The sequence below is a fragment of the Sphingobacterium sp. BIGb0116 genome (assembly GCF_024808035.1).
Taxonomy (GTDB): Bacteria; Bacteroidota; Bacteroidia; order Sphingobacteriales; family Sphingobacteriaceae; genus Sphingobacterium; species Sphingobacterium paramultivorum.
On record NZ_JANUDT010000014.1, the window covers coordinates 115,344 to 169,048 of the forward strand.

General features: G+C 38.6%; 47 protein-coding genes (1 of these 47 only partly in view). 21 read left to right on the top strand and 26 right to left on the bottom strand.

Annotated elements, in window-relative coordinates:
- The 7 genes from M2419_RS26680 to M2419_RS26710 all read right to left on the bottom strand — a co-directional run.
- Positions 1 to 14 carry the start of a PstS family phosphate ABC transporter substrate-binding protein gene (locus M2419_RS26680; protein WP_227550073.1) on the bottom strand. It extends 913 nt beyond the left edge of the window, so the window shows 14 of its 927 coding nt (coding positions 1-14); the start codon lies at positions 12 to 14; its stop codon lies beyond the left edge, outside the window.
- 330 nt (positions 15 to 344) lie between these two features.
- Positions 345 to 1,229, bottom strand: coding sequence for an energy transducer TonB (locus tag M2419_RS26685; protein WP_153844505.1), 885 nt, complete (start codon positions 1,227 to 1,229; stop codon positions 345 to 347).
- Between the two features lie 31 nt (positions 1,230 to 1,260).
- Entirely contained in the window at positions 1,261 to 1,818 is a 558-nt protein-coding gene (locus M2419_RS26690) for a biopolymer transporter ExbD (RefSeq protein WP_153844506.1), read from the bottom strand.
- 24 nt (positions 1,819 to 1,842) lie between these two features.
- Positions 1,843 to 2,505: a biopolymer transporter ExbD gene (locus M2419_RS26695; RefSeq protein ID WP_075990315.1), complete on the bottom strand. Its 663-nt coding sequence runs from the start codon at positions 2,503 to 2,505 to the stop codon at positions 1,843 to 1,845.
- A 101-nt stretch (positions 2,506 to 2,606) separates the two neighbouring features.
- Positions 2,607 to 3,431 (bottom strand): MotA/TolQ/ExbB proton channel family protein, encoded by an 825-nt coding sequence (locus M2419_RS26700; protein ID WP_120335215.1) that lies wholly within the window; start codon positions 3,429 to 3,431, stop codon positions 2,607 to 2,609.
- Between the two features lie 432 nt (positions 3,432 to 3,863).
- Positions 3,864 to 4,214, bottom strand: coding sequence for a translation initiation factor (locus M2419_RS26705; protein ID WP_153844507.1), 351 nt, complete (start codon positions 4,212 to 4,214; stop codon positions 3,864 to 3,866).
- Between the two features lie 4 nt (positions 4,215 to 4,218).
- Positions 4,219 to 5,097 carry a diacylglycerol kinase family protein gene (locus tag M2419_RS26710; RefSeq protein ID WP_153844508.1) on the bottom strand — a complete coding sequence of 293 codons (879 nt, stop codon included), beginning with the start codon at positions 5,095 to 5,097 and terminating at the stop codon, positions 4,219 to 4,221.
- A gap of 304 nt (positions 5,098 to 5,401) precedes the next feature.
- On the opposite strand from M2419_RS26710, the gene metK reads away from it, so the two are divergent.
- Positions 5,402 to 6,655: a methionine adenosyltransferase gene (metK, locus tag M2419_RS26715; RefSeq protein WP_120335217.1), complete on the top strand. Its 1,254-nt coding sequence runs from the start codon at positions 5,402 to 5,404 to the stop codon at positions 6,653 to 6,655.
- A gap of 170 nt (positions 6,656 to 6,825) precedes the next feature.
- A complete protein-coding gene (locus M2419_RS26720) occupies positions 6,826 to 7,230 on the top strand; it encodes a Dabb family protein (protein WP_200845542.1) in 405 nt (134 codons plus the stop codon).
- Here the strand turns inward: M2419_RS26720 and M2419_RS26725 are convergent.
- The 6 genes from M2419_RS26725 to M2419_RS26750 are packed head-to-tail and all read right to left on the bottom strand — an operon-like array spanning position 7,223 to position 13,462.
- Positions 7,223 to 8,551, bottom strand: coding sequence for a DUF58 domain-containing protein (locus M2419_RS26725; protein ID WP_259256266.1), 1,329 nt, complete (start codon positions 8,549 to 8,551; stop codon positions 7,223 to 7,225). The genes M2419_RS26720 and M2419_RS26725 overlap by 8 nt on opposite strands.
- Positions 8,551 to 9,540, bottom strand: coding sequence for a MoxR family ATPase (locus M2419_RS26730; protein ID WP_153844510.1), 990 nt, complete (start codon positions 9,538 to 9,540; stop codon positions 8,551 to 8,553). Before M2419_RS26730 ends, M2419_RS26725 begins: the two co-directional genes overlap by 1 nt.
- Entirely contained in the window at positions 9,537 to 10,730 is a 1,194-nt protein-coding gene (locus tag M2419_RS26735; RefSeq protein ID WP_153844511.1) for a DUF4350 domain-containing protein, read from the bottom strand. Before M2419_RS26735 ends, M2419_RS26730 begins: the two co-directional genes overlap by 4 nt.
- Positions 10,727 to 11,605, bottom strand: a complete 879-nt coding sequence (locus tag M2419_RS26740; protein ID WP_259256267.1) for a DUF4129 domain-containing protein — start codon at positions 11,603 to 11,605, stop codon at positions 10,727 to 10,729. The genes M2419_RS26735 and M2419_RS26740 overlap by 4 nt, the downstream gene beginning before the upstream one ends.
- Complete coding sequence (locus M2419_RS26745; protein WP_153844513.1) at positions 11,598 to 12,509, bottom strand: ABC transporter permease; 912 nt, start codon at positions 12,507 to 12,509, stop codon at positions 11,598 to 11,600. Before M2419_RS26745 ends, M2419_RS26740 begins: the two co-directional genes overlap by 8 nt.
- Entirely contained in the window at positions 12,500 to 13,462 is a 963-nt protein-coding gene (locus M2419_RS26750; RefSeq protein ID WP_153844514.1) for a stage II sporulation protein M, read from the bottom strand. The genes M2419_RS26745 and M2419_RS26750 overlap by 10 nt, the downstream gene beginning before the upstream one ends.
- A 114-nt stretch (positions 13,463 to 13,576) precedes the next feature.
- Here M2419_RS26750 and M2419_RS26755 point away from each other — a divergent pair, with 114 nt between their 5' ends.
- Positions 13,577 to 14,308: an RDD family protein gene (locus M2419_RS26755; RefSeq protein ID WP_259256268.1), complete on the top strand. Its 732-nt coding sequence runs from the start codon at positions 13,577 to 13,579 to the stop codon at positions 14,306 to 14,308.
- Positions 14,309 to 14,560: 252 nt separating this feature from the next.
- On the opposite strand, the gene fabD is transcribed toward M2419_RS26755, so the two are convergent.
- The 3 genes from fabD to M2419_RS26770 form a co-directional block, all read right to left on the bottom strand.
- Positions 14,561 to 15,451 (bottom strand): ACP S-malonyltransferase, encoded by an 891-nt coding sequence (fabD, locus tag M2419_RS26760; RefSeq protein ID WP_153844516.1) that lies wholly within the window; start codon positions 15,449 to 15,451, stop codon positions 14,561 to 14,563.
- Positions 15,452 to 15,671: 220 nt separating this feature from the next.
- Positions 15,672 to 16,901: a pitrilysin family protein gene (locus M2419_RS26765; RefSeq protein ID WP_182330598.1), complete on the bottom strand. Its 1,230-nt coding sequence runs from the start codon at positions 16,899 to 16,901 to the stop codon at positions 15,672 to 15,674.
- Positions 16,902 to 17,128: 227 nt separating this feature from the next.
- On the bottom strand, positions 17,129 to 19,966 hold the full coding sequence (locus M2419_RS26770; protein ID WP_153844518.1) for an outer membrane beta-barrel protein: 2,838 nt from the start codon (positions 19,964 to 19,966) through the stop codon (positions 17,129 to 17,131).
- Positions 19,967 to 20,235: 269 nt separating this feature from the next.
- Between M2419_RS26770 and M2419_RS26775 the strand changes: the two genes are divergently transcribed.
- Positions 20,236 to 20,832 carry a ribonuclease HII gene (locus tag M2419_RS26775; protein ID WP_153844519.1) on the top strand — a complete coding sequence of 199 codons (597 nt, stop codon included), beginning with the start codon at positions 20,236 to 20,238 and terminating at the stop codon, positions 20,830 to 20,832.
- 30 nt (positions 20,833 to 20,862) lie between these two features.
- On the opposite strand, the gene M2419_RS26780 is transcribed toward M2419_RS26775, so the two are convergent.
- The 5 genes from M2419_RS26780 to M2419_RS26800 form a co-directional block, all read right to left on the bottom strand.
- Positions 20,863 to 23,343, bottom strand: coding sequence for a YfhO family protein (locus tag M2419_RS26780; RefSeq protein ID WP_153844520.1), 2,481 nt, complete (start codon positions 23,341 to 23,343; stop codon positions 20,863 to 20,865).
- A gap of 323 nt (positions 23,344 to 23,666) precedes the next feature.
- The gene (locus M2419_RS26785) at positions 23,667 to 23,987 is read right to left on the bottom strand and encodes a YbjQ family protein (protein WP_046673052.1); all 321 of its coding nucleotides are present in this window, start codon (positions 23,985 to 23,987) and stop codon (positions 23,667 to 23,669) included.
- Between the two features lie 3 nt (positions 23,988 to 23,990).
- Positions 23,991 to 24,677 carry a TrkA family potassium uptake protein gene (locus M2419_RS26790; protein ID WP_153844521.1) on the bottom strand — a complete coding sequence of 229 codons (687 nt, stop codon included), beginning with the start codon at positions 24,675 to 24,677 and terminating at the stop codon, positions 23,991 to 23,993.
- Positions 24,678 to 24,787: 110 nt separating this feature from the next.
- Positions 24,788 to 26,578 (bottom strand): TrkH family potassium uptake protein, encoded by a 1,791-nt coding sequence (locus tag M2419_RS26795; protein ID WP_227550074.1) that lies wholly within the window; start codon positions 26,576 to 26,578, stop codon positions 24,788 to 24,790.
- A 146-nt stretch (positions 26,579 to 26,724) separates the two neighbouring features.
- Positions 26,725 to 28,620 carry a hypothetical protein gene (locus tag M2419_RS26800; protein WP_182330597.1) on the bottom strand — a complete coding sequence of 632 codons (1,896 nt, stop codon included), beginning with the start codon at positions 28,618 to 28,620 and terminating at the stop codon, positions 26,725 to 26,727.
- Positions 28,621 to 28,715: 95 nt separating this feature from the next.
- Here M2419_RS26800 and M2419_RS26805 point away from each other — a divergent pair, with 95 nt between their 5' ends.
- Together M2419_RS26805 and M2419_RS26810 are read left to right on the top strand one after the other, a co-directional pair.
- Positions 28,716 to 29,753, top strand: a complete 1,038-nt coding sequence (locus M2419_RS26805; RefSeq protein ID WP_153844522.1) for a hypothetical protein — start codon at positions 28,716 to 28,718, stop codon at positions 29,751 to 29,753.
- Entirely contained in the window at positions 29,713 to 32,166 is a 2,454-nt protein-coding gene (locus M2419_RS26810) for a hypothetical protein (RefSeq protein ID WP_182330595.1), read from the top strand. The genes M2419_RS26805 and M2419_RS26810 overlap by 41 nt, the downstream gene beginning before the upstream one ends.
- Positions 32,167 to 32,256: 90 nt before the next feature.
- On the opposite strand, the gene rsgA is transcribed toward M2419_RS26810, so the two are convergent.
- The gene (gene rsgA, locus M2419_RS26815) at positions 32,257 to 33,177 is read right to left on the bottom strand and encodes a ribosome small subunit-dependent GTPase A (RefSeq protein WP_153844524.1); all 921 of its coding nucleotides are present in this window, start codon (positions 33,175 to 33,177) and stop codon (positions 32,257 to 32,259) included.
- 106 nt (positions 33,178 to 33,283) lie between these two features.
- Here rsgA and polA point away from each other — a divergent pair, with 106 nt between their 5' ends.
- The 11 genes from polA to M2419_RS26870 all read left to right on the top strand — a co-directional run bounded on the left by polA (position 33,284) and on the right by M2419_RS26870 (position 46,764).
- Complete coding sequence (polA, locus tag M2419_RS26820; protein WP_259256285.1) at positions 33,284 to 36,085, top strand: DNA polymerase I; 2,802 nt, start codon at positions 33,284 to 33,286, stop codon at positions 36,083 to 36,085.
- Positions 36,086 to 36,089: 4 nt separating this feature from the next.
- On the top strand, positions 36,090 to 37,220 hold the full coding sequence (locus M2419_RS26825) for a toxin-antitoxin system YwqK family antitoxin (protein ID WP_159727580.1): 1,131 nt from the start codon (positions 36,090 to 36,092) through the stop codon (positions 37,218 to 37,220).
- Between the two features lie 24 nt (positions 37,221 to 37,244).
- On the top strand, positions 37,245 to 37,898 hold the full coding sequence (locus M2419_RS26830) for a phosphatidylserine decarboxylase family protein (protein WP_159727582.1): 654 nt from the start codon (positions 37,245 to 37,247) through the stop codon (positions 37,896 to 37,898).
- A gap of 63 nt (positions 37,899 to 37,961) precedes the next feature.
- Positions 37,962 to 38,999 (top strand): cell wall metabolism sensor histidine kinase WalK, encoded by a 1,038-nt coding sequence (locus M2419_RS26835; RefSeq protein WP_153844528.1) that lies wholly within the window; start codon positions 37,962 to 37,964, stop codon positions 38,997 to 38,999.
- 90 nt (positions 39,000 to 39,089) lie between these two features.
- A complete protein-coding gene (locus M2419_RS26840) occupies positions 39,090 to 39,737 on the top strand; it encodes a DUF47 domain-containing protein (protein WP_046671637.1) in 648 nt (215 codons plus the stop codon).
- Between the two features lie 36 nt (positions 39,738 to 39,773).
- Complete coding sequence (locus tag M2419_RS26845; RefSeq protein ID WP_046671636.1) at positions 39,774 to 40,784, top strand: inorganic phosphate transporter; 1,011 nt, start codon at positions 39,774 to 39,776, stop codon at positions 40,782 to 40,784.
- Positions 40,785 to 41,024: 240 nt separating this feature from the next.
- Positions 41,025 to 42,404 carry an OmpA family protein gene (locus M2419_RS26850; protein WP_153844529.1) on the top strand — a complete coding sequence of 460 codons (1,380 nt, stop codon included), beginning with the start codon at positions 41,025 to 41,027 and terminating at the stop codon, positions 42,402 to 42,404.
- Positions 42,405 to 42,585: 181 nt separating this feature from the next.
- On the top strand, positions 42,586 to 43,998 hold the full coding sequence (locus M2419_RS26855; RefSeq protein ID WP_153844530.1) for a tetratricopeptide repeat protein: 1,413 nt from the start codon (positions 42,586 to 42,588) through the stop codon (positions 43,996 to 43,998).
- 98 nt (positions 43,999 to 44,096) lie between these two features.
- The gene (locus tag M2419_RS26860) at positions 44,097 to 44,843 is read left to right on the top strand and encodes a shikimate dehydrogenase (RefSeq protein ID WP_153844565.1); all 747 of its coding nucleotides are present in this window, start codon (positions 44,097 to 44,099) and stop codon (positions 44,841 to 44,843) included.
- 44 nt (positions 44,844 to 44,887) lie between these two features.
- Complete coding sequence (locus tag M2419_RS26865; protein WP_153844531.1) at positions 44,888 to 45,529, top strand: MBL fold metallo-hydrolase; 642 nt, start codon at positions 44,888 to 44,890, stop codon at positions 45,527 to 45,529.
- Between the two features lie 5 nt (positions 45,530 to 45,534).
- Positions 45,535 to 46,764: an FtsX-like permease family protein gene (locus tag M2419_RS26870; protein ID WP_153844532.1), complete on the top strand. Its 1,230-nt coding sequence runs from the start codon at positions 45,535 to 45,537 to the stop codon at positions 46,762 to 46,764.
- Here the strand turns inward: M2419_RS26870 and M2419_RS26875 are convergent.
- Together M2419_RS26875 and M2419_RS26880 are read right to left on the bottom strand one after the other, a co-directional pair.
- Positions 46,761 to 47,408, bottom strand: coding sequence for a carboxypeptidase regulatory-like domain-containing protein (locus M2419_RS26875; RefSeq protein ID WP_153844533.1), 648 nt, complete (start codon positions 47,406 to 47,408; stop codon positions 46,761 to 46,763). The two genes, M2419_RS26870 and M2419_RS26875, sit on opposite strands and share 4 nt — an antisense overlap.
- Before the next feature lie 57 nt (positions 47,409 to 47,465).
- The gene (locus M2419_RS26880; protein WP_153844534.1) at positions 47,466 to 47,741 is read right to left on the bottom strand and encodes a NifU family protein; all 276 of its coding nucleotides are present in this window, start codon (positions 47,739 to 47,741) and stop codon (positions 47,466 to 47,468) included.
- A gap of 242 nt (positions 47,742 to 47,983) precedes the next feature.
- On the opposite strand from M2419_RS26880, the gene M2419_RS26885 reads away from it, so the two are divergent.
- The 3 genes from M2419_RS26885 to coaBC are packed head-to-tail and all read left to right on the top strand — an operon-like array spanning position 47,984 to position 50,433.
- On the top strand, positions 47,984 to 48,913 hold the full coding sequence (locus M2419_RS26885) for an outer membrane protein assembly factor BamD (protein ID WP_153844535.1): 930 nt from the start codon (positions 47,984 to 47,986) through the stop codon (positions 48,911 to 48,913).
- On the top strand, positions 48,897 to 49,226 hold the full coding sequence (locus tag M2419_RS26890; protein WP_075990346.1) for a DNA-directed RNA polymerase subunit omega: 330 nt from the start codon (positions 48,897 to 48,899) through the stop codon (positions 49,224 to 49,226). The genes M2419_RS26885 and M2419_RS26890 overlap by 17 nt, the downstream gene beginning before the upstream one ends.
- 10 nt (positions 49,227 to 49,236) lie before the next feature.
- Positions 49,237 to 50,433: a bifunctional phosphopantothenoylcysteine decarboxylase/phosphopantothenate--cysteine ligase CoaBC gene (gene coaBC, locus M2419_RS26895; protein ID WP_153844536.1), complete on the top strand. Its 1,197-nt coding sequence runs from the start codon at positions 49,237 to 49,239 to the stop codon at positions 50,431 to 50,433.
- Between the two features lie 46 nt (positions 50,434 to 50,479).
- Here the strand turns inward: coaBC and M2419_RS26900 are convergent, their stop codons facing one another.
- Positions 50,480 to 51,847, bottom strand: a complete 1,368-nt coding sequence (locus M2419_RS26900; protein ID WP_159727584.1) for a methyltransferase RsmF C-terminal domain-like protein — start codon at positions 51,845 to 51,847, stop codon at positions 50,480 to 50,482.
- An 88-nt stretch (positions 51,848 to 51,935) separates the two neighbouring features.
- Between M2419_RS26900 and M2419_RS26905 the strand changes: the two genes are divergently transcribed.
- Positions 51,936 to 52,322: an SRPBCC family protein gene (locus M2419_RS26905; RefSeq protein ID WP_088163349.1), complete on the top strand. Its 387-nt coding sequence runs from the start codon at positions 51,936 to 51,938 to the stop codon at positions 52,320 to 52,322.
- Positions 52,323 to 52,391: 69 nt separating this feature from the next.
- Here the strand turns inward: M2419_RS26905 and M2419_RS26910 are convergent, their stop codons facing one another.
- Positions 52,392 to 53,111, bottom strand: coding sequence for a hypothetical protein (locus M2419_RS26910; RefSeq protein ID WP_182330592.1), 720 nt, complete (start codon positions 53,109 to 53,111; stop codon positions 52,392 to 52,394).
- Positions 53,112 to 53,705: the final 594 nt, after the last annotated feature.

The following is a 53,705-nucleotide window of genomic DNA, read 5'->3' on the forward strand; positions in this document are numbered from 1 at the left end:
TTATATTTTCTCATATGATACATCATAAAATAAGACAGTTTAATTAAAAAATAGTTTAATTTTTGAAGAGAGAATTGGTTGTAGCCAAAAAGAAGAGGGCAGTTAATTAAAAATTATTTTGCCAAAGCCGTACAAACCGCATAAAAGAATACAGGATCAATACGACACCAAAGATTGTTTTGTAAGTTGGATTAATTTCAATGGGAAAATTATCCCAGAATATAATCAAAAGGCCCAAAACAAAATAAAAGCCAAACATAAATAGTCCCAAAATAGACAGAAACCGCTTCAGAGGCGATTTCTGTCTATAATTTGAACTATTATTCGAATTAAAATTTGTCATTCTAATTTTGAAGGTTCAATCGAATTGGTAAAGTGTACGCTACACGAACTGGACGGCCATTTTGAATACCAGGCTTCCATTTCTTCGCTTTCTTAAGCAACCTTACGGCTGCATCACCAGTACCATATTTCAAATCGCGTTTGATATTGATGTCTGTCAAGCTACCATCTTTTTCTACAACGAAGGATACCTCAACGACACCATTTACACCATTTTCAGTTGCAGCAGCTGGATATTCGTAGTTTGAACCAACCCAAGACATAAATGCAGCCATACCACCGATAGGCATTGGTTGAACCTCAATGGCATTAAATGGAAGAATTTCATCTCCATTACCATTTGGATCGCCTTTTGCAGCGCCAGTGATTGCACCATCTTGTTTCTTCGAACCAAATTCACCACGTGCAACAGAAGTACCAGTCGGGCTACCTTTCAAGGTAATACGTGCTGGCGTTTTATTTGGATCTTTCAACTCTTCCTGAGAAGCAACTTCTTCCACAACTTTGTTTGCAGGAGCTACTTTAGGTTCAGGGAAACGAACCAAATCTTCTTTCGGTACATCCATAGCCACTTGTTGAGGTTTTTCTTCCGGTTCTTGTGGAAGCGGCTCCTCTTCAGGCTCTGGTGGTTTGATTTCTTCAAGGTCTTCCAAAGTAACTTCAGTTACTGCTGGAGGTGCCTCAACGGCTTTCTTCGGGAACAGCTTACTTCCATAAACACTAAGGAAACTGGCTATGACTACAATGCCGATAACGACAAGAAGTCCCCTGTTAGTCGCTTTAGGCGCTAGCTTACGAAGCTCATAAGCTCCGTACTCCTTATTGCGGCCTTGAAAAACGACGTCAAGCCATTCTTTCTTAAAAATATCTAATTTTGACCCTATCATCTTATTTTAGTTTTTTGTGTCAATCTAATAACTAATCATTATAGATATTGTCACGTTTTAACACTTCCACTTCCTCTGGAGTAATCTTTCCGATCATATAGCGTTTTACGTCTACAATTTTCATCTCGTCAAGAATGTCAACAAGATTACGTTGTGTACATTTATCACTAGGTCTTATGATTACGATCATGTCTTTACCGCCTGAAACGCGAGGTATATATGCCTTTTTCTCCATTAAGACCTTACGAATCCCATCCGCACCATAACCGGCAACAGTAGGACCTTCGATCGGACGAGCAACTTGACCATACACCCAAGAGACTTTATTGTCAGAACCCAATAAAATTGTAAGTGAACGATTATCTGCTGTAAGCAATTCATCGCTTTGTTGCTCCTTAATTTTATTTTTGTCTGGCATAGCCACATCCATCGCTTGCGGTTTATTTAAGGACGTAGTCAACATGAAGAAGGTAATCAACAAGAATGCCAAATCCACCATCGCCGTAAGGTCGACCTTACCGCCATTCTTCTTGGATCTTACTTTCCCGCCTTTGCCTTTTTTACCACTATCCTGATTTAATTCTGCCATTGTTTGTTCTTATTAAATCGTCAATTATTTCTCCTCAGCACGCATGCCTGTTATGAAACTAAATTTGTTTTGCTTTTGATTGCGCAACGTTTCAATAACTAAATTAACCGAAGGATATTTTTCATTCGCATCTGCTTTGATAGCCATCTTTAAAGGTCCTGGATGCACGAAGTTTTTATCAGATGCCTCCTTTTCTTTATTTACTTCCTCAGCTGCAAGACGGGCATTTTGAACCCAGTAATACAACTCATTTGAAGTATTCTCTGTACTATCAACCGGGATACCAGTTTGCAGACCTTTTTCTGTACGCTTACTTCCATCCAAGGCCAATAATCCTTTCAATTTAGACATTGGTACACCAAAGTTTTCCATCAATTTGAAACGATCGTAATCTTCTTGTGAAAAGCCAACGCCATATTTTGCTGACATTCTTTCTAGTGCTTTTACGCGAACTTGTTGATCAGTCGTACCGAAGAAAACTTTACCTTGATCGCCTATTGTGATCATACCCACATTTGAATCAGGTAACTTATCTTTCGTAGTCGATGCTGGGGTATCCACCGTCAATGCTTCCGGTTGGCGCGCAGTCGCCGTTAAGACGAAGAACGTAAGCAGTAAGAACGATACGTCACACATCGCTGTCATGTCGATCGACGTACTGGCTCTTTTTACTTTTGCTTTACCCATTTTAAATTCTTCTTTTTAAATTAAAAACTCAATCTTCTATCCTATGATGCTTTTAATTTTTGATTTCCATAAAATAAAATCAAAAACTTTCATCATAGTTCTTATTTGTGGTTTGCAGCGTATGTTTGTACGATTGAGAAACCAGCTTCGTCGATAGAGTAAGTTAATTTATCGATTTTTGCAGTAAAGATGTTATACAATACGATAGCGAATGTTGAAGTCGCGATACCAGTTGCTGTATTGATCAAGGCCTCAGAGATACCGTTTGCCAATTTAGCTGAATCTGGAGCACCACCTGTTGCCAATGCCGAGAAGGCTTTGATCATACCTGTTACCGTACCCAATAGACCACATAATGTACCGATAGAAACTAATGTAGCGATAACGTTTAAGTTTTTCTCTAACATTGGCATTTCTAATGCTGTAGTTTCTTCGATTTCTTTTTGAATTGCAATAGCAGCTTTTTCAGTGTTTACTTCAGGATCTGCAGATACTGATTTGTATTTCAATAAACCAGCTTTTACAACATTTGCTACTGAACCTTTTTGTTTGTCACACTCAGCGATAGCTGAATCGATGTTTCCGCCATTGATTAACGTTTGGATCTTTCTAACGAAGTTCCCTACGTTACCTGTACCAGATGCTTTGTTGATAACGATAAAACGTTCTACGGAGAAAACCCATACCATTAAGAATAAACCAAGCAAAACAGGAACGATAGCACCAGCATGGTAAACCATTCCTAAATAGTTACCTGGATTTGGAGCATTTTCATTATTGTTGTCAACAAAGTTTGTAGGGTTACCCATTACAAATTTCCATAAACAGAAACCAACGATGAAACAGATGATGATTGCAGCTTGAGCGAAGAAAGATCCTCCGTTGTTGCTCTCTTGTTTTGCAGCAGTTTTAGGTGCGTTTGCCATTTTTCTAATTTTTAGTTTTTTACTGTTGTTTAAATATATAATGTTGTTTAAATTATATGCACTCTTATTCGCTTTTGAAACCAATTTTGCAAAGCAAATTTAATATTTAATGTCAAATTTAAAATATTCCTCTTAAATATATAAAAAAAATCAAATTTGTTTTTAAAACTGAATACACCATTAATCAGTGTTATTTTTCTCAGCAGTTCCCGTTATATAATCATTGTTAGTTTATGCTAAATCGCTTATTCGCAATAATTATTTTACAATGAAAGCCATTTTTTTTTTGATATGCAAAAAAATCAAGGATTTTAAACGACAAAAAGTAAGTGATTACTCATGTTTCTGAACAATCAGACATCCTACACCTAAAGCATACTTGCCTAATAGACAATTCATTAGATTTGCCACTATTATCCCTGATATACTTGTTCAACCACCAACTAATTTTACGCGATACCCCTCTTTAAGTAACAAATCATAGATCTTTTGTTTAAACTCTCCCTGAATGATAATCTCCCCGTCCTTCACTGTTCCGCCAACTCCACACTTCGTTTTCAACAATTTACCTAAATTCTCCAAGTCTTCCACTTTTCCAACAAACCCCGTAACCAACGTAACAACTTTCCCCTTCCGCATCTTCCGGTCAAGCTGTACTTTTAGGTTTTGCTGATTTACAGATAACGTATCAGCTTCCTGAAAAAAATCAGCCAGCTGATAGCTGAAGCTGTCATCTGTTGAATATACAACGCCCTCATAGGACTGTTTCTTATTTTTACTCATGATCTTAACAAATTATCTTTAACGCTTTTGGCATAATGGAAATATCCAATTTATCGCCAAGTTCGATCGGCTCCCCATCCACATGAACCGGTGAAACCTTATCAATCTCGATCTGTATGTTCTTTCCGGGAATGATCTCGACATAACTGGATTGATCTGCCGATTTATTAAAAAGATGGAAAATCATCTTTGGTAAAATGTAAAGCGGAAATTTGTGCACGATACAGACATCTAAAATGCCATCGTTAACCGAAGCCTGTGGCGCTATATAGGCATTATTTCCATATTGGGGAGAGTTCGCTACACTGATCATAAACGCTTGCCTTTCGTACATTTTTCCATCAATCGTCAATTTATAATGTGCAGGTTGGTATTTACTGAGCACATTAAAAACCGACTTCATATACCCCAAAGGTCCACGAATATTTTCATTGGCAAAATTTTCACTTACAGATGCATCAAATCCCAAACCCGCGATATTAAAAAAACGTCTATCATTAATTACACCACAATCCACCTCTATCGATTCAAAACGATTAATCCGACGGATCGCAGCAGCTTCATTCATTGGAACCCCCAAGTAGAGCGCCAAGCCGTTGCCAGAGCCTTCAGGAATAATCCCCAATGGAATTCCAGATCCTACCAAAGCGGACCCTAGCTCATTGATCGTCCCATCACCACCAACCGCTATGACTGCATCATAGCCTTCTTTGATCGCTTTCAGCCCAATTTCGTAAGCATGGTTCGGTCTCGCAGTCTGCTGGAAAGTAGGATCAAACTTCTGCAAATCAAGCACATCCAGCACTTGTTTTTTAAAGGAAGTTTTATTTTTCCCCCCTGAAATAGGATTAATAACAAACAGTATTTGTTTACGTTCTGACATATCCAAAGATAGCGGAAATTACCAATTTCTTAAAATAATGTAATCTTTATACTAATTAACGCACTTCCCTATGATTTTAAAAGTTAAAATATAAATTTGATTTTAAATAATCCTCAAAGTATTGTAGCTTTGTCGCACAAAAAATAGAATGTGGACTGATTTGCGTGCTGTTGCGTTACAAGGCAACGACAAGGAGATTGCAACCACAGTAAAAAAGTGCTAAAAACCCTTCGCTATCACGGCTCTTATCACTTTGCTGTTATTTCATTCTAGCGCAAATCCAATATTAAAAATTACGTAAAGCATGGCTTATTTATTTACGTCAGAATCTGTTTCTGAAGGGCATCCAGACAAAATTGCGGATCAAATTTCAGATGCATTAATAGACAATTTTTTAGCATGGGACGAGGATTCTCGCGTCGCTATTGAAACACTAGTAACCACAGGACAGGTTGTCCTTGCGGGGGAAGTTAAATCAAACATATACCTCGATGTTCAGAAAATAGCCCGTTCGGTGATCCAAAAGATTGGCTACACCAAATCTGAATACATGTTCGAGGCAAACTCCTGTGGCGTTCTTTCGGCGATTCACGAGCAGTCTGCTGATATCAACCAGGGTGTAGACCGCAAGACAAGACAAGAACAGGGTGCGGGCGACCAAGGAATCATGTTCGGTTATGCAAACAACGAGACTGAAAATTTTATGCCTCTGGCATTGGACCTATCGCATCGCTTACTTTATGAGTTGGCCGAGCTCCGCCGCGAAAATAACGAAATCCAGTATTTGCGCCCGGACGCAAAATCTCAGGTTACACTTGAGTATAGTGACGACCACAAACCAAAAAGAATTGAAGCAATCGTAATCTCTACACAACATGACGACTTCGATACGGAACAAGTTATGTTGGATAAAATTACACATGACATCAAAACGATCTTAATTCCACGTGTTAAAGCACAATTGAAACCAGAACTTCAGTTGTTATTTAACGATGAAATTAAGTTTCATATCAATCCAACGGGAAAATTTGTTATCGGTGGACCTCACGGAGATACAGGACTTACCGGTCGTAAGATCATTGTCGACACCTACGGCGGCCGAGGTGCACATGGTGGAGGGGCTTTCTCAGGAAAAGATCCATCTAAGGTAGACCGTTCAGCTGCATACGCAACGCGCCATATTGCCAAAAACTTAGTAGCAGCAGGTGTTGCAGATGAAATTCTGGTACAGATTTCCTATGCAATTGGTGTAAAAGATCCTATGGGAATTTATGTAAATACCTATGGAACGAGCAAAGTAAATTTGACCGATGGCCAGATTGCCGAAAAAATCGCACATTTATTTGATATGACTCCATACGGAATTGAAACGCGTCTGGGTCTGAGAAATCCAATTTATTCAGAAACGGCAGCCTATGGACACATGGGAAGAACACCAAGAAAAGTAACCAAGGAATTCGAAAGCTCAACCGGCGAGAAAAAGCAGATTGAGGTTGAACTTTTCACTTGGGAAAAACTGGATTATATCGATAAAGTGAAGGAAGAGTTTGGTTTATAAGAGCTAAACATCCATAAAGAGATAAAAGGGGGACATTATGTCTCCCTTTTTGTTTGCTGAAAACGTCTATTTTTCATTAATCACGAGAACCCTTCTCTCACGATCAGCGTCATTGGTGTTGGTGAATTCACGAAGGTTTTGTATCTTAAAGCTTCTAAACCGTTTCGATCATGAAAAGACGCAACTTTCTTCTAACACCCATGGTGCTCGTAACTGCTCCCACATGGGCAAATACAGTTCAATCGGATGAGGCTATCGAGTCCAGCACCATTGTCCATGTTGTTAATTTTTGGCTAAAAAAAGATCTCAGTGAAAAAGAAAAAAAGAATTTTGTTGGATTTTTTGAGGATCTTCGAAAAATCGACGTCATCAAAACTCTTAATTATGGCGTTCCGGCTCAGACAAACCCGAGACCTGTCGTAGACAACAGCTTTGACTATACGTTGATTGTCACTTTCAAAAACCTTAAAGATATTACAACGTACGAGACACATCCAATCCATTTAAAAGCGATCGAAAAATATCAACATCTCTGGACAAAAGTAACGGTTAAAGATACCTCCATCATTAAATAAGGCCGCGTGCCTTAATTTCCAAATATTTATTGATGGAGTTAATGGTCAGGTTTTCGGGCGCTGTATAGATTGTCTGAAACCCATTGCGAATCAGTTCCTGTACGATAAGTTGTTTCTCATAGATAAACTTTTCAGCAATGACCTGGTTGTAAATATCTATTGTCTTTTTCGGCGTACTCTTCGCTAAATCCTCTATTTCTACGTTTTTAAAAACAACAACGACAATAATGTGGCTTCTATTTAACATCGACAGATAATTTATCTGACGTCTTAAGGAATCTAAGGTCTCAAAATTTGTATAGACAAAAATCAGCGAACGTTTATTAATATGTGCATTGGCATAACTATATAATCTTCCAAATTCCGACTCCTCAAATTTGGTCGACACCTGGTATAGTGCTTCCGAAATCTTGTGCATTTGATTATTCCTCTTCTCAGCGGCTATAAATGCATTGATATCATTTGAAAAGGTTAATAATCCGGCACGGTCCTGCTTTAAGATGGTCGCATTGGAAAGAACGAGTGCTGCATTGATCGAGTAGTCCAATAAGGTAAGACCGTTGAATGGCATGCGCATTGCACGACCTAGATCAATAAAAGAATAAATTGGCTGAGACTTCTCCTCTTCGTACTGATTGACCATCAGCTTCTTTACTTTTGCAGATGCCTTCCAGTTCATGTGTCTATAATCATCCCCCTGCACATACTCTCTAACATGGTCAAATTCCATAGCCGAACCAATCCGTCTAATACGCTTTATACCCAGTTCATTCAACCGATTACTTGTTGCCAAAAGCTGATATTTTCGCAGTTGAATATAGGATGGATAACAGGGTATTTCCTGTTCTTGATTGGTAACAAACCTTCTTTTGAAAAATCCAAAACGCTTAACCAAAGCCATACAACGACCAAACTGATAAACTCCCCTTTGTGTGGGTCGCAAGGAAAACGAAATTTCCGAGCGCTGAAAGGCCGGCAAGCTTGTCGCAAAATCTTTATCCCGAATTTGAAGCTGTACCGGAAACTCCTCCAAAATATCCACTTTTGTCCCAAACGGGTAAAAAGAATTCACAATCAGCCGCATCGGGTTTTCATCGCCATTGGATAATTTTTCAGGATATATCCTTGTGATCTCAATTCGCCCCTTTCCTGAAAACAAGACAATAAAATCAAAAGCCAAAACAGCCAACCATATCCAAAAAACAATCCATGCCACAATCAACAATCCTTTAACGAAAAAAGAAAATGTAAAGAGTGTTGCTACACCTAATAGGGAGTAGAAGAATTGATTTGCTAGAAAAAGCTGCTTTAATTTCTTCATTATCTTGGAATTTCTACAGAATTAATGATTTGGTCGATGACATAAGCGGTGGTAAATCCTTCCATTTCCCTTTCTGGAGTCAACATGACACGGTGGCCCAATACGGCAGATGCTACCCTCCGAATATCCTCAGGAGTAACAAAGTCTCGGCCTGTCAACGCAGCTGAAGCCTTTGCTGATTCCAACAAAGCAATAGAAGCCCGCGGTGATGCCCCAAGGGTCAAACTTGGATTAGTTCTTGTCTTTATAATAACTTGAGCAATATAAGTTAACAACTCCTCGTGAACAAAGATAGATTTGATCAATTTCTGAAATTCTAAAATTTCTGCGGCCGAGACTACAGCCTGAACCTGATCCTCCTTATTCTGTGCTTTTTGGGCATGGTGCTCCTTTAATATTTCCAGTTCCTGTTCAAGTTCAGGATAATTCACATTGATCTTAAACAAGAAACGATCGAGCTGAGCTTCCGGCAATCGATAAGTACCTTCGTGTTCGATGGGGTTTTGCGTCGCAAAAACAACAAACGGTCCTGGCAATCGATAAGTCGTTCCATCGACCGACACTTGTTGCTCCGCCATACTTTCAAAAAGTGCAGCTTGTGTCTTTGCCGGAGCACGGTTGATTTCATCGATTAAAACAATATTTGCAAAAATAGGTCCTCTACGAAATTCAAATTCATTACTTTTCAAATCGAGTATCGACGATCCTGTTACATCCGAAGGCATTAAATCCGGTGTAAATTGAATCCGCTTGAATTCACTGTGAATAGTTTTGGCAATCAATTTTGCGGATAATGTTTTTGCTACCCCAGGTAAGCCCTCGATCAAAGAATGCCCTGAAGCCAAGATCGAGATTAAGAGCATATCAATCAATTGATCTTGCCCAACGATTACTTTTTTCACCTCCGACTTTACCTGCGCCATTTTATCGAATAAAACTGACACATCTATTCGGTTTTCAAAAGATATATATTTATCGAAGTCACTCATATCATTTTTGCTTTATGTTTAAACTCTTCTATTGTATCATTAATCAATTTGAGATCAGCCACATCATGTTGTTTAGCATCTTCCATACGAACAATCAGCCGGATTAAAGATTGTGTCTCTGCGAGCGAAACCCCAGACCGCTCAGCCAGCTCCTCACTGAACTCTTCTTCCCGCAACATCAGCGTGTCCAAATGAAACCGCATCCGAAGATCGTGCAGGAAGTAATCTATTTTTTTTGCGACCATATTACCTGGTGCACCATTTTCATAATATAAAGTAGCGATGGTTCCACAGAACTCCTTCGAGAGATTTGGTTCCGGGCTCACTACCGCCACAGCCCGTTGCTCACGTCTACTTCTAAACACAAGCAAAAGGACTAGCCCCGCTAACAAAACATACCATGCTTGCCTAAGACCATCATTCATAAGCAATACACGCAAAGGAGTCCGATATTGCCCCATATTCGCTTTAAAATCATACCAAGCGATCGGCTTATCATTTAGATAAGATAACGACTTAGCAACATAGGCATATTGCGAGGCGGAATTCAGCAAGTAATAGTTCCCAAATAAATCAGGGGTCAGGTGAAGATAGAACGTTCCTTTACCAAATTGAACCGCGATGAAGTTCGGTAGCGCAAATTCCTTATAGGTGATCGAGCCCAAAATGGTCGCATTTTTAGGAAGTTTTTTAAATACTTCGCCAAGATCTGATTTACTGTAATGAATTTTATTGTTATCGTTCATCAACCGCACGCGCAACTGACTTTTTATATTTACACCTTTTTTAAAACCATAGAAATTATCTGCTTCCAAACCCAGGGAATCCAATAGATAATTATCAATATCCTCGGCTACAATCATTGCTTTCCCACCCCGGTTTACATAATCCAGTAACTTATCTTCCGCTGCTTCACCCATCGAAAAATAGGACGTATAAAAAAATAAGTTAGCGTCTGTTTTCTTTGTGCTATCCAGATACTCATACAATGGTCGCTCAATTGTTGTATTCTTTTGATCAATGATATGCTTCAGTTCTTGACGCAATACATAAGCTCCAAAGGGATTTTTATCCTTTGCATCAAAAGTCCGATCCCAGATAATAGGTTTCTTACTTGTTGCATCGATAAGAGCTATTAGCACTAACACAACAGTCAATAATATCAATCCAAATTTTACCGATCCCTTCATTTAATCTGTTTTTGATATTGGTGAAACAATTGCTGATATTGACTAAAATTGTCTTCTGTCAATTCAAATTGACCAAACCAGACATAATCAAATATTCTTGTACATTCAGCAAATCCACGACGGAGCTCCTCGTTTTGAATCTCTTCTGCAAATTCAGCATTTGTTTTGCTCAGCTTCCATTTTATATGATCTGATTGCGCTAGTTTTTGAATATTCAATAGCTGTAAGTATCGGATTCCCAATGCATAATTCCTTTGGGCAATAGCCTCTTGAATATAAGGTTCTAGGTTGCTATTCATCAGATTTCGCTCCACATAGGCTAAAACGTCAAGTTCACTCTCCTCTTCACTATGTTTAATAAAATATTGTTTCCTGTTGTAGAGTACTTTATAGAGGATAAACGCTAATGCAATAACAGCTAAAAAGGCAAATACGTAGCCAAACTCTTCCCGAAATTTATAGGGATTATCTGGCATGATGCTTCCAATCCAATCCGCGAGTCGGGCAAGGATTCGCTGTAATACGCCTACCCGATCTTTAATATTTTCAGAATAAACAAAATCGTCCGTCTCGTATCTTTTGATGATATCCTGATAAGGATCCATTTTAAACGAACGTTCTTCGGTATATTTTGGAATCGAATCAAATAATGTGGGATCCCACAGGTCAATTTCATCTTTTTCCTTTTGGCCATTAAGTGCCTTTACGGCTATCGAGTCAATAGCGACAGAATCGGCTACCACTAAGGTAGAATCTATTTGCACATTAAGTGAATCAATCCTATCGCTGTTGGATTCTGTATTCCTTGGTTTGGGATCACAGGCATATATAATCGACAAACAGGCAATGCAGAAAAAAGACAAGAGTTTATTCATCTTTTCCTCCTATCTTTTCGATCATGCCATAAATACGTTCTCCAAATTTGAGATCCTTGGCCGTTTCGTAAATAATACCGTTGGCCAAAACACCGGACATATAAAGAAATAGGGTAAATAGTGTAATAAATAAGCCCCCAAATGTCATCAGCAGTTTTCCCCAGGATGAGTCAAAGAAGGCGGCATCTATTCCAAGGAAGTTGAACGACAAAAGCCCCATGATAATCAATGGTACAATGGAAATCATCATGACAGCCATTTGGAAAATAAAATTCACGATATAGGTGGCAATACCATACTGAATCAATTTTTTGCTCAGCATCACATAGGCGTCCGTAAAACAACTGCCCAGATCCGAATAGCCTTCACGATAAAATAAAAATGAGCAAAATAACCAGATGCCAACCATGGACCCCAAAATACCGATCGCAAAACTTCCGACGAAAGGGATAAAAGCACAAATTGCAGCGACGATGGCCAGGGGAATAAAGACGACAATTAATGCCAATATCATGGCAATTAAAAACATAAAGTATTTCCCGAGGTTTGATCTGAAATTCTTCAGCACCTCCGCTCCCGAAAATGCTGTACTTTTGCGCTCTTTGAGCAGTACAAAATATTCGATAGAAATACCATAAACGTACAGCCCCAAAGCTATCAGTGCCAGAATGAGTAATCCAGCCCAAGTAAAAGCATCGATATCCTCAAAAGAATCACTGTTGGCAGAGAATGTGATTTTTGTAGACAGAAAATAATAAACCAAGGCAATCCCCGCCAGTGGCAGAGCAGATAAACCAAAAATAGTAGAAACAAAGTGCCTATAGATCAATTTAAAAAGGTCTATAAAACTTTGGACAAAGTCCCCTATCTTCCGTTCTTTTTGAAATTCAAAGTCTATTTCCATTGAAATCGTTTTGCTAGTCGATAAGGATTAATAACATAAAAATAAAGGATAGCCAGTAAGGATAAAACGATTATCAATAAACATAACCAAATTGACACATTATAATACCGTGTTACAAAACCTTCCAATGTACCAGCGATAATAAAAAAAGGAATTGTGCTGACGAGAACTTTCATCGCAATCTTTGCTGTACGGACAAAAGATGTCAAACGTGTAAACGATTTAGGAAATAGAATGCTATTACCGATGGCCAACCCGCATCCTCCAGCCACAATAATTACCGAAATCTCAATAGTGCCATGAATCCAAATCGCTGACATGGCTTTCCCCATAACGCCATACTGGAAAAACATATGGTGAAATGCACCAAGCATAATACCATTGCTAAACAAAACATAACCTGTACCTACACTGAAAAATAGCCCAGCAGCAAAGGCCATAAAAGCAACCCGCACATTATTAATCGTAATCCAAATTGCTGAGCCAAAGTCACTTCCCTTTCCATATACCGCAGCAGGATCTCCTGCTTTTATGCTTTCTATCGTCGAATCGACATAGTAGTCACCTAAAATAAGCCGAATAAAATCCATATCGTATACAGACGATACAAAACCAATGACCGAAGCCAAAACAAAAATTAAGAATGAATACAGCAAGGGTCGGCGAATCGACCAAATCGCCTGCGGTATCTCTTCATTGATAAAAGATTTAAACTTATTATTGGAAGCTTTCTGATCTTTATAGATTTTCTGATGGACGGTTACGGCCAATTCATTCAGATAAGCCTTTACCTTACTTTCAGGATAAAAGGTTTGTGCATACGCCAGATCATTTGTGAGCTCAATGTAATTTGAGGCCAATTCATCTGGATCAACCTGCATATTAATTGATAAATTATTTTCAATTAACGTCCATTTTTCTTTATTTCGTTCTACAAAGGATGCTTCTCTCATTAATTTTTTTAACTGGCATAACCAAATATAGGAAATATCCATGATTGAAAAGCACAAATTAGAGCTAAAATGACCTAGATATTCTATATTACATTAAATTCAACTAATTTGCATATGAATAAGCTTGAGATAAATACGGCACAAAATGTAAAAATCGAATATAATCTTGCCAGTCTTGGCTCAAGAATGATCGCATTTGCAATAGATTATTTTATTATAGTCTGTTATTATTTCTTTTGCTTTTTTCTCTTGGACAGCATAAACATGAACGCAGGAGATTCCTATCTCTTTTATGGGATTATGATGGCATTGACCTTACCTGCATTTTTTTTTACTTTGATTACTGAAACAGCTTTCGGAGGCCAAACAGTCGGCAAGAAAATCATGAAAATAAAGGTCGTCAAACTTGACGGATCGCGTGCCAACTTCTATCAGTACTTATCCAGATGGAGTCTATCTATTGTAGATATCTGGATGACGATGGGTGGTGTCGCCATTACTTCGATCGTTTTATCCAAAAATGGACAACGCATTGGAGATATTGCTGGTGAAACTTCTGTTATCAGTCTCAAACCCACCTTAAAATTGAGCGACACAATCTACGAAGAGACATTCGACAATCACCCTATCCTATTTCCTCAAGTGATTAAATTGAGTGATAAAGATGCCAACTCAGTCAAAGAGATCTATCAAACAGCTTTTGATAGAAGAGATGTAGGAATTTTAACTGCTTTAGTACAACGGCTGGAAACGGTGATGGAGGTTAAACATCCGGAAAAAATGACCCCCAATGATTTTGTCCTGCAAGTCATGAAAGATCATTACAGTATGTTTAAGGATAAATAGTTTTTAAGCCCATAGTTGATTCGGCATTCTCTCGGTTAAAAAACGGATATCGATCGGAGCTCGTTCGGTGTTTATTCGGTTGCAACCGAAGAAACACCGAACGAGCTCCGAAAATGATCCCTACGTCTTATCCATTTTTACAGGGAATTCTTGATGTGATTCCGATTTTTCGTTCATAAAAAATGCCCTCAAAAAGTTGGACACTTTTTGAGGGCATTGCAAAATAATTCCTTTTTTATACTGAATATTTTGTTACGCGGTCACTGATGCTGCGGAAGTCTGAACTTGACGGTCGACCTTCTTAACCAATCCCTGCAATACATTTCCTGGACCAACTTCTACAAAAGCTGTTGCACCATCGGCCAACATATTTTGTACTGTCTGCGTCCATCGTACAGCGCCAGTTAATTGCGCAATAAGATTTTGCTTGATAATCGCTGGATCTGTCTGTGGTTTGGCATCGATATTTTGATAGATCGGACAGCTAGGCGACAAAATGTCTACAGCTTCTATAGCCGCTTGCAATTCAACTTTGGCAGATTCCATTAGTGGTGAGTGAAATGCTCCACCCACGTTTAATTTTAATGCGCGCTTAGCACCAGCCTCGGTCAATAAAGCACAAGCTTTATCCACACCTTCAATAGATCCCGAAATAACCAATTGCCCAGGACAGTTATAATTTGCAGCTACCACGACATCATCAACCTGAGCACAGATATCTTCCACTATAGCATCTTCCAGACCTAATATCGCAGCCATCGTTGAAGGTTGAAGCTCACATGCTTTTTGCATCGCATTAGCACGTTGTGCAACCAATTTCAAGCCATCTTCAAAGCTCAATGCACCGGCTGATACCAAAGCCGAAAACTCACCTAATGAGTGGCCTGCAACCATGTCCGGTTGAAAAGACTCTCCCAAGGCTTTCGCCAAAATAACCGAATGCAAGAAAATAGCAGGTTGGGTTACTTTCGTTTGTTTCAATTCCTCATCCGTACCGGAAAACATAATATCCGTGATGCGGAACCCTAAAATATCGTTAGCCTGTTCGAACAAGGCTTTCGTTTCATCATTTAAATTATACAGGTCTTGCCCCATTCCAACAAATTGGGCCCCTTGACCAGGAAATACATATGCTGTTTTCATCCCTTATATTTTTTATTCATTTATTTGTCTGCTACCATAGGTATTGAATCTGCCTTAGGCAGTCAATGGTTGAGAAGAACGAATTCCCGTAAGCGCAAACTTAGATAAATTGCTTTTTATATGCAATATAAATTCATGTCAGCCAGCTATTATTCCCATCGTCGGCCCATCGATCTCATATTATTCATCTCCTCTGAAAGGTCTAAATCGGTCCTTAAATTCAGTCTTCGGGAACAAAACTTAGCGACAACATCTTCTTCGGATCAAATACATCTTGTGCTATTTCCAGCAGCCCTGTATTCGTCAAATCCTGAATTTTTTCAATTACTTCGTCCAATAAGATGACACGATCATAGTCCATCACGTTTTTCGCGGCAGAGATAATCATACTCATACGGTTCTCTTCGGTCAAAGCAATCTGCCCAATAAATTTCTGCTTCGCCTTTTTTACTGCAGTTTCGGATAGCGGTTGCTCGCTCAGCTTCGCAAGTTCTTTAAAGACGAGTTTTTTAGCTTTTTCAACTTTTTCTTCATCGGTACCGAGGTAAATACTAAATAACCCTGTATCCGAAAAAATAGTATAATTAGATTCAATGGTATAGGCTATTCCATATTTCTCCCGTATGGAAAGATTCAGGATAGATCCCATTCCCATTCCACCAAGCATATTATTTAAAAGCAGCAGCCCCGTCTTACGGTCATCTCGATAATTATAAGCTAAAGAACCGAGCATATAATGCACCTGATTGATTGGCTTGCCTACGGCAACATGCTGTTCAACAAGCGGTCTGACATCATTGCGGAGACGTTCTATCGTATTTGAAGGCACCGTCCCAAACACTTTGTGCAACAATCGCTCAACTTCTTTTAGCGTATAATTTCCCGTGATACCAATGACCATTTCATTTGTATCATAATTTGCCCGCATAAAATCGACAATATCACCCTTTTGCAGTGCAAGAAGCTGATCTTCCAGGCCCAAAATATTATGCCCTAAACCAGATCCCTGAAAAACCAGATCTTCAAAATCGTCCACAATAGACTCTTCCGGGCTATCCAGATAAGATGCCATTTCATCTACAATGACAGATTTTTCTTTATCCAATTCTATGTCGGGGAAAGTGGAATGAAAAAAGATATCTTCAAAAAGATCTAACGCACGATTTAAATAAGGCTGAAGAATAGAGGCATGTACACAGGTATACTCCTTCGTCGTATAGGCATTTAAATCTCCGCCAACGGATTCCAAATGATTTATAATCTGTTGTGTAGAGCGTCTTTCAGTACGCTTAAATAAAAGGTGCTCAATAAAATGGGCTACACCATACTTCCCAGCAGACTCGTCCCGAGACCCTGCGTTGATGACCATGCAGACATGTGTAACCGGTAAATTTTGATATTGAAATACTACGCGTATTCCGTTTGAAAGTCTAATAATTTCGTATTCCATGCAGTACAAACTTGCTGTAGCTTCTTTTAGTTTATCTATTTTTTGTGCCCATTAACCTTGACAATCTTCCCTAAAACAAAAAATATAAAATCTTACATTTTTTGTTACGTTGCTCTATCTTCAAAATCGTATGGGCATATGAAGTCTTCACAAAACTAGGCATTTTTAAATGCAAAACGGTCATAGCGAAATCACTATGACCGTTTTTATATCCTATAGGAATCAGATTACATACGCGGAGGTCTCATTCCGCCCGGAAATCTATTCTCTCCTTCTGGATTTCCCATCGCAAATTTTTGGAATTTATAGGTAAACAGAATCATAAAATATCGACCCAAACGGTTGGTACGGCTATCTGTAATCATAGACTCACTCACCGTTCTTGAAACATTCGTTTGCTGATTTAACAAGTCAAATGCTTGTAGACGTACAGTACCACGTTGTTGACTCAAGAACTTCTGCTCCAAGTAGGTATTTATGACGAAAGGATTTGCGTTAATGCCGGCTCCATAACCACTGTTGAATTGTTTGGATAGATCCGCTCCGAAAATGGTTGTTTTTGTTATGTTAACAGAGCCAATCAATGTTGGTGTCCAAGAAGAAACATTCGTCGTACGATTTGTCAATGAATTCTCTGTATGATTAAATTGGTAGCGTACTCCCGGATTTATTTCTAAATTCTCGGAAGGATTATATCTAAACATTAAACCTTGATTTAATACAATATTCCGGGCGACGTTCTTTTGACCGATGTTATCATCTTTCTCCGTGGAAACATATCCAATATTTTTATTGTAAGACACACCACCCATTAACATAATATTATATGTTTTTTCTTTCAGTGATTTACCATAATGATAGAAAGAACTCACATTAAATGGCTTATCGCTTGTTTCATTCAAATAGCGGGTTTCAGAAACTAGCGTTGAATTTGTCTGTCCTGTTTGATAATCCATTAGATCATCAAAATAGCTTTTGCTCAAGCTCACAATCTTGTTGTTAGTAAGACCGGCATTAACGAACGCAAAAAAGTTGTTTCCCTTTTGAAAATCATTCTTACGGAATCTTACATTCAATTGATGGCTAAACTCCGGATTCAAATTTGCATTACCGATCACGATACTGGTCCGGTTTGTACTCATATCAAATGGCAAAATTTGGGTTACCGAAGGCTCATTCGGTGTTCCCGAATAATTGACAGAGATATTGGACTGTCTCGAAAATTTATACTCAAAACGTGCAATAGGCATCCAGTTCATGTTGTTCCGATGAATTGGAACCACTAATCCTGAACTGATCGCATCGCCTCTCAATTGAGAAGGCTGAGCCGCTGCTCCAATGGAATAGGTTATTTTATCGCCACTATACAAATAGTTTGCTCCGATTTTATGTGTTGTGAAGGAATAATCATAATTATAATCAAAATTCAACTTGGGATCTTCTGCAATAAGGTTTCCATCGCGATCAAACCCTTGTTGTTTATTCGAATTGTCATACTTGTTTTTGTTGAAATCATAGGTAAACTCTACTTTTCCTTTCTCGGAAACAGGTTCAGTATAATTCACCGAAGCCCCCCCATTCCAACTTTTATTATTTGCTTCCAGAATCGTTTTTTCATAAATCGAGTCTAAAGGAGCATTTGCATTGTTGGGATCAGCCAATAGCCTATCTAAAATTGCATTCTGATCCTTCGTTGTTTTTGCATTATTGAAGTTCATGTTTACAAAAACATTCCTTCCTTTATCATTAAATTTATGATTATACAATCCGCTAATCCCAAATCTCGGTGCAGTAGAATTTGCAACAATATCTTGGGCCTGTGAATTATTAAATACGTTACTACGGTAAGTTAGCGAATTAGTACCTGTCGTTACATCACTATTGTCGTAACCAAACTGAGGAGAAATTTTGATATAATCTTTTGTTGTAGGTTTCCATTCAACATTTGCTTCAAAACGGTGGCTTGCTCCTACCGTATTGGAATTAGATTGAACACTATCCGTTTGCATGATATTAGGTAGTGTATTTTCCTGAAAGCGCTGCGATATTGTTGTATTGTTGCTATGGCTATAACTGTAACTACCGTAAACCGTCAATTTATCATTAAAGTCTTTACGGTAATTCAGCCCAATAGAACCGATTTTAGTTAAACCGTCCGATCCGCCAAACATGCCGCCGCCGCGACGGCCGCCGCCACCTTGGCCACGACGCGCACCACCACCTACGGTACTAAAATCAAATAAGGGTGCATTGGTATTGTTCAAATTTCCCAATACAGAAATTTGTTCACCTTCGCGCATTCCCATCCACATCCCTGTAGCCTGGTAACGATCTTCGGTTCCCACGCCTGCCCGTAGGGTAGTCATGTGTCCTGTATTGTATTTTGGGTCAATCTGAATATTTAATACTTTTTCTGAATCACCCGTTTTATTACCGGTGACATTGGCCATATCGCCATAGTCATCGATGACCTGCATCTTTTGGATAATATTTGCCGGTAGATTTTGTGTAGCTGTCTTGACATCTCCACCGAAGAAATCTTTTCCATTTATACGAACCCGCTTAACAGACTCCCCTTGTGCCGTAACATTACCATCCTTATCGACTTCGACCCCTTGTAATTTTTTCAAAGCGTCCTCTGCAACAGCCCCATCGCGGAGTTTTAGATCTTTCATGGTATATTCGAGGGTATCACTTTTGACAACGACTGTAGGAACACCATCAACAACAACTTCTTGTAGCATCTGTGAGTTCTGTTGTAAAGTCAAACTTGGAATAATATGCTTTGATTCGCCTTTAGGGATACTAAATTCCTGCTCAAAACGTTCGAAACCAAGGTTTGAAACCGTAATTTTAAAGGTGTCCGCCTTGACTTTATCAAAGATAAAAATCCCGGCCATATTGGATCCTGTCGTCATGGAATCCAATTTTGACGTTAATTTCACTGTTGCACCGGCGACAATTCGATTCTTGTCGTCCTTCAACATTCCCTGTACGCTCTTCGTCTGGCCATAAACGGTCCATCCCATCAGCATACTAAACAAAAAAAGCACAAAGCCTCTCATAATACGTATTTTTATATTTCTATAATTGATAAATCTTTGACTCTAAAACTATTGCTCAAGTTTAATTTGAAACAATATGGCCTAGACAAGAACAAACTTTTATTTTGTTAATGGAAATTATTCCAACGTTTTAATAGTCTAGCGCTCTAAATCTTTACAAAAGAAGACATTATTAGTGTTAATTAATGTAAACGGTCGATATTCACACAGAAGTTACAATAGATAACTCTAAATTTATTTGTATTTTCGGCTATTTTAAAGAACTGAACATGCTATTATCATATTATCAGGAGCAGTGGATAGAGGCCGGCTGTGACGAAGCGGGAAGAGGTTGTCTGGCAGGGCCAGTTTTCGCTGCAGCAGTGATTTTCCCGACAGACTACCATCACGAACTTCTTAATGACTCCAAACAACTTAGTGAAAAAAAGAGGATGGCTTTACGCCCCATCATTGAGCGCGAAGCCCTTGCTTATGCCGTTGCGAGCGTCTCAGCAGAAGAAATAGATCGCATAAATATCCACAAGGCGAGCTACCTAGCGATGCACAAGGCACTTGATCTCTTAAAGACCAAAGCCGAGTATATTATTGTTGACGGGAACAAGTTTATTCCATATCAGCAAATACCACATACATGTATCATCAAGGGCGACGGGAAATATCTATCGATTGCCGCAGCTTCGATTCTGGCTAAAACTTACCGGGATGAATACATGGATAACATCGCCTTGGATTATCCCGATTACGACTGGCTCAACAACAAAGGGTATCCGACAGTTAAGCACAGAACAGCCGTATTGGCACACGGCTCCACTCCACATCATAGAAAGAGCTTTAGAATAACCGATCCGCAGCTCAAATTATTCTAAAGCTCTAAAATGCTTCGAAAAGAAACAGCTTTAAGCCGCTGTTTCTTTTTTATTCCCTCTAAAGGAGAAATATATCGCCGCTCCTATTCCCAGTACAAGAACAATAGACGAGATTAATGTCAATAAATTACCCATTTTGTGCGATTCAGGATCAAAGATAAATTCTACCTTATGTGTACCTGCTGGCAACTGTAATGCTCTTAGGATATAGTCGGCACGAATAATTGGCGTTTCCTTTCCATCCACATAGGCTTTCCAACCTTTATCATAAAATACTTCAGAAAATACCGCAAATGCATCACTAGCCGCTGTATATTCATATTGCATTTTATCCGGGTGGTATGATGTCAGTTTAATCTCGCCTGATGTCGACGCATTCGAAGTCTTCGCTTTTACTTCATTTTGATATTGCTGGTTGACAAAAGCTTCTTTATGCGGATCAAACGAGCTGATAGCCTGCATCTCCTCGGCATTTCCTTTCACAAAACTTACCCGATCCACAAACCAGGCATTTCCTGCCGCGGTACTTCTCCGCACAATACGCTGTGATTGATTTTGAGGATCTGTTGTAATCAGATAACGCACATTAAACATATCCAACACATCTTCATTGAGCGCACCATTAAATTGATTTTCCAGAATTTCCTGGAAGCGCATTAATTTTGCAGCATGGTATCCACCTAGAGATTTATGGAAGTAGGATGGACGGGCATCCGAAAACGGGTCCGAAGTCAAGTCTAGTACGCGGTAGCTTGGATCTTTATCCATTAAGATCAATTGATCCACTTCACGTTGTTGGAATACTTGCTGTGCAGTAGCTCCTTTTTCCATAAAAGATTTATCATTCAAAGAGCGTTTATCTATGCTCCATAAGTCAAACAAGAATAAGACCAGCAATGTCCCCAGTAATACACCTTCGCTCAGTTTCTTCTTTAAAAAGACCCAAACAAATCCAAAAGTTAATAGAACGATGACAAAGGAACGATAGGCATCTTTACTCGCAATATCTTTGCGATCTAAGACCAATTGATTTGCCAACTCCGTCGCAAAGGCCTTGTCGCCTATCTGGTGCTCAAACGTTGCTACTAAATTGCTATGCTCAGCATTCCTAAAACTTAAAAAGAGATCGGGCATCACGCCAATAAGAAGACAGACGCCGCCGACACCAATAAAAGTATACAGCACTTTTTTATCTAAGTGTGGAATCTCCTTCGCCCGTGTCAAAAGCTCGTTGACAGCCAAAATTGCCATCATAGGTACTGTAATGGAAACCACAACAAGAATGGATTCAACAGCCCTAAACTTATTGTACATTGGGAAATAGTCAAAGAACAGATCTGATACAAGTGTAAAGTTTTTTCCAAATGACAAAAGCAATGCTAAAATGGTTGTTGCCAAAATCCACCACTTGATCCGATCTTTGACAATAAAAAGGCCTAAAACAAATAGGAAAAAAACACCGGCCCCAAAATACCATGGTCCCGAAGTAAAACGTTTATCGCCCCAATAGGTTGGCATGCCTTGAGCCATCTGACCAGCTTGAATCTCCGACGCACCTCCTCGTTCCATTAGGAATTTAGCGACATGTGATTTTTCGTCCAATTGTCCGCCAGTTGAACCACCATATGCATTTGGAATCAAAAAGGTAATGGTTTCACCAATCCCTTGGCTCCACTCATAGGCATATTCTTTATCAAGCCCTTTCTCTTTGGTGTTGTTGTTATCAACCTTCGTGATATTGGCATGTCCACGCGTACTTAATTTACTATATTCCCAAGTTGGTAATAAAATTGATGCATTTACCATCAAAGCGATGACCACTGCGATAATCTGCCTACCCGAAGCAATAAAAAAACCTTTTAATTGTTTTTGTTTAATTGCATCTACGAAAGTGAAAATCACGTATACCATCAGGACTATCAACAGGTAATAGGTTGTTTGCAAGTGATTTACACGAATCTCCAGCGAAAGAAACAGAGCCAATAATACAGGGCCCCACAATTTACTTCCCCGATAACACATAATGACCGCAGCAATAACGGGTGGAATAAATGCAATTGCATTAGCCCTTGTTATATGCCCAGCTTCAATATAAATAAAATTATAGGATGTAAACGCAATGGCTATTGCACCAATTGCTGCCAGCCAGGGTTTGATCCTTAAGACACTAAAAAGGAAATAAGCACCCAACAAATAAAACAGCACCGTATCCATTGGGCTCGGAAAGGCGAACTTAACCGCTTTTAAGAAATAAGTACCAATGTTATTCTCATTTTCTTGCCAAATTTGATAAGTCGGCATCCCGCCAAACATAGAGTTAGTCCATAAGGGCGCTTTACCATCCTTTGCCTTAAAATCAAATAATTCCTTCTGTGCCGCCTGCGCTTGTACCACATCCGACTGCGCAAGCGTTTTTCCTTGCCAAACAGGGGTAAAATAAAAAAATACGAGCGCAATGAATATCGCAATAACGATCAAATGTGCCGAATTCGCCTTAAACCAATTTTTCATCCGTATAAATTTGTCATTTAAAGGTGATGAATATATCTAATTTATTCAATTTACCAAATAATCGTTCATTCATAACTTGCCTTTCGTTGTATTTATGAACACATTACACGCGGTTTGATAAAACTCGATGATTTCATTTACCTTCTTAGGTTGTTTAAAAGTCTTAAAAGCCAAACTTAGATAAATTTGTTTTTATATACAATTATAATTATCGCTCAGATTGCTGTTAACAGAAAGTTTATAATAGGTATTAAATACGATCGATCCATGTCACGTCTTTTAAGCACTAAAAAAGCCCTAATGTTATTTAGGGCTTTAGGTAATTAAGATCTCATTTTTACGGCCGTTCCCGTTGCGCCTACCATCATCATACCCCCTGTTCCTACGGTTTGAAAGTCCAGTCGAACCCCAACGACAGCATCAGCCCCTAAAGCGCGAGCGCGGTCTTCAAGTTCACGTAGCGCTGCCTCACGGGTTTCCTGGAATGCACGTTCATAAGAATTGGATCTTCCGCCAAAAAAATCACGAAAACCCGCCATCATATCCTTGATTGCATTCGCTCCCAGAACCACTTCGGAAGAGACTATCCCCAAATAACGTTCAATTTGGTGCCCCTCAATAGTACCAGTTGTTGTCAATAACATATTTTATTCTCCTTTTTGAATTAACTTATTAATATTGGATAACTCCCCAAAAACAACCAAAATATCGCCTTCTTCCATGATCGTTTCCGAGGCAGCAATTCCAGAGGCTTCCTTTTGTTCTTTGGTCACACCGTCCTTCTTCGTTTCTGTGATCTTCACAGTGGTCAACACGATAACCTTGTATAAATTGGTCAGGTTCGCTTCACGTAATGTCATGCCCACATAACGAGCAGGCACTTTAGTCTCCACAATGGAATATTTATCCGAAACCTTAAACGAATCGACAATATCAATATTGTCCAAGCGCATCGCCAATCGCTCAGCAGCTTCTTCTTCGGGCATAATATATTCATTGATTTCCATTGCCTCCAAAACAGTCTTTTGTAAATCTGAAACGATACGGCCAATGATACGTTTGACCTTCAACTGTTTTAAGAGGGCCACGGTCATAAGCGAAGCTCCTTCATCTTCTCCAATAGCAACAATGACAGCATGCGCATCTTTCAGTGGTAATGAAGAAACCGCCTCTCGGTCGGTTGTGTCTAGGCATACCGTATGTGTTATCTTGTCCTTTAGCTGTTCAACGATGCTGAGATTTCGGTCGGCACCAATCACCTCATGTCCGAGCTCAGTAAGATGTATTCCTAAAGAACGTCCAAAATGCCCCAATCCTAAAACAATATACTTCATATCTCAAACTAAAATAAATTTACTTTTATTTCCAAGCTCTCTTTCGATTTATATACTTATATTTCTCTGATAAGGCCTTCAAGAGTTAATCAAAACACCCTTCTATGTACCTAAAACAAGATCTTTTCTTCCGGAAATACAATATTTCTCCGTGTTGTATTTTTAATAAAAGCGACCAGCAGAGTCAGCATACCCACACGTCCGACGAGCATTGTTAAGGCAATAATCAATTTTCCGCCCATACTGAGTGATGGTGTAATCCCCAAACTTAACCCACATGTTGTATAGGCTGATAGTGATTCAAAGAGGAGTGCTTTCATACTCTTATCGGGATCTGTAAAAATGAGCACAAAAAAACTGAACCCAACGACGAATAGCGACAACAGAATAATAGCAAACGCTTTGTTAACAGACTCGCCGGCTATCCTCCTTTTAAAAATCTCAATATATTCTTTTCCCTTAGCCAGAGAAACAATATTCAACAGTGAAACAGCAACGGTAGTTACCTTTACTCCCCCACCAGTAGATCCGGGAGAAGCCCCGACCCACATCAGAAGCATAATCAAAAAAACAGTCGGTGGCCCGACAAAACTCAAATCAACACTATTGTATCCTGCCGAACGCGCTGCATTGGCCATAAAGAAGGAAGTCGCCCATTCACCATCGATTCCCCGCTCAAGAGAAAGTGTGTTCCCTCGCTCCAAAAAGTAGAAAAACAAAGTTGCACCTACAATAATAATCGCGTTACAAATCAGCACCAATTTAGAATTAAAGCTAAAGCTCCATGCTTTATGCTTATAGTTTTTCTTTGTGATCCATCGGTGATAATAAAGCAATATGGATTCTTTAATATAGGTGTAGAAATTCAATACAATTCCAAAACCCAAACCGCCAAGAATGAAGAGCGACGATAACGCCAATTGGAATGGGTAATTGAATTTATAGGCTTCATTGGTAATTCCCCCAGATAAGATCGAAAATCCAGCATTACAGAATGAAGAAATAGAATGAAAGATCGAAAAGAAAACCATGCTCCCTAAATTTGGAAAATTAGCACTTTCTAGGGTACTAAAGATCAGTATAGCACCAAGAAACTCAAACAGCAGCGTAATAAATATCATGGTCAATAGGGTTTTAATGACAGAGGCAACTTTATTTTCACCTAGAATTTCACCAAACATCAATTGGTTCTTAAAAGAAAATCCCCCGGAGAAAAAATAGCCAAAAAAACCTGTAAAGGTCATAATGCCCAATCCGCCTACCTGTATCAGGACAATGACCACAGTTTGTCCGAACATGCTAAAATTGGTTGAAATATCGGCAACCGACAAGCCAGTGATACAAACAGCACTAGTTGCCATAAATAAGGCGTCCACAAAACTTAATGGAGCTTCTACCGTGGTACGGGGCAGCATCAAGAGTACGGTCCCGAGCAAGATAAGAACCAGGAAACTGATGACAAATAATATTGTCGGATTAAAATAAAAATTGTCAAAGAAAAGCGTGCTTTTCGATAGCTCCGCGATAAAAATAAGATAGATTCCTAGATAAACCCACTGTTCTCTTGAAAAAACAGAAAGCGCTCCAAATCCTGCAAAACGGGCAATAAGAATAAATACAAAGTAAATGAGGATAACTAAGCCCGCGTAATGCTCAACAGCAATTTTTTTGAGTGCGTAAATGGAAGATGACTCGCGGAGAGCAATCATGAAAAAGAGGACAAAGAAAAGATAATGAATTGTTTTACCCAGCAATTTTCCCAATGCAGGATCAGTGACATAGCCCACATTGAAAATAACGATTGCAGCGCAAATCATGCTCACATAGAACATGATTTTGTCTACAAGCCCATTTTTATATTTGAAAACAAATCGGATAAAACTTAAAATCGAATCTATCATAATGTCTCAAACTAAGATAAATCTGTCAATAAATGCAAATCTATCTCCGTTGTATTTTTTGGCGCGCTAACGAAGCCGACAATGAGTATTTATAAAAAATAAGGGCTACAGCATCAACCGGTAACCTTTCCACGTGAAACGGACCCTCAATTTCCCGTTCCTTCTTTCTCGAGTTCCTTTTCAGCTTTTTCACGGTCACGCTTCCGCTTCTCTTCAATCTTTGCCGCCTCTTTGGCCTCATCTTCCTTTTCTTCCTTCAGCAACTCCTCAGGAGTTTTGTGTTTCTTAAATATACTTGAAATCATTTTCTTGGCTTTGCTGATTCCCCCAACGACTTTTTCAACTTTTCCAGCCGTATTCATCAGTTTAGCCTCCCGTTCTGGACCAAGACCGACACATTGTTTGATTCCAACCAACAAAGTCTGCCACATCGCTTTAAAAAACGGATGATTGGGATCCCGACGCTTGTTAATATGCCCCACCGTATATTTACCGTATAAATCCGGATTGCCCGGATTAAACAAAACCTGATTAATCATAAAAGACAGCAGCCCTTTCTTTTCTCGACGACCATCATCACCTGCCTCTGACAGGATATTAACTTTGAGGTCGTCATAATCCATTTTAAAGGTTCCTTTACTACGGTAATCGTTAGCCCAAATGTCAAATGTAATCTGACTGAGATTGCCCGATTTTACCTCAACATTTAACAATGGACGAATCATTTTATTAACGACTGTTAGATCCATTTTCCCAAGTGTGCCCTTATAGGTGTAGGCTCCAACTTTAGAGGTCATATCAAACACAAAGTTGGTAGAAAGCTTACCAGCATTCATAAAATTGCTACTCAAATTTGCACGCATTAGCTTCTGCTTAAGCAATTTTGTCGAATCATTTGTCACATTTAATATTGTCCCATAAGTGTGATCAAAAGTAATGGTTCCGATTTGACTATACTCATCACTCATTTCAGAATACGCAATTCCAATATTATCTAAAATCAATGAATCAATTCCCAGGCGTGTCGACATTTGCATTAATTTCATATGCGGAGCATTTCCAATCTGACTGGTTGGAGGGCTTTTATAATGCTTATCACTGTAAATCGAAAGTGAACCATTTTTTAAGCGTGCATTTTGTGCGTATATTTTCTTATCCCGGGAAAGCTCGGCAAAATTGAATCCCGTCAAAAGAAGTGTGTCCATTTTCAGCACCATATAGCTTCCACCCTCTCCTTTCTTCCGGTAATAAGCCGCCTTATTCAGCGTCGGCTGATAAGCAACTTTAGTCAACAGGACATTGCGGTTTTTACTATTGATTTTCAACTGATCGAAGTTTACTTTATAAAACCCATCCGGAGTTTTATAGGTAAAACCGGGCACCTCAATATCAATCATTTTCGTATGATAGAAGCGCTGTCTGTCGTGCTCAGAAGTCGAATCGATCAAAACATCATCTATCCGGACTTTGACCTTCTTGACCTCGAAATCTTGATAAACTCCTTTTTGGACTTGCGTATATTTAAAATCAATGTCATTCAAATTGACAGCCCGCACCTGAATTTTTTTCAGATTGTCCTTTATTTTCTCATACAGTGGTTTTTTAGGTCCCCGACTCACCGTATCATTATAACGGTGTACCTCATTAATGACATGAATCGTTGGTCTTTCGACGGTGATATCATTCAGAAAAAGTTCCTTATCCATCAATACCCTCCGAATACCAAAGCTTTTTATTTTCAACCTATTGATGGAAATTTCGAAGCGGTTATCTGGTGCTTTCTTGACCAGCTCCAACTTTTTATAGATGGAACTATCTGACACGAGATGCAGATTATCTATTGTTATATTCCCTAATAATAGGTTGACGTGGATATCGTCGTATTTAATAGTATACAAATTGTCCGTTGCTTGAGACACCAGCTGTTTGATTTTAGTATCTAAAAGAGGCTTCCACTTATTGCTAAAATACCAAATACCTCCAGCCAATGCCAATAGGATAAACGCTACAATACCAAGGATCCATTTGAAAATAGGCTTCATAAAGTCACAATCTCTTTGTAATTTCGTCTTTATTTTATTGAATAACAAACAAAATTAAGCCCATTTTGTTTGAATAACGACTAAATAAAGTGAATATGCTGCGTAAAACACAACTATTTTTATTTCTTGTACCGCTCTCTCTACTTTTTTTAAGTTCCTGCACCAAAACAAAGCATGAAACAGGCTTCTATTTTTGGAAGACAGTATTTCAGTTAGACACCGTAGAAAGCCGCTCTTTAAAGGAAATTGACGCGAAATCTATCTATGTCCGCATCATGGATATTGATTTCGATCCATCTGGTGTACAAGCCGTCCCTATTAGCCCCATTACGTTTTCGCAACCTGTCCCCAAAGAACAGCAGTTGATTCCTGTAGTATTTGTCAACCAACGTATTTTTGTAGAAATGGATAGCCTGCAGATCAGAGGACTGGCAAATAAAATTGTTCCGTTTGTGACGGCTAAAATACAACAAGCAGGAAAGGAAAAATTTACCGAACTTCAACTGGACTGCGATTGGACAAAGACATCCCGTGATAAATTTTTCTACCTGCTCACCTATTTACAACAATTGCCAGCCTTAAAAGATGTTGTCGTAAGCTCTACTCTGCGGCTACACCAGGTCAAAAACACAGTCACCAGTGGAATTCCACCTGTGAAAAAAGCAATGTTAATGTGTTACAACATGGGAAATCTCAGACAATTTGGCAATCAGAACTCCATTTTAAATCAACAGGACCTCAAGACCTATCTAAGCGGAACATTACGCAACTATCCCATGGAAATGGATATTGCATTACCGCTATTTCAGTGGTTTGTCGTTTTCAGAAATAATAATTACATCGGTATTTCAAAACATATCAATGAAGAAGATCTCAAAGACTCGTCATTGTTTACCCATAATCCCAATACGAACCTCTATATTTTAACGAAAGATCTCCCAAAAGCAAACCTTAAAAAGGGAGATGTTATACGTTTTGAATCCATAAATCAGGAGGAACTCTTACAAACGGCAAAATTTTTGAAGGGAGAGCTGAAAGGAAAAGAACACCGGATTATTTTTTATCATTTAGATCAAGCTACACTAGCAAACCATGGCAATGCCGAATTACAAAAAATTATTGCTGCTTTCTAGCACGACATTAGCTTTCTTCTTTGGGGAGATCGCAACCAATATCGCCTGTGGTCCTGAAATGGATCCTTACGACAATCAAACGACATATTATCTCCCCAATCTGGAGGACAATGGATTTTCTGCCTTTCAATTTATCCCATACCAATTTCTTTATACGGAAGAAGCTCCAGTCAAAGAAAGTTTAATCAATGCCGAAACCTGGGCTAAACACTTAGGTTCACAGGTCAAGGTTAAGGATATCGAACAATTGATGTACAATAGCAACGATGCAACTGCTAATTTAGCAAGCAATCAACAAAAGTCGGCTTGGACAAACCTTCCCGATTCCATTAGGGGAAATACGTTCCTAAGCACGTTGATTGACGGAAAACATGAAGCTGAACGTGCTTATTTTATGTTCACCAAAAAGCAGGAACCTATCACGAATATTCAACATAACTATTGGGATCCGGATACCCGAAATTTCAAAGAAATTACTCAATTTGCTGAGCTCGCCGAACAGCAGATCACGAAGTACCCCAAAAATAGCTTTCTCTATATCCGTTATGCTTATCAAGCCGCCCGCTTATATCTATTTGGACAGGAATACGCCAAGAGCATGACAATCTATGAAAAGTACCTGCAACCGGCTAAGGGAGATGAAGCCATCCTCAATTGGGCACTATCCAACTACGCTGGCGCTGTACGCAAAAATGGCGATGCAGCAAAGGCAGCTTATCTCTTTTCCAAATTATTCACTGCCAGTCCAGAAAGGCGCATCCTAGCGTATGCTAATTTCCATTATATCACAGCCAGCGATGCCGAGATATTTCAATATGCAAAAAATGATGCAGATCGATTCAATATCAATGCTATAATAGGCTTTGGCACAAGTGACTATGCCCTGAAATATCTGATCGACTGCTATCAGTTCGATCCGGCCAATACCGTAAATGCCGTACTATTGGGACGCGAAGTCAATAAGATAGAAACAGAAATGAACGAGTCTTTTTACCTCAGTAGCGATAATTATAATTACTACAGTAAAAATGACGATAAAGGAAAGGTTAAACTACATCTGGATTCTCTCCGCAATTTTGCCCTAAAACTTTATCGCGACAAAAAATATATTCAACCCCAATTAGGCCTTATTACTGCTGCCTACCTAAGCTGGATGAATAAGGAAAATACGTTAGCAAAAGAATACCTTTCCGAAATAAAAGAGACTGACCTCAGTCCAAAATTAATTGATCAGCTTCAAATTACCCGATTGCTCACGCAATTAACTGACTGGCAAAGCAGTAAGCAACTAGATGAAGTTCAATTGACCAAAACGCTATCTTGGTTAGAAGAAAAAGCAAAACTTGATGGTAAAGAAGATATCCGCAAACAAAATTGGGGATATAGTGCTTTTGAATATAGCAACTATAGTTTAATCTGCCGGAATATTCTACAAAATCTTGTCGTAAAACACTACTTAAGTACACAAGATACCGCTATGGCTAGTTTAGCTGCTGTAAAGGCGGATGCCTTTTACAACTATGGCTTTGTGAAAGACTCACTGGAAGATAATATGCAGTGGACAACAATGCACTTCTGGGAAAATAGCCTTACACCTAAAACGCTGTTAAAAATAAGAAATTTACTGTCGGACAATTCCCAACAGAATACCCTATCTAAATTCTTATTGAAGGATATCAAACATTTCAACAAAGATTATCTCACAGAATTACTGGGTACAACCTACCTGCGCGAACTGGATTTCCAAAAAGCAGCAAAAACTTTAGCGGGACTTCCTAAAGACCATAAAATAAAAGAAATTAAAAACTGGTACGATGCGGATGAAAGCGATATTACACCGAATCCATTTATTGTTACTATAAATGATTACCCAAAAAAATATGGTAAAGAGTCCACCACTAAGCTAAAATATGCTGAACGCATGGCACGCTTGGAAAATGCTATAAAAACGGAAAAGAACAACCAGAAAAAAGCCGAGTATTATTTCCAAATGGCCACAGGTATCTATCAGACAAGCACCTATGGAAATGCTTGGTCCCTGGTGTCCTATGACTGGTCGTCCACAGACAACCACGCAGCTTCGACACTTCACTGGCAACGAAATTATCTACAGACAAAATCAGCAAAAGAATGGTACAGCAAAGCGCGTACGCTGAGCACAGACAAAGAGTTCAAAGCGAAATGTACCTTTATGCTTGCCAAATGTGAACAAAAAGATTTTGTTTATACCAATGAATCGCGTTGGCAGTATTATGATTCACCCTTGAAAAATCCTTTTTACCGTTTCTCAATGCAGAATAAGTATTTCAAAGAATTGAGCACGCAATATAAAGATACACCATTCTTTACCATCGCTTCGAAAGAATGTACCTATCTTCGCGACTTTTTAAACTTGACACAAGCGATACATTAAGGGCTTCTTCCTTCCTCGCTTTACAAAAAAATAGCGCCTTCCTGATGTAAGAAGGCGCTATTTTTTTATAAAGATTAAGATTTATATAGATTAAGATCTACTATCCTCATTATGATATATACTGAGGTAGCTATCGTAGCGCGAACTCTCAATAGAACCTTCTTCCACAGCCTCCATAATGACACAACCGGGTTCATTGATATGCCGGCAATTATGAAATCGACATTGATTCATCAACGCGCGCATTTCTGGAAAAAAATGAGATAGCTCCTGTTTTTCTATATCGACAATTCCCAACTCACGAATACCAGGCGTATCAATTAGCTTACCTCCAAAAGGAAGATCGAACATTTCAGCAAAAGTAGTTGTATGCTTTCCTTTGTCGGACCAATCGGAGATTTCACCAGTTTTCAACCCGTATTCAGGAACGATTGCATTGATTAATGTTGATTTACCAACCCCAGAATGGCCTGATACCAAGGTTATTTTATCTTTAAGCAGTTGCTTGACAACGTCGATATTTGTACCGGTTAACGCAGAAACCTCGAAACAGGGGTAACCAATATGTTCATAAATAGCTTTATAGTCTGCCAATATCTCCAATCCTTCATCACTAAAAAGATCCAATTTATTGAAAATAATTACGGCAGGAATTCCGTACGCCTCTGTTGTTACTAGAAAGCGATCGATAAAACCTAAAGAAGTTGGTGGCGAGGCAAGTGTCACCACTAAAAAAGCCTGATCCAGGTTTGCTCCGATAATTTGAGTTTGCTTGGACAGATTGACGGATTTTCGAATGATATAATTTCGACGAGGTTCGAGTTCGTGAATGACCGCACTTTCCTGATCAGGTTCCACATCAAAATGTACCCAATCACCCACAGCAACAGGATTAGTCGTTTTTATTCCTTTGGTACGAAACTTTCCTTTGATACGACAATCGTATCTTTTTTCATCTTCACCCAAAACTTGATACCAACTACCTGTCGATTTAGTTACCAGTCCTCTCATAAATCCTGTTGCATTAAATGTGTCATAGTACAAAAATCGGAAAAATTTATTAAACTTACCCTTTGATGAATTTCTTACCTTTGTAAGGAGACTAAAATTCAATTTTGTGAAAAAACTATTTCTTCTAGACGGAATGGCTCTCATATATAGAGCTTATTTTGCTTTGAGCAAAACTCCTCGAATTACCTCAACAGGGTTAAATACAGGAGCAATCATGGGATTTACCAATACCCTATTGGATGTATTGAAAAATCAGCAACCTTCCCACATAGCAGTAGTGTTCGACACAGCGGCACCTACCGCTCGACATATTGAATTTGAAGCTTATAAAGCACATCGTGAGAAAATGCCTGAGGACCTTGCCGCCTCTATCCCCTATATAAATCGCTTAATCGAGGGCTTCAATATCCCAATTATCACGATGGATGGATACGAAGCCGATGATATTATCGGAACACTTGCAAAAAAGGCCGAGAAACAAGACTTTCAAATCTATTGCATGACACCCGATAAAGATTTTGGGCAACTTGTGTCTGAAAATATCTTTATCTACAAACCTGCCCGCATGGGTAATGGAGCAGAAGTACAAGGTGTCAAAGAGATTCTTGAAAAATGGGAAGTTTCTGATGTTTGCCAGGTCATCGATATTCTCGGTCTTTGGGGTGATGCCGTAGACAATATCCCTGGTATACCTGGTATTGGAGAGAAAACAGCGAAAAAACTTGTTCAGGAATACGGATCTGTCGAAGGCATTATCGCTAACGCGGACCAACTCAAAGGAAAAATGCGCGAAAACGTAGAGAATTTTGCAGAGCAAGGGCTCATTTCCAAAAAATTAGCCACTATTTTATTGGATGTACCAATTGAACTCGATGAAAAATCGCTAGAACTGGAAGATCCAAACAAAGAAATCCTTGAACCACTATTTGCTGAATTAGAATTCCGAACACTTGGAAAACGAGTTTTCGGCGAAGATTTCTCTGTCCTTGACAAGAGCAGCCCTACAAATGGACAAATGGATCTATTTTCGACAACAACAACGACAATTACCACGACCGAAATTGTTACTGAAATTAGCGTCGAAAATGCTGCCATAAATAACATACATAATACAGCACATGACTATGTTTTGGTTGATACAACGGAAAAACAAATAGCGCTCGCTCAACAGCTTGCTTCTTTGGATAGTTTTTGTTTTGACACAGAAACAACGGGATTGGATGCAAACCTTGCCGACATCGTGGGATTATCATTTTCTTTTGAAAACGCAAAAGCATATTATGTTCCAACACCTGCCGATCGTGAGAGTGCTCAGGCTATAGTCGATATTTTTAAGACAGCTTTAGAAGACCCAAACATCGAGAAAATAGGACAAAACATCAAATACGATATTTTGTTATTGGCACGTTATGGTGTAAAAGTACAGGGGCCCCTTTTTGACACCATGCTCGCACATTATCTAATTGATCCAGATACCCGTCACGGAATGGATGTGCTCGCAGAAAATTACCTAAATTACAGCCCGGTATCAATCACCGAACTTATCGGTGAAAAGGGAAAGAAGCAAGGGAATATGCGTGACGTTGAAGTCGAAAAAATAAAAGAATATGCTGCTGAAGATGCAGACATTACCCTACAGCTAAAAAATATATTTCAACCTCTTCTTGTCGAGACCAACACCATGCAGCTCGCTCAGGATGTGGAATTCCCATTGGTATATATACTCGCTGAAATTGAACGAAACGGTGTAAAAATAGATGTTCCGGCACTTGGAGAGTTTTCAAAAACACTGGAGCAGGACATTAAAAATTTCGAGGAATCCATCTTTGAGAAAGCGGGCGTAAATTTCAATATTGCATCCCCTAAACAATTGGGAGAAGTCTTATTCGATAAACTGCAACTGGATCCTAAAGCGAAAAAAACAAAAACGGGACAGTATAAAACAGGTGAAGATGTGTTATTAGCTTTGGCCCATAAATCAGATATTGTCCAAGATATTTTAAACTTTAGGCAAATGCAAAAACTCAAATCAACCTATGTTGATGCGCTACCTGAGTTAATAAACCCCGAAACAGGGCTAATTCATACGTCCTACAATCAAGCGGTTGCCGCAACAGGCCGTCTGAGCTCAACTAATCCGAACTTGCAGAATATCCCGATCCGTACCGAACGGGGAAGAGAAGTTAGAAAAGCCTTTATCCCAAGATCTGAAGACAATGTGATCCTCTCAGCCGATTATTCGCAGATTGAACTTCGCCTAATTGCAGAGCTAAGTAAAGATCAAAATATGATGGAAGCATTTAGCCAAGGTCATGATATCCACCGAGCAACAGCCGCGAAAGTATACAATGTGGATTTTGATGCTGTTACTTCTGAACAACGCCGCAACGCGAAAGCAGTTAACTTCGGCATTATATATGGTCAGTCGGCGTTTGGCCTTTCTCAAAATCTTGGCATATCACGTAAAGAAGCATCCGATATCATCAATGAATATTTCAACCAATATACAGGGATAAAGAAATACATGAGTGATGCCATCGAGTTTGCAAAAGAGAATGGTTACGTTGAAACAATTTTAAAACGAAGACGTTATCTGAGAGATATCAATTCCGCAAACATGACTGTCCGCGGATTCGCAGAAAGAAACGCTATTAATGCTCCGATCCAAGGATCAGCAGCAGATTTAATCAAACTTGCTATGATCGCCATTCAAAAGGAAATTGAGCAGCGAGGTTTATCTGGCAAAATGATCATGCAGGTGCATGATGAATTGGTTTTTGACGTACCTAAAGACGAGATCGAGGTATTCAAAAAAATCATTTTGGATAAAATGTCCAATGCTATAAAAACAAGTGTTCCTTTGATCGTAGAAATTGGAGAAGGCAAAAATTGGCTAGAAGCACATTAAAGTTATGATTAGAAAACTCATCCATATCTTATTATTATTGTGTGTCTGTAGCTTCACAAAGCTACATGCACAAGATGACAAACCTGTATTCTATGAAAAATTAGACCAGGGATTGATTCGCTTTTATTTTGACAAATATTATTATTTAGTTTCAAAAGAGTGTGAGTTTAAAACGATCGAACGTGTGAGCAAATTTGATTTTGCAAAGCAAGTTTTTGATGGAGAGTTTCGCGATTTTGCGCCAAATGGATCGAGAATACTCGTTGGTTCCTATAAAGATGGTAAAAAAGAAGGCTTATTTAAAGCCTTCCATCCGAATGGAGTGCTAAAATGGGAAGTAAATTTTCAAAGCAACAATCCGACTGGTGATTGGAAATATTACTATCCCGATGGAAAACCCTTATTAACCATTACATATAATGAGCAAGGCTATTTTATCAAAGATTACTGGGACAACAGAGGCAAACAGGAGGTGATAGACGGCGAAGGCAACTATGAATTTTCTATTCCTTTTGAAGGCTTTACTGAATTTGGTTTTGATTTCTATCTACGCAAAGGAAAGGTGAAAAACGGTAGACCGCAGGGAAACTGGAATACATATTTCTACAATGTAGGTCAGCAAGCAGTTTACGCCATGACCCAACGCTTTGCAAATGGTGTACTCACAACGACCTATGACGACAATGGAGACCTAAATAATGAGGATTTCATGTCGCTAAGTATCCTCCCTTATGACTATTTTATACGAGCGGAACTATTTAACGGTAAGTCGTGCAGCTTTGATGATTATTCCAATTTTTATGCATTCCTAACCAAACGTTTTAACGACAATCTCAATAAAACCGGGCTAGACATCACCAAACAGGTTAACTTTTCTTATTTAGTGGAAGTAAAGAAAACCGGAATGGCTAATCTAAAGAGCCTTAAGTTAATATCAGATTCCGGCGACGAGCCTTTCGATGGCATTTTGAGCCGTATTGCGAGAAGTATTGACTTCTATTTCCCTACATATAAAGACAATCAGCCTCAAGACGACCTTATCAGAGTATCTGGCGGAATCACACAGGGTAATGACGGAAAAATCTATACCCATTCAATTAAAATCGAAAGACAAATAGACAATTCGAGTAAATAATTATCTTTGCAGAAATAAATAGATATGAAATTTCATAAAGAAGGATATACCACATTAGCGATCGCTGTACTTTTTATCTTCATTATCAATGCCGTTGCGGATTATTATGACGCTCCGCAATATGCTAAATGGCTTATTTATGTGCTCTCAGCATTCCTATTCATTACAGTTGTTCAGTTTTTCAGAAGTCCCAAAAAAGTGGTTAACCCGCAGGATGGCGTGATTCTTTGTCCAGCGGATGGAAAAGTTGTTGTTATCGAAGAAACTGAGGAAAATGAGTATTTCCATGATAAGCGGATACAGGTGTCTATATTTATGTCTCCTGTCAATGTGCATGTCAACAGAAACCCAATCAGTGGTTTAGTCACGTTCTTTAAATACCATCCCGGCAAGTTTCTAGTGGCTTGGCACCCTAAATCATCTACAGATAACGAAAGAACAACAGTCGTTGTCAAAGATAAGGCTGGACGGGAGGTTCTTTTCCGCCAGATTGCAGGAGCATTAGCGCGCCGCATTGTATGGTATGTAAAAGAAAAAGACGAAGTCGTGCAAGGCAATGAGTTTGGTTTTATCAAATTCGGTTCCCGCGTAGATTTGTTTCTTCCTTTAGGAACTGAAATCAATGTTAACATTGGTGATAAGGTTACTGGAGCAAGGACAATTATCGGAAAATTTTAACAATTTATTAATATCATTATAAGTAACTTAGGCTCCAAATCAGGGGCCTTTTTTATTCTGCAAATGAATTTTAAACAATTACTATTCGCAAACTCCGCAGCTGTCGGCATTGCAATATCCACGATCAGCTTTTATTATAAACATGACCTGCAGACAGCGCTGATCATTTTCTTTGTTGCTGTGGTAACGAGTTTCCTCCTATTTAACTACCTATTTGAAAAATATATATATCGTAGACTCAATACGATGTATAAATTAATTCATAACCTTAAACTCGGCAAGGATCTTAAAGATGCTATCGGAGAACATGTCAGTGAGGATCCTATTACGGATGCTGAAAACGAAGTCAAAGCATGGGCAAAAGATAAAAAAAACGAGATAGAGCAGTTAAAATCACAAGAAAAATTCCGTAGAGAATTTTTATCCAACATTTCTCATGAATTCAAAACGCCATTATTTGCTACCCAAGGTTACATTGAAACCCTGCAGGATGGCCTTATAGAAGAAGATATGGAAATGGCCAAGAACTTCTTAGATAAGGCTGCCCGGAATCTGGACCGGCTAAACTACCTGATTCAGGATCTTGATGAGATATCCAAACTGGAATCTGGAAAAATGGTTCTGAATATAGAGAAATTCGATATCGTTGATCTTATTAAAGACACCACATACTCTCTTGAGGATAAAGCTAAACAGCACAATATCAAAATAGAATTCAAGCCAAAAGCGGGTACACCACATTGGGTTAAAGCAGACCGCAATAAAATCCATCAGGTATTATACAATCTGATTGACAATTCCCTGAAATATGGAAAAGAGGGTGGAACAACGAAAATTAAGATTTTTCCGCTGTTTGAACAGGTTCTTATCGAGATTACAGACGACGGCTATGGCATCGAAGAAAAAAATCTCAGCCGTGTATTCGAGCGCTTTTTCCGAACTGATAAGAGTCGATCACGCGATATCGGAGGGTCAGGACTAGGATTGGCTATCGTAAAGCATATTGTCGAAGCACATCAACAAAACGTCAATGTCCGTAGTACAGAAGGCATTGGGACAACATTTGGCTTCACTTTACAAAAAGTTCAGTCGGGAAATTAAACAATTGATGACACTTTTGTGTTTAAACAAAATCAATGTTAACATTAACTTAACATTAAGGTATTATTTTTGCAAAAATAAATTTAAGATATGTCTTTAAATAGCATTTTTCAATACTTCGTTCCAAAGGATAAAAAATTCTTCCCTTTGTTTGAACAAGCCGGCAACAACTTGATCGAGATGTCAAAGTTGTTAAAAGATATTGTTAACTCAAGCAACCCTGAAAAGAAAAAGGAATTAACACGCAAAGTGGAAGATTTGGAACATAGAGGCGACAACATTACGCATCAAATTCATTTAGAGCTGGGAAAGAACTTTATCACTCCTTTTGACCGCGAAGATATACACTCTTTGGCAAGCTCATTGGACGATGTCGCAGATTTTATACACGGTGCCGCCAATAGAATGGACCTTTACAAGGTTGAAAAGGCCACCGAGCCAATGATTGAAATTGCTGACTTACTGGTTGAAGCTACCGAACATGTATCAAAAGCTATTCATGAGCTTAGAGATTTGAAAAATATTCGGAATATTACGGATTCATGTGTTCGCATCAATAGCGTGGAAAACAAAGCAGATTATATCTTTGATAAAGCTGTAGCTGACCTTTTTGAATTTGAAAAAGATGCAATTTCATTAATTAAACACAAAGAAGTGTTATCTGCAATGGAAGATGCAACCGATAAATGTGAGGATGTTGCTAACGTATTAGAAAGCATCCTAGTTAAAAACGCATAATCATTCGATTTAAGTACACAAAAATTCTACGAGATTATGATGTCAACATTACTCGTTGTTGTGATTGTCCTTGCGATTGCTTTTGACTACATCAATGGATTCCATGATGCTGCCAATTCTATTGCGACAGTTGTATCAACAAAAGTTTTAACGCCAGCAATGGCCGTCTTATGGGCTGCGATATTCAACTTTGCAGCTTACTTCTACTTTACAGATCATAAAGTAGCCAATACCATTGCAAAAACAGTATTGGAAGAATATATTACCTTAGAAGTTATTTTTGCGGGGTTACTTGCAGCAATTGGTTGGAACTTATTTACATGGTACTATGGTGTACCATCAAGTTCATCCCATACACTTATTGGAGGTTTTGCAGGATCGGGTATGGCTTACGCTTTCATCCTTGGCGCAGATCCTATTCACGCTATCAATATTGATGCTACCTTAAAAATTATTGCATTTATCGTACTTGCGCCTATCATAGGTATGACGATATCTGTTATCATCACATTGATTGTAATCAATCTGGCGAAAAACTCCCGTCCAAGTGTTGCCGAAAAATGGTTCAAGATATTGCAACTTGTTTCTTCGGCGGCCTTGAGCTTTGCACATGGAGGTAATGATGCACAGAAAGTAATGGGAATTATCCTTGTCGCTATGGTAGCTGGTGGTTATGTCCCAACGACTGAACACATGCCAGAGTGGATTCCATTGACTTGTTACGCAGCAATCGCTGCCGGAACAATGAGCGGTGGATGGAAAATTGTCAAAACGATGGGAACCAAGATTACAAAAGTAACACCATTGGAAGGTGTTTGTGCTGAATCTGCAGGAGCTGTCACCTTGGGTATAACAGAACATTTTGGAATACCAGCCTCAACAACGCATACCATTACAGGTGCAATCATCGGTGTTGGTGTTGTCAAACGTGTCTCGGCAGTACGTTGGGGGGTAACAATCAGCTTGTTATGGGCTTGGATATTGACAATTCCAGTTTCAGCTTTGTTGGGCGCATTGTCGTTATTGGTCGTACATTATTTGCTTTAGAAAAAAAATACTTAATTTTTTTCTTAAACCTATTGAAACAAAACAAAAATTTGGTACTTTCGTACCGGATTTTTGTTTTGTTGTTTCACATTAAATACTTAATTTAGTACAAAATATAGCAAAAACAAAATTTTAACATAATTTTAAGACTTTGGCACGGCAATTGTACTGTTCCATGTGTTAATACAATAATTAAGTTTGAAAACAATTAAAATTAATAATAACCTTAAAAACAAGAGTATGAACTATTCTACAATTAAAAAAACAGCTGTTGCTGCTACATTAGTTGCCGCTTTAGGTTTCGCTGGTACAGCACAAGCTCAACAAGTATTCGGTGGTAGATCACAATACAGAACTTGGTCTATCGGAGTTCAAGGTGGTATCACTACACCGAACAACGTAATCGGTGGTGGTAACGCTTTTGGTCAAAAAGTAGGTTACTTCCAAAATAAAGTAGGTGAGTACTATGGTTTGACAGTACGTAAACAATTCTCTCACTTATTTGGTTTAGAAGTTGAAGCTAACCGTGGTAAGATCAAAACTTACAACCATGATCTTTCTGGTCCTAGTGGTGCTATTGAAAACAAATTAGGCGCTCGTTCAGTAGAAACTAGTGTAAACTGGGCTGCTAGCTTAAACGGTGTATTCCAATTGGGTACAATCGATTTCTTAAGAAGAGAGAATTCGGTTAACTTCTACGCTAAAGTAGGTTTGGGAGCTATGGCTTACAACCCTGTTCAATACGCAAACAATGATTTCTCAGGAACAGTTGTTTATGACAACAAAGGTAAATGGGGTGAAGGTATCGTTGGTGACCGCGAAGACAAAAACGATCGCGACAACAAATTGACAGCTTTCGTTCCTGTAGGTGTTGGTGCTAAATTCAAATTATCTGAAGTTGTTGCGTTGAACTTAGGTTACACAATGAACTTTACGGATGATCAAATCTACGGTCCAGCTCGTCAATCTTCTTACAAAGGTAAATTCTCTTCAGTTATGGCTGGTTTAGAATTCACTTTAGGTTCGAAAGACAAACAAAACTTGACTTTTGCTAACCCGGTTGCGACATTGTACGATGAGTTGAAAGATCCTTCATTGAGAAACGAAGTTGAAGCATTGAAACAACGTGTAAGCACTTTAGAAGGTACTGTTAACACATTAAGCGCTGATGCTGATGGTGACGGTGTATCTGATAAATTTGACAAATGTCCTGGTACTCCAGCTGGTACTCCAGTAGATGGTTCAGGATGTCCAATCAAATTCCCAGAGCCAGTTATTGAAACTGTAGCTTCTAACGGTTACTACGCTCCAATTCAATTCGAATTTGATAGCTCAGTATTGAAAACTTCATCTTACTCTACATTAGACAAATTGGCTAAAGAGTTACGTGATAACAATTCAGCTGTACAATTAGATGGTTATGCATCTGCAGAAGGTTCTGATGCTTATAACATGACTTTATCTAAAGACCGTGCTAACTCTGTAAAACAATATTTAGTAAATGCTGGTGTTTCTTCATCAAGCATCACAGCTAAAGGTTACGGAGAGAAAAACCCAGTTGCATCTAATGCTACTGAGGAAGGTCGCGTTCAAAACCGTCGTGTTGAGATCAAAAAATAATCGTATATAACTTATACATTATAATAAGAGCCGGCTTTAAAGCCGGCTTTTTTTATTTTACCCGTATTTATCCTTAACTTTGTGGAGGATATCCGATTTGTGGAAAATTAGTTCGAACAAATTAGATAAGAAATTAGTATTTTGAATTAAGTAACAGAATACTGGTTTTAAACTTTTGAGAATGGAAGAGGATTTTGAATTTGAAAACCCCGAGGAAAGAAAAATCTCGGTGGACAGATATGAGGAAATGCTTCGAAACGAGGATCAGTATTTTTTTGACTCCAAAGCTTTTGAAGGAATTATTGATTACTATGCTGAAAAAAATGACCCTGTAAAGGCCTTACAGGTTACCGAATTTGCTATCAGCCAACACCCTTTTGATATTACCTTTTTATTGAAACAAGCACAACTGTTTTCAACGATTCAACAATATCAGAATGCGCTTGCAGCGTTGGATAAAGCGGAATTATTAGAGGCTTCAGAAGGGGATATTTTCTTGATCCGTGGTGGCATATTAGGCAGTATCGGCCAGTTTGATAATGCTTTGGAACAGCTCTTCAAAGCACTTCCGCTATTAGATAATAAAGATGAGGTCTATTTCCATATTGCGATGATCTTTCAAGCGCAAATGAATTATGACAAGGCAATAATTTATCTAAAGAAAGCACTTGAGCTCAACATGGATTACCAGGAAGCACTCTATGAATTGGCCTACTGTTATGATGTATTGGATAGACAAGAGGAAAGTATCTCCTTTTATAAAAAGTACATTGATTCAGACCCATACTCCTACTATGCTTGGTACAATTTAGGAAACTCTTACCATAAAATCAGCCAGTTTGAGGAAGCTTTAGACGCATACGACTATGCTATATTAATTAAGGAAGACTTCTCTTCAGCTTATTTCAATAAGGGTAACGCTCTTGTCAATCTAGACCGCTATCAAGAAGCATTGGATGTTTACAAACAAACATTTGAATATGAACAACCAAGTGCTGATACCTATTGTGCGATAGGCGAATGTTATGAAAAACTTGAGCAGATGGAAGAAGCCCGCAATTATTATAAAAAGGCAGTCAAATTAGATGCGGAGCTTGCTGATGCTTGGTTCGGTATTGGGGTTACCTTAGATTTCGAAGAACGCTATTTTGAATCACTTCATTTTTATAAAAAAGCATTGGAACTAGAGGACACAAACCCCGATTACTGGTTTGCGATTGCCGATGCCCGATATAAACTACAACAAATAGATCTTGCAGAAGAAGCCTATAAAAAGGTAGTAGCTTTGAACCCAACAGATATAGATGCGTGGCTCGATTATTCCTCAATTCTATTTGAACAAAGTAAAATTGAAGAAGCTATTAATGTAATATCCGATGCCATCACACAAAATCCAAATGCAGCAGAACTGTACTATCGTGTGGTTGCTTATCTATTTGCCAATGGACAATACAACGAAGCGCTTAACTTTTTGGAGCTTGGCTTAGCGACTGATCCCGATAAGCATCATATTCTTTTTGATTACCTCCCGCAGCTACAAGGGAATCAGATCATTACTGAAATTGTAAAAAAATATACAAAGCCGAAAGATTAACATACAATAGGCGCCACATCCGGTTGTTGCCACGCAATGACCGGATACTAAAAATGAAGATATATTCCTATCCCCACAATGTACTTTCCGCAATTCAAATGAAAAAATTAGGCTTAATAGGATACCCGTTAGGGCATTCTTTTTCAAAAAAATATTATTTAGAAAAATTTCATCAAGAACATATTACCGATGTGGATTACGATTTATATCCACTTGCTCAAATAGCCGATTTTACAACAATTGCTTCCAATAAAGATTTCTATGGTGTAAATGTGACCATTCCCTACAAGATAGAGGTTATGGATTACTTGGACGAGCTCTCGGAAGAAGCTCGTACAATACAAGCTGTAAACTGTATTCGAATCAGTCATACATCAGATGGCGCAACGCATCTAAAAGGCTACAATACTGACGCTTATGGTTTCGAGGAATCACTAAGGCCGCTACTAAATCCCCTGGCGGATAAGAAGGCTTTAATTTTAGGTAATGGAGGCGCTGCAAAGGCTGTCATTTATGCCCTGAATCAACTTGGAATAATGCATACTTTAGTAAGCAGAACCAAACAGGCAGACCAGCTAACTTATAATGAACTTAATGCTGCTATCCTAGCTGACCATACAGTGATTATCAACTGTTCACCGGTTGGCACATTTCCCAATACGGCAGAATATCCAAAAATCCCTTACGAATTCCTAACTGAGAACCACCTCTGTTATGATCTCATTTACAATCCAGAGGAAACAGCATTTCTTCGAAAAAGTAAAGAAAAAGGCGCCAGAATCAAAAACGGATATGAAATGCTGGTTCTACAAGCAGAAAAAAACTGGGAAATCTGGAATAGTTGAGCTTTCAATAGTAAGAAATCAATAAAAACTGTAATTTTACCACTATGCTTACGATCAAAACATTCACTTTCAATCCATATCAGGAAAATACTTATCTACTCTATAACGAGTCAGGAAATGCCATTATCATTGATCCTGGGATGTATGGCGAGCAAGATCAGCAAGAACTATTAGCTTTCATCGCAAACAATAATCTCAAGCCGACACTCCTATTAAATACACATTGCCATATTGACCATGTTTTGGGGAACAGTTTTGTCCATGAGAAATTTGGCTTGCTCCCGCAGTTCCACGAAGGTGAAGTACCCATTTTAGTAGCGGTTCAGAACTACGCTCCTCAAATGGGCATCCGATATGACATCTCCCCAATCGGAGAAACATTTCTAAATGAGGATGATACCATTTATTTGGATAAGGATGAGCTAAAGGTCATTCTTGCACCTGGACATTCCCCTGCACATATCTGCTTTTACTCAGCTAATCAAAAATTCTTGATCGGGGGAGATGTCCTATTTCGCAATAGCATTGGCCGTACTGATCTTCCTGGGGGAAATCACCAGCAGCTTTTGGATAGCATAAAAACAAAACTTTATACCTTGCCCGACGACACGATCGTCTATCCTGGGCATGGGCCATCGACAACGATTGGCTTCGAAAAAAATTCTAATCCATTTATCCGAGGATAAAAGTCATGAATCTGCCATTTCTATTTGCAAAAAGATATCTGTTTTCTAAGAAATCAGTTAATGCCATTAATATCATCTCTTCTATTAGTGTAATTGGCGTAATGGTAAGTAGTGCCGCTTTAATCATTTTGTTGTCTTCATTCAATGGAATGGAGCAGCTGATACTATCTATGTACAGTAAGTTTGCTCCTGAACTGAAGATTGAACCCAAGAAAGGAAAACTTTTTGACAGTAAACAGGCTGTCTTCAGTGAATTACGGAAGGATTCCAATGTGATTCATTACACAGAGGTTCTACAAGAGAAAGTATTGCTGCAATATTCAAATAGACAATTTATTGCAAATATAAAAGGCGTCGAACCTCAATCGCTAAGTAAAAAGGCCGGAGACAGTATCCTCGTAGATGGTCAGTACAAACTTACCCATGATTCGACTAACCTTGCAATTATAGGGGCAAGCGTACAGGCAAATCTGGCAATTCCTATGCAGAACTCTGCTGAACAAATTCAAGTGTATTCTCCGAGAAAAGGAGTAAAGAATTCTTCCAATCCTGCCGAAGAATTCAACATACGATCCATAGCTCCCGGAGGGGTATTGCGCTATCAACAAGATTTTGACAATTTGATTATTACACCAATTTCATTTGCTAAAGAGGTTCTCGGAGAATATGAGCGCGTTTCATCGATCGAGTTTTATCTAAAAGATGGTGTAGATGTTAATTCATTTGGGCAAGCAGTACAAAAGAAAATAGGACCGGATTACATTGTAAAGAATAGGGAAAAACAAAACCCTACCTTATATAAAAATGTACGTGTTGAACGCTGGGTTGTCTTTTTTATACTGACCTTGATCAGTGTGATTGCAATCTTTAATATTGTAGGTTCCTTAACCATGCTTGTACTAGACAAACAAAAGGATATGACGATACTGAAAGGTCTCGGTGGAGCGAATGATCTAATTCAACGTATCTTCTTTTATGAAGGCCTTATGATCGGCATTATTGGGTGTGTATTGGGCCTATTGATAGGCGGCATATTCAACTATATCCAGTCAGCCTATGGAATCATTCGTGTAGAAGATGGAGCAAATACAATTATTGACAGCTACCCTATGGTAAGTAATTGGAGTGACTACATTTTGGTGTTCATGACAGTCACCAGTATCTCTGGTCTAGTTTCCTATTTCTCCGCTAAACTAAGTGTCAGAGAACTCAATAAACTGAAGGCGACTGATTAATAATTAGAGCTTTTTCGGCTCTGACTACCTTTTGTAATCTGCTGGATTAAGCTGCCCCATGCAAAAGGATTTAACAATGGGTTAGCATAACGTTGGTTGATGACTTTATTATTCATCGTATTAAAGCTCTGCGCATTGTTAATTGAACGCATTTCATTTCCGTCACGTGGTATTACAGCTGCCATTGCCGACAAGGACTCATAAGACAAGGACCTTCTTACTCGCACGATGTTATCTTCAGAAACGTCTAGATTCATAAATGCAAGATTGAACTCTTCGATACTCGCCCATGGATAAGGTGTTACCATCGGAAGTTCCGTAACCAGGTTTTGCATAACGATATTTGCGGTATATTTATCACCAGGAACATCAGGAATAGTGACAACTAAAGGATCAAAACCGACGGAAGTAAAACGAATTGTATCGCCCACATGCGCTACAAAAGAGAAATAACCCTCGTTATTTGCAGCAAATGCTTCATTTCGGAAAGATAAATTAGTGACAGTCGCATAACCTACAGGAAGCCCAGACCCCACCGTTGTAACGATACCAGAGTACTGGATAATTTTCCTTTCCTGAGCATGTAAAGCAGAGGAACAAAAAAGTACAAATACAGCAAATAATATAGAAACCAGCAACTTCATAGAACAAATTTAAACAAAAGTAGCCGAACTAGCCGTTAAATTGTGTTAATAGAACAACTAATTAACAGGGGGTAAAGTTGCTTCTGGGGAATCGGGATCTGTTAAATTAATAGCCTCCACTGCTGTAATTTCAGGAACAGCCCTCTTAATTGCCTGCTCTAAACCAGCTTTAAAGGTCATAATGCTCATTGAACATGAAGCACATGCTCCCAATAATTTTAAACGCACGACATTATCCGCTGTAATCTCTTCAACACTCACATTTCCGCCATCAGTTTCCAAATATGGTCTCAAGGTATCTAATGCTTGCTCAACTTTTTCTTTTAAAGTCATACTCTTAATGCTATTCAATGATTGTAATATGTAAAGATAATCAAATATTTTAAAATGTGTATTTTTGAGCCTCGCTACCAATGGAAAAACAACAAGTAAATGACAATATCCCCTCTTCATAGCACCTATCGAGTTAAAGAATGTTAATAAGAAATGTTGTTTTTGCGATCAAATAATTATTAAACTATATTGCACAGTAAAATTTAATTGATTAGTATAACAAATTCACTTATCTTTGTAAAATGTTTTTAAATAGGCGTATAGCGGCTATCTGTGCCGGCATGATGTTTCTATTGGTATTTACTGGTTGTAAAAGTAAATTTGAGAAATTGCGCGCAAGCAATAATATCGCTCAAAAGTACGAAGAGGCCGTAAAACTTTATGAGAAAAAGAAATATACAAAGGCGTTAGTTTTGTTTGATGACTTGCGGACCAAGTTCCGTGGACAAGCTGAAGCAGAAAATATTTACTATTATTTGGCATTTGCCAACTACCGTCTGAAAGATTATACATCTGCAGCATTTCACTTTAAAGATTTTGCGGATGTTTATCCAAACAGTGCACGAGCAGAGGAATGTCGGTTTATGCATGCCTATTGCTATTACTTGGATTCTCCGAGATCAACCTTAGATCAAGCAAATACAAGAAAAGCAATTGATGCATTACAGCTCTTTGTCAATCTCTATCCCGAATCGGAGCGGTCCAAAGAAGCTGCAGATCTTATTCAGAAATTAAGAGATAAGCTTGAGCTTAAAGCATTTGCTAATGCAAGACTGTACTATGACATGGGTCTTACGGATGATTATAGGGCAGCTGTCATCGCATTACAGAATGTATTAAAAGAATACCCTGATACAAAATATGCAGAAGAGATTGAGTTTTTATCCTTAAAAGCACAATACATCTATGCATCCAAAAGTTTCTTCCTGAAACAAGAAAGTAGATTTGATGATGCCTTGGACTATTACCGTAGCTTCGCAAGTAATTTTCCGAATAGCAAACATATGAAAGAGGCAGAATCTCTTCGTGAAAATTCTGAAAAAGGGATTAAAACCGCCCTCTCTCAAGTGAAGGATTATAATAAAGCCGTTGCAGAGCAGGAAGTATATATCAAAGAACAAAAGGCGAAAAAAGAAAAAGAAAATACCCAAAAAGATGAGTCAAAAAAATAACAATTCAATTCCAAACTCTACAGTTACACGTGACTTGAGACAATTGGACAAAGGCACTGACAATCTCTATGAATCTATTGTAGTTATTTCTAAACGCGCGAACCAAATTGCAGTAGACATTAAAGAAGAATTGAACGGAAAACTTGCCGAATTTGCAAGTAACAACGATAACTTGGAAGAGGTATTCGAAAACCGTGAGCAAATTGAGATTTCAAAACATTACGAGCGTATGCCAAAGCCTACTTTGGTTGCTATTGATGAATTTTTACACGATAAAGTGTACTACAGAAATCCTTCAAAAGAGCAGGACTAATCCTTAAACAATGGCTTTAGCTGGGAAAAATATTGTAATTGCTGTATGCGGCAGTATTGCCGCATACAAGATTGCATCCCTCATCCGCCTTTTACTAAAAGCAGATGCCCGAGTTAACGTAGTCATGTCAAAAGAAGCGACAGCCTTTATTACCCCGCTTACGCTTTCCACTCTTTCCAAAAATCCTGTTTTAATTGATTATTATCAGCCGAATACCGGGGAATGGAATAATCATGTCGAAATTGCCTTAAATGCGGATTACATTTTAGTCGCTCCCGCAACGGCAAATACACTGGCCAAAATGGCCAATGGATTTTGTGACAACCTCCTAACTGCCGTGTATCTATCAGCGAAATGTCCGGTGCTATTCGCTCCAGCAATGGATTTAGATATGTGGAAACACCCGTCCACACAATCCAATATCAATAAGCTTAGTTCTTATGGCAATATCCTAATTCCTCCGGGAAAAGGGGAATTGGCTAGTGGCCTAGTGGGTGAGGGACGTTTGGCGGAACCAGAAGAAATACTGGATTTCTTAGTCAAATTTTCGGAGAAAGGACTACCCTTAGCAGGAAAGAAAGCGTTAGTATCTGCAGGTCCTACTTATGAAGCTATAGACCCAGTCCGATTCATTGGCAATCATTCAAGTGGAAAAATGGGCTATGCTATAGCCACACAACTTGAAGAACTTGGCGCAGACGTCACGCTAGTATCAGGCCCCAGCGCCCTTAAACTACCCAAAGGCGTCGATACCATTTCAGTAACCTCGGCAGCTGAGATGTTACATGCCTGTGAAGAACATTTTGAAGCCGCAGATATTGTTGTGATGAGTGCTGCTGTGGCAGACTACACACCAGTTGAAGTTGCTAGCCAAAAAATAAAAAAGAAAGAAAACGAATTCTCCATTGAGCTGAAAAAAACGGTAGATATTCTGGCAACTTTAGGGGCTAAAAAGAAAGAAAACCAATTACTCGTTGGGTTTGCATTGGAAACCAATAATGAGCTCGAAAACGCGAAAGGCAAATTGATTCGAAAAAACCTGGATTTTATCGTGCTCAATTCCATGCAGGATAAAGGAGCCGGCTTCGCAACAGATACCAATAAAGTCACTATAATCGATCGGTCTGGAAATACCCGTGAGTTTAGCCTAAAATCGAAAGAAGAAGTTGCTAAAGATATCTGTTCAATTATAGTGAGCCTTTCCTAAGCGCAACTTTTATAAACATACTCTCCGCGTTCAATGCTTCTAAATTTTATAAATTTACAATCCTCAATTCCTTTGGATAATAGTTATTGATTCGGTTGGTCAATACCTTCATCCAGCCTAAAGGTTTACCTTCAAAAATTGCTATTGTCCATCCTTGAAGACTTTCGCCAATCGTATCCACAGCTATATTTTCCTTTCTAAGGTAATTACGCGCATCTTCAAGCGACAATTCTACCGATTGAAAGTCTTTGGTCAAATGATTACTCAAAGCCAGTGCATGGCTTGGTATTAGCTCCTTTCTGCTAAGCTTGCCGACATTCGTTCCCGCATTCTTAAGATAAAGTACATTTTGAAGATACTTTAGATCATGTTCGTACATTTTTGGGAAAACATATACATCCTCATGATGAAGAAAAGTATGAAAGCTAGTACTATCCGAAATCCAGTTATCTAAAATTCCTTTGGGTACATCTGATTTCTCTGGTTTAATTCGCTTTCTATTGAATGTTTCCTGTTCACCAACCTTCTTAAGGACAGCAATAAAAAAGCCCTCTCCACCTAATTTATGCGGGTAAAATCGATAACCGTGTGCACGATGCTTATTAGAATTTGTATGATCAATTCCCCAATGCTCTTCAATAGCTATTTCAACAGATTCAAAATCGCCGCTATCCAATAGCCAATCGACAATATCTTCATTTTCTTCCGGTGAATAAGAACAGGTTGAATAAAACAAATATCCGCCTCTATTTAAAGCGCTCAAGCTTTCAACCAAAATCCGTTGTTGTCTTTCGCTACAAAGCTTAACATTAGCTTCGGACCATTCATCGATGGCATCGGCATCTTTTCTAAACATTCCAGATCCAGAACATGGCGCATCAACAACCATCAAATCGAAGTATCCAGGAAGACGATTAAACGCTGCAGGATCATTATTTGTAGTTACTGTGTTCGCATTTCCCCATTTCATTAAGTTATCTTGCAGGATTGTAACCCTTGTTTTAATAATTTCATTTGCAACCAAGAGTGATTCCGGATGTAAGCTACTGTTTAATAAGGTAGACTTTCCTCCTGGTGCGGCGCATAAATCCAACGCCCGAATACTCCCCTCATGTAACTTCAAACTTCGAATGATATGATCGATGAACATGGAAGAAGCATCTTGTGGATAATATGCTCCAGCATGAAATAATGGATCTAACGTAAACACTGGACGATCCTGAAGATAATAAGCCACATTACACCAGGGAACTTGCCCTGCATTAGGAAACGGACAATCTTCTAATTTATTAGGGTTTAGGCGTATTGCTGTCGCCCGAATACCTTCCTCATGTATCTTAATAAATGCATCAGTATCAAATAGCGGATTCACTCCTAACTTTTTCACTAAAGAATTTGGCAGAAAATTACTCATGTTGTCCCAATAGTTTGCGATAAAATTAAGATAAATAAAAATGAAGTCAAAATAAGTGGTAAATTACAAGAAAGAGTAACTTTGCACCATGAAAGAATTCAAGAAATATGCTATTATTCCTGCGACTCCAGAGGAACTGTATCTTGCATTAACGACCGAAATTACCGCTCGTCTTTGGACAGGGGACCTTGTGTCAATAGACCCTACTGTCAATGGAGAATTCTCTTTGTGGGATGGTGCTATAACTGGCCGATTCTTGGAACTAGAACCATCGACAAAAATTGTACAAGAATGGTATTTCGGTGAAACAGACAGCCCTTCTATTGTTACATTAAAGTTGCATGAACATAAAAAAGGGACTTCCTTGGAAATTAGGCAAACGAATATACCTGATGAAGACTTTGAAAATATCTCGGATGGATGGGAAGATCCTTATATATCTTCATTAATTGATTTTTATACAGAAGAAGATTAAAGTCTATTATCTCAGAATTCCTTTTTGATGATATATTAGATTACTGGCGTCATAAATGACGCCAGTAATCTAATAAATTATACGTTCCGAAACGATGCCGGGCCCATTTTCCTTAGATAACCTGACTTCATTATATTTTTTTATATAATTTAAAAACAACTCGTAACTATATTTTCGTTCAAGCTGAAATTGCTTTAATATGGTTGGTTCATCTTCTATTAATGCTGATAGCGCTTTAGCCCTTTGTTTTACATCTTGCCCCAAAATATCTTTTACAACATCATTCAATTCAATTATCTCTCCAGAAGAACACTTAAGAGCACACCAATATTTCCTTGTCGTGAAACCGAGAAGAGCTCCAGAGGTTCCACCTCCCACCGCCAAGCCAGAACTTTTAAAATAATAGACCGTTATTTCACCATCCTGAATTAATTCAGCAAATCTTAATTCCTCTGATTTTTCTTTATTAATCCGAAAAACCTGAGGTTTTGTATTTTTAACCTTTTCTAGCCCTTTTTCGATGTAAGAAGGTGCGAAAATTTTGTTTTTACTATTTTGATAAACACGAAAAACTTGGTCTGGAAAAAAATCCATCTGCGTATCTCCATCACGCCATGACAATTTACTATCCGTAACTGAAGAAACTTTCCCATATAAGCTATCTCCATTCATGAAAACAATATAATCTGTATTATTAGATTTCTTTTGAGCACAAAGTGTTTCGGAAAATATAAGTAGAGCAATAACTACCATCATTTGGCCCAACATTAATAATTTAGCTTTTTTCATTATATAAGTTAATGTCCACAAATATACAATTCATTCCAATACTTCACTTTACGCCCTGTAAAAACATAAAAAAATTAAACATTTAACTTAAATATCTATACGTAGCGTACTATAATTGTCTCATTGCTCATGTTTTAGACATTCCTAGGCATATGGAATATTAAGTAAAAAATTATAAATATTTAAGTTAAAATTCCATATAAAATGTTCTATCTCTATTACTAGTTTTACGACCTCATTCCTGCTCGGCACAACGAACGTTATAGGTTTGCGAATTTGATAACGCCAACAATGCTCTCACTAAGAAAATCATACGTAGATATTTTGTTTCTATAAATCCATACCAGTAATTCTACATCAAGTAAGCAGAATTAGTTACAGTAGGCTTAATTCGCTTGCTTAAGTTTTAGTACTAGAAAATTATCATACAGTAAACTCAAGCTGAGTGCTGCGATAACCAATATGCGGAGGACAGGCAATAGCCTGTACATGGAAATACGGAAGTATTTAAACGAAAGAAGCCCTTGACTGTTTCCAGCAAGGGCTTCCGTGTAAAAAAAGGCACCGACCTACTCTCCCACCTGTTACGGCAAT

Excerpts from the sequence above, each read along its gene's own strand:
- M2419_RS26800 (WP_182330597.1), bottom strand. The coding sequence starts at position 28,620 with ATGAAGCCTATTTTCAAATGGATCCTTGGTATTGTAGCGTTTATCCTA.
- metK (WP_120335217.1), top strand. The coding sequence starts at position 5,402 with ATGGCTTATTTATTTACGTCAGAATCTGTTTCTGAAGGGCATCCAGAC.
- M2419_RS26780 (WP_153844520.1), bottom strand. The coding sequence starts at position 23,343 with ATGAAAAATTGGTTTAAGGCGAATTCGGCACATTTGATCGTTATTGCG.
- M2419_RS26850 (WP_153844529.1), top strand. The coding sequence starts at position 41,025 with ATGAACTATTCTACAATTAAAAAAACAGCTGTTGCTGCTACATTAGTT.
- M2419_RS26905 (WP_088163349.1), top strand. The coding sequence starts at position 51,936 with ATGAAAGAATTCAAGAAATATGCTATTATTCCTGCGACTCCAGAGGAA.
- M2419_RS26690 (WP_153844506.1), bottom strand. The coding sequence starts at position 1,818 with ATGGCAGAATTAAATCAGGATAGTGGTAAAAAAGGCAAAGGCGGGAAA.
- M2419_RS26840 (WP_046671637.1), top strand. The coding sequence starts at position 39,090 with ATGTCTTTAAATAGCATTTTTCAATACTTCGTTCCAAAGGATAAAAAA.
- M2419_RS26885 (WP_153844535.1), top strand. The coding sequence starts at position 47,984 with ATGTTTTTAAATAGGCGTATAGCGGCTATCTGTGCCGGCATGATGTTT.
- M2419_RS26725 (WP_259256266.1), bottom strand. The coding sequence starts at position 8,551 with ATGAAGAAATTAAAGCAGCTTTTTCTAGCAAATCAATTCTTCTACTCC.
- M2419_RS26910 (WP_182330592.1), bottom strand. The coding sequence starts at position 53,111 with ATGAAAAAAGCTAAATTATTAATGTTGGGCCAAATGATGGTAGTTATT.
- M2419_RS26830 (WP_159727582.1), top strand. The coding sequence starts at position 37,245 with ATGAAATTTCATAAAGAAGGATATACCACATTAGCGATCGCTGTACTT.
- M2419_RS26825 (WP_159727580.1), top strand. The coding sequence starts at position 36,090 with ATGATTAGAAAACTCATCCATATCTTATTATTATTGTGTGTCTGTAGC.
- M2419_RS26750 (WP_153844514.1), bottom strand. The coding sequence starts at position 13,462 with ATGAGAGAAGCATCCTTTGTAGAACGAAATAAAGAAAAATGGACGTTA.
- M2419_RS26880 (WP_153844534.1), bottom strand. The coding sequence starts at position 47,741 with ATGACTTTAAAAGAAAAAGTTGAGCAAGCATTAGATACCTTGAGACCA.
- M2419_RS26700 (WP_120335215.1), bottom strand. The coding sequence starts at position 3,431 with ATGGCAAACGCACCTAAAACTGCTGCAAAACAAGAGAGCAACAACGGA.
- M2419_RS26765 (WP_182330598.1), bottom strand. The coding sequence starts at position 16,901 with ATGGAATACGAAATTATTAGACTTTCAAACGGAATACGCGTAGTATTT.
- M2419_RS26875 (WP_153844533.1), bottom strand. The coding sequence starts at position 47,408 with ATGAAGTTGCTGGTTTCTATATTATTTGCTGTATTTGTACTTTTTTGT.
- M2419_RS26900 (WP_159727584.1), bottom strand. The coding sequence starts at position 51,847 with ATGAGTAATTTTCTGCCAAATTCTTTAGTGAAAAAGTTAGGAGTGAAT.
- M2419_RS26730 (WP_153844510.1), bottom strand. The coding sequence starts at position 9,540 with ATGAGTGACTTCGATAAATATATATCTTTTGAAAACCGAATAGATGTG.
- M2419_RS26745 (WP_153844513.1), bottom strand. The coding sequence starts at position 12,509 with ATGGAAATAGACTTTGAATTTCAAAAAGAACGGAAGATAGGGGACTTT.
- M2419_RS26685 (WP_153844505.1), bottom strand. The coding sequence starts at position 1,229 with ATGATAGGGTCAAAATTAGATATTTTTAAGAAAGAATGGCTTGACGTC.
- M2419_RS26795 (WP_227550074.1), bottom strand. The coding sequence starts at position 26,578 with ATGATAGATTCGATTTTAAGTTTTATCCGATTTGTTTTCAAATATAAA.
- M2419_RS26855 (WP_153844530.1), top strand. The coding sequence starts at position 42,586 with ATGGAAGAGGATTTTGAATTTGAAAACCCCGAGGAAAGAAAAATCTCG.
- rsgA (WP_153844524.1), bottom strand. The coding sequence starts at position 33,177 with ATGAGAGGACTGGTAACTAAATCGACAGGTAGTTGGTATCAAGTTTTG.
- M2419_RS26865 (WP_153844531.1), top strand. The coding sequence starts at position 44,888 with ATGCTTACGATCAAAACATTCACTTTCAATCCATATCAGGAAAATACT.
- M2419_RS26770 (WP_153844518.1), bottom strand. The coding sequence starts at position 19,966 with ATGAGAGGCTTTGTGCTTTTTTTGTTTAGTATGCTGATGGGATGGACC.
- M2419_RS26755 (WP_259256268.1), top strand. The coding sequence starts at position 13,577 with ATGAATAAGCTTGAGATAAATACGGCACAAAATGTAAAAATCGAATAT.
- M2419_RS26775 (WP_153844519.1), top strand. The coding sequence starts at position 20,236 with ATGCTATTATCATATTATCAGGAGCAGTGGATAGAGGCCGGCTGTGAC.
- M2419_RS26835 (WP_153844528.1), top strand. The coding sequence starts at position 37,962 with ATGAATTTTAAACAATTACTATTCGCAAACTCCGCAGCTGTCGGCATT.
- coaBC (WP_153844536.1), top strand. The coding sequence starts at position 49,237 with ATGGCTTTAGCTGGGAAAAATATTGTAATTGCTGTATGCGGCAGTATT.
- M2419_RS26695 (WP_075990315.1), bottom strand. The coding sequence starts at position 2,505 with ATGGGTAAAGCAAAAGTAAAAAGAGCCAGTACGTCGATCGACATGACA.
- M2419_RS26720 (WP_200845542.1), top strand. The coding sequence starts at position 6,826 with ATGAAAAGACGCAACTTTCTTCTAACACCCATGGTGCTCGTAACTGCT.
- M2419_RS26860 (WP_153844565.1), top strand. The coding sequence starts at position 44,097 with ATGAAAAAATTAGGCTTAATAGGATACCCGTTAGGGCATTCTTTTTCA.
- M2419_RS26790 (WP_153844521.1), bottom strand. The coding sequence starts at position 24,677 with ATGAAGTATATTGTTTTAGGATTGGGGCATTTTGGACGTTCTTTAGGA.
- M2419_RS26805 (WP_153844522.1), top strand. The coding sequence starts at position 28,716 with ATGCTGCGTAAAACACAACTATTTTTATTTCTTGTACCGCTCTCTCTA.
- fabD (WP_153844516.1), bottom strand. The coding sequence starts at position 15,451 with ATGAAAACAGCATATGTATTTCCTGGTCAAGGGGCCCAATTTGTTGGA.
- M2419_RS26870 (WP_153844532.1), top strand. The coding sequence starts at position 45,535 with ATGAATCTGCCATTTCTATTTGCAAAAAGATATCTGTTTTCTAAGAAA.
- M2419_RS26890 (WP_075990346.1), top strand. The coding sequence starts at position 48,897 with ATGAGTCAAAAAAATAACAATTCAATTCCAAACTCTACAGTTACACGT.
- M2419_RS26785 (WP_046673052.1), bottom strand. The coding sequence starts at position 23,987 with ATGTTATTGACAACAACTGGTACTATTGAGGGGCACCAAATTGAACGT.
- M2419_RS26845 (WP_046671636.1), top strand. The coding sequence starts at position 39,774 with ATGATGTCAACATTACTCGTTGTTGTGATTGTCCTTGCGATTGCTTTT.
- M2419_RS26740 (WP_259256267.1), bottom strand. The coding sequence starts at position 11,605 with ATGAATAAACTCTTGTCTTTTTTCTGCATTGCCTGTTTGTCGATTATA.
- M2419_RS26735 (WP_153844511.1), bottom strand. The coding sequence starts at position 10,730 with ATGAAGGGATCGGTAAAATTTGGATTGATATTATTGACTGTTGTGTTA.
- M2419_RS26710 (WP_153844508.1), bottom strand. The coding sequence starts at position 5,097 with ATGTCAGAACGTAAACAAATACTGTTTGTTATTAATCCTATTTCAGGG.
- M2419_RS26705 (WP_153844507.1), bottom strand. The coding sequence starts at position 4,214 with ATGAGTAAAAATAAGAAACAGTCCTATGAGGGCGTTGTATATTCAACA.
- M2419_RS26810 (WP_182330595.1), top strand. The coding sequence starts at position 29,713 with ATGGCAATGCCGAATTACAAAAAATTATTGCTGCTTTCTAGCACGACA.